We start from the raw sequence: 57,193 nt of genomic DNA on the forward strand, positions 1-57,193 counted from the left end.
ACGGATGCCGACGCGCTCGCCCTGGTCGACTTCCTCGTGTCCGCCGAGGCGCAGCAGTACTTCGTGGACGAGACGTTCGAGTACCCGCTCGTCGCCGGCATCGACGCCCCGGCCGGCCTGCCCGCGCTCGACTCGCTCGTGAACCCCGACCTCGACCTGGCCGACCTTGAGTCCCTCGCCGACACTCAGGCGCTGCTCGCCAAGCACGGTCTCATCTAACCCTGGTGCAAACGGGTGCGCGGGCTCGCTCCAACGGCCCCGCCCTACCCGCTTGCTCCCCGCGCGCTACCTCCGTGGCGGGGCGCGCCCGCTGGGGCGGCAGCGCGGCGCGACTGCGGCGCGGAGCTCACGGGTCGGGCCCGCGGTCCGCAGTGACTGCTACCGGTGCCGCGGGGCGCGCCCGCTGGGGCGGTAGCGCGGCGCGACTGCGGCGCGAGGTTCGCGTGACGGGCGGCGCACCGTGAGCGTACTCGTTCCGGAGCTTGAGCCCTTCGTGACGACAGCGCGCCCGCGCGGAACTCACCGTTTCGGGGCGCCGGGCTGGCTGCTCGTGCTCGCTGCCTTGTGCGCCTCCGCCGCGGCGATCCCGCTCGTGTACCTCGTGGTGCGCACGAGCGAGGCCGGCCTCGCCGAGCTTCTCGACACCCTGCTGCGCCCCCGGGTGCTGCAGCTCACCCTCAACTCCGTACTGCTCGCGGCCTCGGTGACAGTGTCGTGCCTCATTCTGGGAACCGCGAGCGCCTGGGTGCTCACCAGGGTTCGCCTGCCCGCCGGCCGTGCGCTCCTGATCGTCGCGGCGCTGCCCCTCGCCGTGCCGAGCTACCTCGCAGCCTACGGCTGGCTCGTCTGGTTGCCCGCTCTCAACGGATTCTGGGCGGCCTGGTTCGTGATGACAGCGGTCTGCACCCCCTACGTGACGCTCCCCGTCGCGGCGGCGCTGCGCGGGGCATCCGGTGATTTGGAGGCGGTTGCACGCACCCTCGGCCGCGGACCGCTCGGCGCGTTCCGAGCGGCCACCTGGCCGCAGATCCGCCCAGCGGCCATCTCGGGCGCCCTGCTCGTCTGCCTCTACTCGCTGTCGGACTTCGGACTTGTCTCGATGCTGCGTTTCCAGACGCTGACCTGGGGCATCAACGCGGCCTACGGGGCGAGCTTCGACCGCAATCAGGCCGCGCTGCTCGCCCTCGTGCTCGTCGTGCTCGCTCTCATCGTGGTGGCCGGGGAACGCAAGAGCCGCGGCCAGGTGGAACGCGCCGGCGGCCGCAGCACCCTGCCGGTGCACAGGGCCGGCCGCTGGCTCGCCCCGCTTCTCGCCCTCATCCTGCTCGCGCCCGTCGCGGGCATCGTCGTGCCTCTCGTCGGCTTGGTCAGCCGCCTGCTCGACGCGGCAACACTGCGCGCCGTCGATGTGCCCCGACTGCTCGAGGCCGTCGGGGCCACCCTGGGGCTGGCCCTCGCCGCCGCTCTCGTGGCCGCGGTCCTCGCGCTTCCGATCGCTGCCCTCGCGGCCCGGTACCGCGGACGACTCGTCGCGACGATCGAGGCGGTGGGGTTTCTCGGCCACGGGCTGCCGGGCATCGTCGTGGGACTCTCCCTCGTGTTCTTCGCGCTCGCCGCAGTTCCCGCGCTCTATCAAACCTCCGTCGTGCTCGTGTTCGCCTACGTCGTGCTGTTCATGCCGCGGGCGATCGGCAGCATGCGCAGCGGCATCGCCGCCGTGCCGGGCAGCCTCACCGACGTGTCGCGTATGCTCGGACATTCGCCCCTCGTCACCTGGTGGCGAGTCACCGCGCGCCTCGCCCTGCCAGGCATCGGCGTGGGCGCCCTGCTCGTTGCCATCTCGGTCATGAAAGAATTGCCGGCAACACTGTTGCTGCGTCCCACCGGAATTTCCACGCTGTCCACGGAGCTGTGGAGCCGCACGTCGGTGTTCGAATTCGGCGGGGCCGCGCCCTATGCGGCGGCGTTGGTCGTGCTCGCGGCCGTTCCCACGGTGCTCTTGTCGGGCATCCGTGGAGTTGCAAAGGAGAAATCGTGACATGGGTCACCGTTGAGGGACTGCGCGTCTCGTACGGCGAGACCGGCGTGCTCGAAAACGTCAACCTCGGCATACCGCGCGGCAGCCTCGTGGCCGTGCTCGGCCCGAGCGGATGCGGCAAGACTACCCTGCTGCGGGCCGTCGCCGGTCTGCTACCCGCGTCCGCCGGCACCATCACGGTGGGGGACCGCGTCGTCTCCGCGCCGGGCGTGCAACTCGCCCCCGAGAAGCGCGGCATGGGCTGGGTGCCGCAGGACGCTTCGCTGTTTCCGCACCTCACCGTGGGCGAGAACATCGGCTTCGGGCTGCCACACGGTACCAGGGCGGAGCGGGTGGCGCGCAGCGCGCGCATTACTGAGCTCGCCGAGCTCGTGGGGCTGCCCGGGTTCGTGGACCGGGCGCCCTCTCAGCTCTCCGGCGGGCAGGCGCAGCGCGTCTCGCTCGCCAGGGCCCTGGCCCCGCGTCCCGACCTGATGCTGCTCGACGAGCCGTTCGCGGCCCTTGATCCCCTGCTGCGCTCCGCGTTGCGCAGCGAGGTCGCCGCGCTGCTTCACGACCAGAAGAGCACGAGTCTGCTCGTGACGCATGACCAGGAGGAGGCGCTTTCCCTCGCTGACTACGTGGCCGTGATGCGCGGCGGCCGCCTGTTGCAGTGGGGCACGCCGGCCGAGGTGTACGAGCACCCCGTGAGCCTCTGGGCCGCCGCGTTCGTGGGTGACACTGTGGAGCTCGACGGGTGCTGGAGCGACGGCCGCGTGGACTGCGCGCTCGGCCCGGTCGAGGCCGTTTCCGTGGACGGCGTGCCGGGGGTGGACGGCACTCCGGCAGACGGAACCGCCGTGCGGCTCATGCTCCGACCGGAATGGATCCACCTGTCGCCGGCCATCACCCGCGTCGTGTCGCCGGCAGCCCTCCCGGCAAGCTCGCGTGCCGTGGCGCCGCACCGCCTGGGTCTCGGGGTGGAACCGTCCGGTACCGAGCGCATCACCGCCACAGTGGTGTCCATCGCCTACGGCGGCCACGACGCGCTCGTGAGCCTCGAACTTCTCGGCGGAGCGGTCATTCGGGCGCGTGTCGCGGCCCCTGACCTGCCCAAGCGCGGCGACCGGGTGCGCGTCAGCATCCGTCGCCCCGCCCTCGCCTACCCCGTCGAGTAGCCCGGTCTGAGGATCGGCATGCGCGGTCTCGATCGCTCCTTCGTCGCGCCTCGACCAGCGAAACCGCTGGTCGAGGCGGGAGGGGCGGAGACGTGCGTAACCGCTGGTCGAGGTGCGGGGCACGAGCGATCGAGACCCCGTGAGACATTCCTCAGAGCCGGGCCGAACGGGTACCTTCGCGGTGCTGCCCGCGCAGACCATATTCCTCAGCGCGCGCCCACGACCATCCATGCGGCACTTCGGGCCCGCAGTGAGAGCGTGACGGCGCGGGCACCCAGATAGCCGAGGGCGAAAGCGGCCATCAACCAGGCGAGGCCGGAGTTGCCCGCCGGAGCCAACCACAGCACGGCCAGGGCCAGTGGCACGAAGGCGGCGAGGTTCACGAGTCCGGTCAGCGCGAGGTAGCGGGCGTCGCCGGCGCCGATGAGTACGCCATCGAGCACGAACACCACGCCGCCGAGCGGCACGGAGAGACCGAGCACCACGAGGGTCGCCGGGAGCAGGTCCGTGACCGCGGCCGAGTTGGTGAACAGGTGCCCGAGCAGGCCGCTCGTTCCGATCACGAGCAGGCCGAGGGCGATGCCGCCGAGCACGCCCCACTCGAGGCAGCGCCGCAGCACCGCACGCACCCCGACCACGTCGCTTGCCCCGAGCCCCCGACCCACGAGCGCCTGGGCCGCGATGGCGAGGGCATCGAGCGCGAAGGCGAGGGTCGCGAACAGGGTCATCGCGATCTGGAACGCAGCGAGCTCCGGAGACCCCAACCGGGCGGCCACGAACACGGCGAGCAGCATGGCCGCACGCAGGCTGAGCGTGCGCAGGAACAGCCAGCCGCCGCTTCGCGCGCCGAGTAGCATGCCGGCCCGGTGCGGACGCAGCGGAGCGTTCTGCCGGCGGGCATGCCGCGCGACCACCACGAGATAGACAGCGACCATGCCCCACTGCGCCACGACAGTGCCCACCGCAGAGCCTGCGATGCCCCAGCCGAGCAGGTAGATGAAGACGTAGTTCAGTGCGATGTTCACGCCGAAACCGATCCCGGCCACGAAGAGCGGCGTGCGAGTGTCTTGCAGCCCGCGCAGCAGCCCGGTGGCCGCGAACACCAGGAGCATGGCGGGGAGGCCGAACATGGAGATGCCGAGGTAGGTGGCGGCATCCGCTGTCACGGCCGGCTCGGCGCCGAACGCAGCCACGAGCGTGGGCGTGGCGAACCAGCCCGCCACGGCGAGCACGACTCCGAGGCCGAGGGCCAGCCAGAGGCCGTCGATGCCCACGCTCACGGCACGGCGCGGGTCCCCGGCACCGAGCCAGCGGGCCACCGCGGGCGTGGTGCTGTATGCCAGAAAAACCATGAGTCCGATGATGGTCTGCAGCACGGCGCTCGCGAGCCCGAGGCCGGCGAGGGGTGTGGTGCCGAGGTGGCCGACCATCGCCGAGTCCGATAGCAGAAAGAGCGGCTCGGCAATGAGCGCCCCGAGGGCGGGCACGGCGAGGCGCAGAATGTCGCGGTCGATGGCTTGGCGCTGAAAGATTGTGATGACTTCGACTCTAGATCGTTCATCTCGCACTCGTGCTGGTTAGGCTGGCACGACCGACGAAGGGACCCACGATGCTCGCGACCGACCTGCTCACAGACGCCTACACCCGAGTGAGCCAGACTGTGCACACAGTGCTGAGAAACGCGACGGTCTTCACGCTCACGTACCGGGCGGACCCGGAGACCAACACGATCGCCTGGCTGGTGTGGCACCTCACCCGGGTACAGGACGACCACGTGTCTCACCTCGCCGGGGTGGAACAGCTGTGGACCTCCGACGGCTGGTCCGAACGATTCGACCTGCCCTTCGACAGCTTGGCCACAGGTTACGCCCAGACGGCAGAAGACGTTGCTGCGGTGCGGGCCGATGCCAGCCTCCTCCAAGACTATTTCGACGCCGTGCACGAGCGCACCATGGCCTACATTCAGGGACTCAACGAAGCCGACTTTGCTCGCGTCGTTGATCGCTCGTGGTCACCGCCGGTGACCGTGGCCGTGCGACTCGTGAGCGTGCTCGACGACGATACCCAGCACGCCGGCCAGGCCGCCTTCGTGCGGGGCCTCGCCGTGCGCGCCGGTCGCTGACCCCGCCCGATGGGCGCTGAGGCTGCGGGGGCCTGCGCCGCTGCGGGCTTTCGCCGGCGCGACCTCGCCCTGTAGTCGGCTGGGACTCTTCCCCGGCTGCACCGTGGCCCCGTCGCACCGGAATAGGCTGGAGGTATGACTGATCAGGTGAGCGCATCCGGAATCGACCTTACAGAGCTTGACCCGGAGGTCCGGCCCCAAGACGACCTCTTTCGCCACGTCAACGGCAAATGGATGGCGCGCAGCGAGATTCCCGCGGACAAGGCGCGCTGGGGCTCCTTCACACTGCTCGCCGAAGAGTCGGAAAAGGCAGTGCGCGACATCATCCTCGAGGCGCAGTCGGCCGATCCCGGCACGCTCGAACGCAAGTTCGGCGACCTCTACACGAGCTTTCTCGACGAGGAGCGCATCGAGGCGCTCGGTGCCACGCCGCTGGCCGCCGACCTCGCCACCGTCGACGCCGTGACCACGATCTCCGAGCTGCTCACCGACCTCGGACGCCTTGAGCGCGCCGGTGTGAGCGGTGCCTTCCACCTCTTCGTCGACAACGACCCGGGAAACCCCGAGCAGTACCGCGTCTTCATCGAGCAGGGCGGCCTCGGGCTTCCCGACGAGTCCTACTATCGCGAAGACAAATTCGCGGACATTCGCGCGGCCTACGTGCCGTTCGTGGCCAAGATGTTCCGTCTGGCCGGTCTTGACAACACCGAGGAACGCGCCCGGCGCGTCTTCGATCTCGAAACCGAGCTGGCCTCGCACCACTGGAGCAAGGTCGAGACGCGCGACAGCGAGAAGACCTACAACCTGCGCACATGGGGGCAGGTCTCGGCGCTCGCCGCCGGTGCCGACATCGACCTGTGGCTCGACGGGATCGACGCCCCGGTCGGCACCCTCGAGGAGGTCATCGTCCGCGAGCCGAGCTATATTGTGGGCCTCGCCGCCACGATGACCGACGACCGGATCGAGTCCTGGCGAGACTGGCTGCGGTGGCAGATCATCCGCTCGAGCGTGTCCTACCTGTCGGGTGAATTCGTGCAAACGAGCTTCGACTTCTACGGCCGCACCCTGAGCGGTACCCCGCAGCTGCGCGAGCGTTGGAAGCGCGGCGTCTCCCTCGTGGAGGGTGCCCTCGGCGAGGCCGTCGGGCGCATCTACGTGGACCGTCACTTCCAGCCGAGCGCCAAGGAGAGCATGGATGTGCTCGTCGACTACCTCGTGCAGGCCTACCGCGAGAGCATCAGCACCCTCGATTGGATGACGGAGGAGACCCGCGGCCGCGCCCTTGAGAAGCTCGAGAAGTTCACGCCCAAGATCGGCTACCCCGCGAAATGGCGCGACTACTCGTCGCTCTCCATCGACGCGAGCGACCTGATCAGCAACATCCGCGCCGCGAACGAGTTCGAATTCCAGCGCGAGCTGGGCAAGATCGGCAAGCCGCTCGACCGCGACGAGTGGTTCATGACACCGCAGACCATCAACGCGTACTACAACCCCGGTTTCAACGAGATCGTGTTTCCGGCCGCCATCCTGCAGTTTCCGTTCTTTGTGGCTGATCGCGACGCAGCCGCGAACTACGGGGCCATCGGCGCCGTGATCGGACACGAAATCGGCCACGGTTTCGACGACCAGGGATCGAAGTACGACGGAGACGGCCGCCTGACAGACTGGTGGACCGAAGCGGACCGCGCTGCCTTCGAGCAGCGCACGAGCTCGCTCATCGCGCAGTACGATGCGCTCTTCCCGAAACAGGTTCCCGAGCACCACGTGAACGGCGCTCTCACCATCGGCGAGAATATCGGCGACCTCGGCGGGCTCTCCATCGCCTGGAAGGCCTACCTGCTGTCGCTGAACGGCGAGGAACCGCCGGTCATCGACGGTCTCACCGGCGCCCAGCGGTTCTTCTACTCTTGGGCGCAGGCGTGGCAGATGAAGCTGCGCGACGCGGAGGCCCTGCGCCTGCTCTCGATCGACCCGCACTCCCCGAACGAGTTCCGCTGCAACCAGATCGTGCGCAACATCGACGAGTTCTACACGACCTTCGGCGTGACGGAGAGCGACGCCCTGTGGCTCGACCCCGCAGAGCGCGTCACCATCTGGTGAATCTGGTGGCGCGGCATCCGCTTGGGCTAGGGTAATCGCGGGGAATCAACGTACGCACGAGAGGCCGTCGAGAGTGGTTATGGCAGTCCGAGATTCCGACAAGCGCTCCAAACACCTCGCCGAACACCGCGGGAAGCACCTGGGTTCTGAAGCGCCGGAGAACTTTTCCCGCGGCTTCGAGGCGCTCGGCGCCCTCGCGGTGAGCGGGGTGCAGGTTTCCGCACGTGCCACGGACCTGACGACCGGCCGGGTGTTGTTCTCCGTCGACGACCACGTGGTCATGCCCACTGCGAGCGTGGGCACAGTGTTGCTGCTCATCGAGGTGGCGGCCCGGCTGCGCGACGCCGATTTCGGCTCATATACGCTGCTAGACCGCACGGCCGCCGACTCGGTGTCCGGCTCCGGCATCTGGCAGCACCTGCAGGCGCCGTCGTTGCCCATCGCCGACCTCGCCGCCCTCGTGGGCTCGAGCAACGACAACCTCGCCACGAACGTGCTCATCCGCGCCGTCGGCCTGGAGGCCGTGCACGCCCGCACCGAAAGCCTCGGCCTGAGCCGCTCAGCCCTGCTCGACCGGGTACGAGACCATCGTGGCCCCGACGACGCGCCGCAGCTCTCGGTCGGCAGTGCCAAGGAGTTCACCTGGCTCTTCACAGCGCTCGCCCGCGGCGAGATCATTGACGCAGAGACCAGTGGCCGCGTGCTCGGCTGGCTCTCGCTGAACACCGATCTCACCCTGGTGGCCGGCGCGTTCGGGCTCGACCCGTTCGCGCACCGCGCGGGCGACCACGGGCTGCTCCTCGTGAACAAGACGGGAACGGATGCCGGTGTGCGCAGCGAGGTAGGAATTCTACGGGGCCCGCGCAGCGGTGTCACCTACGCCGTGTCGATGTCTTTCTCCGACTCCACGCTCCCTGCCCGCTTGAATGTACTCGACGGCCTGAGGGCGATCGGTCTCGACCTGCTGGAGTACGTGCACTGAACAGGCTTTGTTAGTATGTAACTACAAATTAGACATTCTGTGAAGCGAGGGCTCATGCCACTGGTACGAATCGACGTAAATTCCGGGCGCTCAGCCGAACAGCTGCGCGGGATCAGCGATGGAGTGCATCGGGCCATCCTCGCGATCTACGGCATCCCCGAGCGCGACCTGTTCCACATTCTCACCGAGCACCCGGCCGGCCAGCTGCGCGCACAAGACGCCGGCCTCGGCTTCGAACGCAGCGCCCGTGTCGTCATGATCCAGATCTTCACCCAAGCCGGCCGCGACCAGAACGCGAAGACCGCACTTTTCGACCGCATTGCGAGCGAGCTGGCGGCGGCGGGCGTCGACGGAGCGGATGTCTTCATCGGCTACCAGGAAAACGGTCCAGGCGACTGGTCCTTCGGTTTCGGGCGCGCACAGTACGTCACCGGAGAACTCGCCGTCCCTGCGCGTTAGGCCGTGACGTTGACCTCCACCTCGACCTGCTCGATCGGGGCGTCTTCCCAGGGGCGCACGAGCGCGAGCCTCAGTCGACCCGTGCCGTCTGAAACGGCCCGGAAGGTGAGGATCCGCCCGGCCGCGGCGCCGGGCATCGCGCCGGCGACGTGGTCGAGCCGATCCTCATCGAGGTGCACGTTCACGGGTTCGTCCGCAACTTTCCAGAGGTAGCCGGCCCCGCCGATCTGGTTCAACCGAATCTCCAGCGTGTCGCCGACGGGAAGGTCGACGACGGCGCCGGAGATCGGATTGTCAAGAACCCGATGGGTCACGATCACCACACATAGAGGGTGTTCAGAGTGCCAGCGAGATTCTCGTCGGCATAGGGTGCCGAACCCGTTGCGCGCGCGTGTGCGGCGAGCAGCGTCAGTGCCGTCGACCCCGTGTCGGTCAGCGGGTCGAGTCGCTTCCACCCGGAGGACTGCAGGAAGACCCAGGCGTTGCGGTTGCTCTGCTCGGCCCACAACGCCGTGATCAACTGTCCGCTAATGGCGACCCTGGCGGATTCCCTCGAGTACAGCGAGCCGGGCGGGTCCATGTCGGGAACGTTCGCGGGCGCTGCCGCGACTTCGATCTCGGCCACGGAAAGCGCGAACAGCTCGGCGAGGTCTTCCGCCGACAACAGCCGCGGCATGGTGTCCGTGGGCTGCGGGGCCGCGCTTGCGTGGGACCTGGCTCCGCCGGGTCGATCGTTGGTGAATGTCATGGTGGTGTTCCTTCTTTCGTGTCTGGGGAGTTTCAGTGGATGTCGATCAGTACGTGTACGTCTGGGTGACGACGCCGTCGTCGGAGAATGCGTTGATGTACGCGCTCTTCTCCTTGGCCGTGAGCAGGTCGGAGAACATGGCGATGTGGGCCGTGCCGGTGAGACCCCCGACGCGCAGCCATCCGTTATCTTGCACGTAGACCCAGCCGTTGCGGTCGTGGCCCGTGGCGTAGGCCCCGATCACCTTCTTGCCCGCTGTCCAGGTGCGCAGGTAGACGCCGGTGACGCCCACGTTCGACCAGGAGTCGATCCAGACCTCGCCGTACTTGATGTACCCGAAGCCGGCCATGCCCCAGCTGGTGCCCCAGCTGTTCTTCACGATCCAGGCGCCGAGGGCGTCGTCGTAACCGACGATGGCCACGCAGTGGCCGCCCTCCTGAACTCCCGTGACGTGCTGGTACACGCCGGAGTGGTAGCTGAAGAAGTCGGTGTAGACCACGAAGCAACCGGTGACCGGCCCATAGCTGGTGAGGTGGTTCTTGATAGCCAGCACGTTGTTGGTCACGTCGGCGGTTGCGGTGGCCTTCGCGCGGTGCTGCTCCCAGGTCGACGGGAGCGAACCGCCGTTGGAATTGCCGGCGGAGTAGGCCCACTCCGACTCATACGTCACGCCCCGATTGGTGGCGAAGGTGAGCGCGGGCAGGGGCATCCACCCCGTGTTGCAATTCACGCCGACCGTGGAACCCCAGCCGTAGAAGAGGTGTGCCTCGGAGAGGTCCACGTCGAGGCTCGGTGTGCCGCGGGTGTACCGCGCCGTGCCCTCGAGCACCGCGACAGACCCGAACGCCACGCACGACCCACAGTTCAGTTGGTTGCGGACGCCGGAGACATAGCTCACCCCACCGCGGTCGTTCAGGTTGAACTGGGCGGGAAGAGCCGTGGCGTCGCGTGCCTCGGCGCCGGCGACCGCTGCGCGAATCTTCGCACCTCGTGCAGTGAGTTCGGCCTGTTCTTCTGGGCTCGGCAGGGGAACACCGAGCAGGGTGGCCCGCTGCGAACGGGACATCCGGGTGAGGGCGTTTTCGCTCGCTTCCCAGGGGCCGTTTTCCTTGTCCAGCGCGGAGCGGATGGCGGCAACGTCAAACTTGTCTGACTCGGCCATTTCTTGTCCTTTCACATAGTGGAATGAAACGTGGCGCGCCGGTGACTCGGACGGCTCCGCAGCGGATGCCGAGAGACGGCGGCATCCGCGGTCGCCGCCATGGTCGGGGCGGTGTGAACACACAACCGACTCATAAAGCGCTCCAACGTGGTGGCCAGTCTCCGATGGGCTGGCTCTCGCACACAGTGAAGCGCGTCGGTCGTTACCGGGGCGTTACCGGTGCGTTATCGTCGGCGTTTCGCTCTGGGCCGAGGGCCGTGGGCCGTGGGCCGTGGCAGGGGGCTGGCTAGTCGGCGAGGTAGCTCTCGAGCCGCGGTACGCGAAGCAGGATCAGGGCGCGCTTCTCGATTTGTCGCACACGTTCCCGGGTGACCCCGTGAATGAGGGCGAGTTGGTCGAGGGTGTGGGGATCATTCCCCTGTAGCCCGAAACGCGCCTCGACGATCGCTCGCTCGCGCAGCGGGAGGGTGGCGAGGGCGCGCGTGATGTCGTGACTCTGCATGGCCTGGGCCGCGTATTCCTCCGGCTGCGGCAAATCGTCGTCGACGATGAGTTCGGAGATGATGCCCGTGCCGTCGCCGACGGGGGTGTGCAAGGACAGCGGCTCCATGTCGTAGCGCAGGAGCTTCGTGACCTCCGTGGCTCCGAGCTGAGTGGCCGCGGCGAGCTCGAGCACGGTCGGCACGCGGTCGAGGGAGCCGGTGAGTTCGCGCTCGGCGCGCTTGACCCTGTTGAGTTTCTCCGCGGTGTGCGCGGGAATCCGGATCATGCGCGCCTTGTCTGCGATGCCTCGGTGAATGGCCTGGCGGATCCACCAGGTGGCGTAGGTGGAGAATTTGTAGCCCGTGGTGAAGTCGTACTTCTCGACCGCGCGAACCAGACCGATGTTTCCGTCCTGCACGACGTCCATGATCGGAGTGCTCCGACCCGAGTAGTGCTTGGCGATGCTCACAACCAGGCGAAGGTTGCACTCGATGAAGCGGTTGCGGGCGCGCTGGCCGTCATTGACGAGCCAGGTCAGTTCGCGCCGGAGGGTCGCGTCGCACTCTGAGCCGGTGAGGCGCGCCTCCGCGAAGAGGCCCACTTCGATGCGGCGGGCCAGTTCGACCTCCTGATCGGCAGTGAGCAGGGAGCCAGCACCCAGGCGGCGCAGATACGCGCCGAAGGCATCCGTCGAAGCATAGTCGGGTGTGGAACTCGTGGCGAATGTCGACCGGGCCGTTGAGGGGGTCATGAGAGGTGCCCTTCACTGAAAGAGTGGATTGTTCCCATGGCTCGAGTGTCGTGAATCCCGTATGGCCGGGGTAGGGTCTAACGTCCCGCAAAGGGCCCATTTACATTCTGTGACCGATCTGATATGTAGGTGTCACACAGAGAATGGAGCCATGACATGAGCGCATTCGCATCGGCCCGCCGCGCTGCGGTGCCGCAACCCCCACGCAACGAAATCGACGGAAAGCCGCGGCCCGTGCTCGGGGTGTTGAACGACCTCGCAGCCTACCTGCCCACTGAGGGGATCGCGGTGTATATTGCCGTGGTCGCGTTCGGATCCGGACTCAACAGTCCTGCGGTGCCCTGGATCGCCCTGGCCGCGGCCGTGCTCCTCAACGGCATCGTCTCGATTGTGGTCTACCGCTCGCTGATCGACCCGAACGACCGCCCGGGCGCGACGCGGCTGTCGCTGCTGGTCGTGGTCACGAGCGTGCTCTCGACGGTCTACATCGCCTCGCTCGAGGGCAATCCATTCCAGGTGAGCCTGGGGTGGAACCTGATCTGGCCGGGCATTGTCGCCATCGTCCTCGTTGCTGTGATGCCGTTCCTGGCTCCCGTGCTCGGGCTGCGGCGGCGCGAACTCGACACGCACTAGTCCCGCGAACTCGGCCGAAAGGCTCTAGCGGGTCACGACGACCTTCACCTCTTCGCCGCCCGACGACGCGGCGAAAGCTTCGGCGACCTCGGTGAGGGGGAAGCGGCTCGTGACGAAGTCGTCGACCCGAATCTCGCCGGAGCGGATGATCTCGATCGCCTCGGCGTAGTCCTCCGGCAGGTAGGTAGCGCTGCCCTGAATGCGCAACTGGTGGTCCTGCACCTGAGGAAGCGGCACGAGCACCGCCCGGGCGGGAACACCGACGATCATGACGGTACCGGCCCTGGATGCGAGCTGGATGGCCTGGTCGAGCGTGGACTGGATGGCGACGCAGTCGAAGACGACGTCGGCGCTTTCCCCCAGCGCGGCGAGGATCTCCGTGACGGGGTCTGGCCCGGTGGCATCGACGACGGCGTCGGCGCCGAGGCGAGCGGCGCGTTCACGTTTGCTCGCGAGCATGTCGGTCATCACGATGGTGCGCGCTCCCGCGTGCCGAGCGGCGGCCAGCACCAGCAGGCCGATGGTGCCGGCGCCGATGATCACCACGGCCTTCTCGCGCACGCCTCCGGAGAGTCGCACTGCATGCACCGGCGTCGCGAGAGGTTCGATCAAGGCCGCCTGCAGGTCGGAGAGTTCGGCGGGCACGACGTGCAGCCGGTTGGCCGGCACTGTGAAGAAGTCAGCCATGCCGCCCTGCTCGTAGCCGCAGCCGAAGAACCGCAGGTTCTCGCAGAGATTGCTGCGCTCGGTGCGGCACATCTTGCAGGTCCAGCACGGGAGGGTGGGCTCAACGGTCACCCGGTCGCCCACCGACACGAGGGACGTGTCTGCGCCGAGTTCGCGAACGATTCCGACCACTTCGTGACCCGGAAAGTAGGGAAGCGGAACGAACGGATGCCGACCGTGCGCGGCATGGGTATCCGACCCGCACACTCCGCTCACGGTCATCTCCACGAGGGCTTCCCCGGGCAGCGGGCGGGGGACCGGCGCGTCGACGAGCACGATTTCGTCGGCGCGAACGACGACGCGCTTCATGAGAACAACAGTGTTCATGAAAACCACCTGGATCTTTCAGGGTAGGAGATGTGGGGGCGTACCGGGGGGGGGGCGTCAGACGACGACGAGTTCGGGGCCGACTGCTCCGAGTCGCTGCAGTTCCAGGGAATCGGCGCCGTCGTCGGTGATGAGAATGTCGAATTCGGTGGCGTCGGCGACGTGGCAGAACGAGTTGTGCCCGATCTTGCTCGAGGTGATGGCCAGCACGCGGCGACGGCCGGAGAGCATCATGGCTCGTTTGACCTCCGCCTCGTCGGGAATCGTGGTGGTGAGTCCCTGCGCGGCAGTGAGACCGTTTCCGCCGACCACGGCGAGGTCGACGTTGAGCTCGCTGATGCGCTGCCGGGTCCACTCGTCGACGGCGCCCTGGGTGAGGCTGCGCACCCGGCCAGGGAGTGCCAGCACGGTCAGCAGCGGCTTCTGCGAGAGCAGGCGCACGGCGGGCAGATTGTTGGTGACTACGATCAGCTCGCGGTCGTCGGGAAAGAGCGACGCGATCACCAGGGTGAGCGAGCCGGAGTCGAGCAGCACGACCCCGTCCGTTGGCAGCTCCTGAAGAACGCGCCGGGCGATCCGATGCTTCTCCGGGGCGTCCTTGAGCTGGCGTTGCGCCAGGGCGAGTTCGAATGGCGTGCTCTGGGTGAGGCGCGCGCCGCCGTGCTGGCGACGGATCAGCCCCTGACGTTCGAGGACGGCCAGGTCGCGCCGAATCGTTTCCGAGGTCACCTGCAGCGCGTCGCTCGCGGCGGAAACGGTGATTTCACCGTCTCCAGCCTGGGCGAGTGCGATGATCGCGGACTGTCGCTCTGCGGGGTACATGGCTCGACTGTAGCCGTCGCACATCCGTTTCGCCCGATTCTGTGGCAAATTTCACTCCCAAAACATATATTCGGGCACAGAAAGTCACAAAAGCGTCTCAAATCCACAAAAAGTATTGCAGAATCAACAGGTACGGGTCGATAGTGGTCCATACGAAGTCCACAAGGACGTGTCGACGATGAAGAGGCCCCGATGATGAAGTCTTATCCCCCGATGAAGTCTTACTCCGTGAAGAAGCGGATGCTACTGAGCGCAGTGGCATTCTCGTCCGTCGGCGTGCTCCTGGCCGGATGCAGCGGAGCAGGCGGCGCAGCCACCGAAGACGGCCCCGTGAGCCTGACCCTCGCCACCGTGAACAACCCGCAGATGAAAGACATGGAAGAGCTCAAGGGTGCCTTCGAAGAGGCCCATCCCGACATTACCGTGAACTTCGTCTCGATGGAGGAGAACGACCTGCGCGACGCCGTCACCAAAGACGTGGCGACTCAGGGTGGCCAGTACGACATCGTGACCGTCGGCAGCTACGAGGTACCGATCTGGGGTCAGAACGATTGGCTCGTCGACCTCGGTCCTCTCGCCGAGGCCGACACTGCCTACAACGTTGACGACCTGCTGCCGCCCGTGCGCGAAGCCCTCACCGTCGATGACAGCCTCTACGCCGTGCCCTTCTACGGTGAGTCCTCCTTCCTCATGTACAACCAGGAAATGTTCGCCGCCGCCGGCCTCTCCATGCCGACCAACCCCACCTGGGACGAGGTCGCCGGCTTCGCCCGCACCCTCAAGACCGACGACGTGGCCGGCATCTGCCTGCGTGGCAAGCCCGGCTGGGGCGAACTCTTCGCCCCGCTGACCACCGTGGTGCAGACCTTCGGCGGCGGCTGGTTCGACGAGGACTGGAACGCCACCGTGAACAGCCCCGAGTTCACCGAGGCCGTCACCTTCTACACCGACCTGGTCAAGGACGCCGGCGAAGCCGACCCCGTCTCAACCGGTTTCACCGAGTGCCTCAACCTGTTCTCGCAGGGCAACGCGGCCATGTGGTATGACGCCACGAGCGCCGCCGGCCCCCTCGAAGCCGACACCTCCGCCGTCGCCGGCAAGGTCGGCTACGTGCACGCCCCGGTCAAGGAAACGGATGAAGCGGGCTGGCTCTGGGCCTGGAACCTCGCCATCCCGAACACCAGTACCAAGCAGGACGCGGCGTGGGAGTTCGTGAGCTGGGCCACCAGCACCGAGTACATCGACCTGGTCGGAACCACCCTCGGCTGGGAGCGCGTGCCCCCGGGATCGCGCACCTCGACCTACGAGAACCCCGACTACCTGGAGGCCGCCGCCGCCTTCGCGCCGATCACGAAGGACATCATGCTCGCGGTCAACCCGACGCAGCCCGGTGTGAACCCGCAGCCGTGGGTCGGCATCCAGTACGTCACAGTGCCGGAGTTCCAGGACCTGGGCAACCAGGTCTCGCAGAACATCGCCGACGTCTTCGCCGGCCGCGACACCGTGGAGAACGTGCTCGACAAGGGCCAGGAGCTGGCCACCACGGTCGGCGACGCCCAGAAATAGGAGTACCCGCACCAGAGGCACCACGCGGGCGGTTCCAGAGTTATCGCTGGAACCGCCCCCGCCCCGGTATAGACCCGTACCTCTTCCATCAGTGTCGAGAAAGAGACCTAAAACATGACCGCGACTGACGTGACGGCAACTGCGGAGGCGACCCGGCAGGGCGCCCCCGGCCTGCCCCCGAGAGAGCCTCGATCCGAGTTCGGCCGCCGGCATAAGCCGGAACTGAGTGCCGGGCAGAAGCAGGCCCTGCGGCTGGCCCGCACTCTGGTCTGGCCCGCGATCGTCGTGGCGATCCTGGTGACGCAGATCCCGTTCCTGGTCACGATCTACTACTCCTTCCAGAACTGGAACCTGATGCGGCCCGGCAGCCGCGGCTTCGCCGGCTTCGACAACTACATCACCGTGTTCACCGGCGGGGCGTTCCTGCAGTCGCTGTCAGCGACCGTCGTGATCACCGGATCCTCGATCGTGCTGTCCGTGCTCTTCGGCCTCGGCATTGCCCTGCTGCTCAACCGCACGTTCGTCGGACAGGGTTTGGCCCGCACGCTCGTGATCACGCCGTTTCTGATGATGCCGGCCGCGGCGGCCCTGATCTGGAAATGGTCCATGCTCGACGCCAACGTGGGCATGGTCAACTGGGGCCTCTCGGTGCTGGGAGTCGATCCCGTGCAGTGGAACACCGACTTCCCGGCCCTCACCGTGATCATGGTGCTCACGTGGCAGTACACGCCCTTCATGATGTTGATATTGCTCGCCGGGCTGCAGAGCCAGAGCAAGGAAACCCTCGAAGCGGCATCCGTTGACGGCGCCGGCCCCATCCGCAGCTTCTTATACATGACGCTGCCGCACCTGCGCCAGTACATCGAATTGGCCGTGTTGCTCGGCGGCATCATGTTGCTGCAGGTCTTCGACCCCATCGCCATCATGACCCGCGGCACGGGCGGCACGAAAACACTGTCGTACTTGCTGTACGAACGAGCATTCGTCGGCCTCGAGATCGGCGAGGCCGCCGCCTACGGCGTGATCACAGTCCTGCTGACCATCATCGTGGCCAGTGTCGCGCTGCGCCTGCTGTTCAAGATCTTCTCCACTGAAGGGGCCAAATCATGAGTACGTCTGTCGTCAGCGCACCCCGCGCCGTGCCCGCCCGCCGCCGCACGAGGCAGATGCGGCACCGCGCCAGCAGTGCCGCCCTCACGGCGTTCACCTGGATCGTTACGCTCGGCTTCTTCTTTCCGGTGGCCTGGATGGTCTTCACGGCCTTCAAGACGGAGGCCGCAGCGGCCACGAGCACTCCCACGATATTCACCTCACTCTCGTTCGACAGGTTCGCCGAGGTGCTCGACCGTGGCTTCGGCGTGTACCTGCTCAACTCGCTCACCGCGAGCGTGATGAGCACCGTGATCGTGCTGCTGCTCGCCATCCCGGCCGCCTACGGCCTCTCGATCCGGCCGATCATCAAGAGCACCGACGCGCTGTTCTTCTTCATCTCCACCCGCTTCATGCCCATCGCCGCTGCGATTATCCCCATTTACCTGTTGCTGCAGAACTTCGGCCTGCTCGACAACATTTCGGCGCTGAGCATTCTGTACGTGGGTATGAACCTGCCGCTCGCCGTGTGGATGATGCGATCCTTCTTCAGCGAGGTGCCGCTCGAAATCGTAGAGGCCGCTCAGATCGACGGCGCCAACTTCTTCACCGAGCTGGTGCGGGTGGTCTTGCCGATCGTCGCTCCCGGCATCGCCGCCGCCGCGTTGATTTGCTTCATCTTCGCCTGGAACGAGTACTTTCTGGCCAGCCTCCTCACGTCCACTATGGCCCGAACCACGCCGCCCTTCCTCGGCAGCTTCGTGGACGGCCGCGGTCAGTTCCTCGCGGTGCTCTCGGCGGCCTCCACCCTTGCGGTGCTGCCAGTGGTTCTCGCCGGCTGGCTGGCGCAGAAGCGCCTCGTGACCGGCCTGGCGATGGGTGCCATCAAATAGCAGCATCCGCTTCGGGTCGGGCACAATGGAACTTTTCACAGCAGGGAGGGCAGGCAATGGCCAAGGCAGCAGAGAATGACGGCACGGCTCCCGGACGGGCCGCCCAGGAGCGACGCAACAGAATCATGGTCATGCTCCGGGAGGCGGGCCGGGTCGACGTGGGCGAGGTCGCGGAATCACTCGCCGTGGCCGACGAGACCGTGCGCCGAGACCTGCGCGCCCTCGAAGACGAGGGTCAGCTGCGCCGCGCGCACGGCGGGGCGATCCTGGCATCCGCTCTCACAGTGGACCTGCCGCAGTTCATCGCCCCCGACCTGGCCGAGCATCCCGTGGCGAGCCGGGCCGCCGAGCTGTTGCCGGCGGCCGGCATCGTGTTCATCGATTCCGGCGCCGTGGCGGAAGCCCTGGCAGCCCTCGTGCCCAACACCGCAGAGCTCCAGGTCGTGACGACGTCGATTCCGGTGGCGCTCGTGGCGAGTCGGCACCCCGACCTCGTGGTCTACAACCTGGGCGGTGCCGTCAATCCTCGCGACGACTCGCAATCCGGCCAGTGGACGCGCGAGGCGCTCGAACACATCCGTATCGACACTGCATTCCTGTCGGTGTCGGGCATCTCGAGTGATGGCTACCTGCTCGCTGCCGACCCCAAGGCGGCGCGCATCAAGAGCGCAGTGGTGGCAGCTTCGGAGCGCGTGGTGCTGATCGCAGAGCACGGCCAGCTCGAACGAAACGGCATGGTGAAATTCGCCCAGCTGAGCGAACTCGATCACCTCGTCGTCGACGCCCGCACGAGCGACGTCGTTCTCTCGCTGGCAGCGGATGCCGGCGTGCCGGTTCTCGTGGCCGAGGCCGCAACGTGACACCGGTCCCCGGCGTCTACGGGGCGCAGGGGCTGCTCTTCGATTGTGATGGTGTGCTGGTGGACTCCGATGAGGCCGCCGCAGAGGCGTGGAATGCCTGGGCCCGCGAGTACGCGCCCGGCTTCGACTTTGAGCGGGACATCGTGCATGGTCGGCCCGCCAGGGACACGATCGCCGAACTCGTGCCGTCCGTCGACCGCTCCCGCGCTGTGCACGCCCTCATGCTGCGCGAGGTGGAGACCGCCGCGATGGTGCGCGCCCTCCCCGGCGCACTCGAACTCCTGACAAGCCTGCCGGCCACGGGGTGGACGGTGGTCACTTCCGGTGTGCTGCTCGTGGCCCAGGCTCGGCTGCGCGCGGCCGGCCTGCCGTGTCCGCACGCTCTCGTGACCGCAGACGACGTGCGCCACGGCAAACCCGCGCCGGATCCCTACCGACTGGGTGCACGCCGACTCGGAGTTCCCGCCGCCCGCACAGTGGTCTTCGAAGATGCCGACGCCGGAGTGAGGTCCGCGCGCTCCGCCGGCGTGGGCCTCGCTGTCGGCGTCGGTGACCGCGGGTTGCACACCTCGGCACACGTCGTCGTGGCTGACCTGAGCGGTATCCGCTTCGACGGCACCCAGCTCGACCTGCGCGGTGCGCGCCAGTTGCGCGCGCCCTCAGCCCTTCTTGAACACACCGAAACTGGAGAAGACCGTCATGACCGCATTGCGTAACGACACCCTCGACGCTGTTGCCGAGGGCGGCACCGTACAGGTTCCCCGCTATGACCGAACCGGTCTCACAGCGGGCATCATGCACTTTGGGGTGGGCGGCTTTCACCGCGCGCACCACGCGCTCATGATCGACGACCTGCTCAGCCAGGGGCTCGCGCGGGACTGGGCCATCTGCGGCGTGGGCGTGATGCCGTTCGACACGAAGATGCGCGACGCTTTGCTGGCCCAGGACGGGCTGTACACCCTCGTGGTCAAGCACCCCGATGGGAGACTCGACCCTCGGGTGATCGGGTCGATTATCGACTTCATGTATGCCCCCGACGACGTGGAGGCGGTGCTCGAGCGCCTCGCCAGCCCGGAGGTGCGCATTGTCTCACTCACCGTGACCGAGGGCGGTTACAACATTCACCCGGTCAGTGGCGAATTCGATCTCTCGAACGACCTCGTTGCCACTGACCTCGCGGCGGATGCCCTGCCCGCGACGGTCTTCGGCCTCGTGGTTGAGGCGCTGCGTCGCCGCCGAGATCGCGGCATCACGCCCTTCACCGTGATGTCATGCGACAACCTGCAGAACAACGGACGCGTGGCCCGCCGCGCCTTCGTAGCCTTCGCGACAGCGGAGGACGCCGAGCTCGGCGCCTGGATCGACGCGTCCGTCAGGTTCCCGAACTCGATGGTCGACCGCATCACGCCCGTGACGACCGACGACGACCGTGCGCAGATCACGGCAGCCTTCGGCGTCGATGACCGCTGGCCCGTCGTGTGCGAGCCCTTCCTGCAGTGGGTGCTCGAGGACTCCTTCACCGACGGGCGCCCGCCGTACGAGAAGACCCAGGCGCAACTCGTGGCCGACGTGGAGCCGTACGAGCTCATGAAGCTGCGTCTGCTCAACGCGAGCCACCAGGGCCTGTGCTATTTCGCTCACCTGATGGGCTACCGGCTTGTGCACGACGCCGCTGCGGATCCGCTGATCGCCACGTTCCTGCGCTCCTACATGGACCTGGAGGGAACCCCCACCCTCAAGCCGGTTCCTGGCATCGACCTCGAGCACTATAAGACCCAGCTGATCGAGCGCTTCTCCAACCCCGGAGTGCGGGACACTGTCGCGCGGCTCTGCGCGGAATCCTCAGACCGTATCCCCAAGTGGCTGCTGCCCGTGATTCGTGAGCAATCGACCCGCGGGGGCGCGATCGAGCTGTCGGCGGCCATCGTGGCGAGCTGGGCGCGCTACGCCGAGGGCATCGACGAGCAGGGGGAGCCCATCGACGTGGTCGACCGCATCACGGAACGCGTCATGGCCAGCGCCGCCGGGTACGCCGCCGACCCGCATTCTTTCCTGCGTGACCGCGACCTGTTCGGTGACCTGATCGACGACGACGGCTTCACCGCCGCCTACGACCGCGCGCTCACCCTGCTGCACGAGGTGGGAGCGCGGCGCACGCTCGGCGTGCTGCTCGGCCTCGAAGGAGCCTCGGAGCCCGACCTCGCCCAGGCCCGCCGCTAGGCTGGGGCGACAGGGTCGAGGGAGATACCAGCATGCGCGCACGCCGAGTAGTGGCCGGAGTCGACTCGTCGACCCAAAGCTGCAAGATTGTCACCGTGGACGCCAACAGCGGCGAGCTGCTGCACCTGCGCAGCGCGCCGCATCCGGATGGCACGAGCATCGACCCGGAGCGGTGGTGGGACGCGTTTGTTGCGGCCGGCGGCGACGAACTCGACGGCGTTGCAGCGCTCGGCGTGAGCGCCCAGCAGCACGGCATGGTGGCCCTCGACGAGGCCGGCCAGCCGGTGCATGAGGCCCTGCTCTGGAATGATGTGCGCAGCGCCCCGCAGGCGGCGGCGCTCACCGACCAGTACGGCGCCGCCACGTGGGCCGAGGAGGTCGGCGTGGTGCCGGTGGCGTCGTTCACCATCACCAAGCTCGCCTGGCTGGCGCAGAACCGGCCGGAGCTCGCCGCGCGGGTGGAGCAGGTGCTGCTGCCGCATGACTGGCTGACCTGGAACCTGCTGGGCCGCCCCGCCGAGGCCACGACCGACCGCAGTGACGCCTCGGGAACCGGCTACTTCTCCGTGCACTCCAACGAGTACCGGCCAGACCTGCTCGAGGCCGCGCTCGGCCGCTCGGCACGGCTGCCGCGGGTGCTCGGCCCGGCCGAGCGCGCGGGCGTCACCACGAGCGGAGTGATAGTGTCGGCCGGCGCGGGCGACAACGCCTCGGCTGCGCTGGGCCTCGGCATCGGGGAGGGCGACGTGGTGGTGTCGATAGGCACCAGCGGCACCGTCTTTGCGAGTACGCAGGCGCGCATCGCGGATGCCTCTGGTTCCGTGGCCGGTTTCGCGGATGCCGCCGGCGGCCAGTTACCCCTGCTTGCCACGATCAACGGCGCGCGCACGCTCGTGGCTACCGCGCAGATGCTCGGCGTCGACATCGAGCGTTTCGGTGCGCTCGCCGGGCAATCCCCGATCGACGCCGACGGGCTGCTCATGCTGCCCTACCTCGACGGGGAGCGCACCCCCAACCTGCCCGATGCCACGGGATCGTTGACAGGCATGCGCCGAGCCAATATGACGCCGGCGCACCTGGCGCAGGCATCCGTTCTCGGTGTGGTGTGCAGCCTCGCTGACGCCCTCGATTCCTTGCGTGGCCAGGGGGTCGCGGTTCGCCAGGTGATCCTGATCGGCGGCGCCTCGCAGTCGCCCGCCATTCAGAAGATCGCGGCGGATGTCTTCGGCGTACCTGTCGTGCTGCCGGCGCCCGGCGAATACGTGGCCCTCGGTGCGGCCCGCCAGGCGGCGTGGGCGCTCGACGGCGGCACTGACTTTCCTGACTGGCCGCGCGGCATCACCGCACGGGAATTCGAGCCGGCCGCGGACCGCTCGTGGGCACAGGCGGTGCGGTCGAACTACGCGGCGCAGCGCCTGGCGCTCTATGGTGTGTGACCGGCCCGTCCCCCTTCAGCGCAGCCTGTGGCGGTTGGCGCAGGGAGCGCTCTGCGCTGGCCTCCGCAGCCGGCGCAACGTTCCCCGCCTGCGCCCGTGTCCCCGACCTGCGCGTCAGGCCGCGCAGGCGTCTTCCGCGGCGTAGCGAAACCAGTCGCGCTCGCCGCGCCGCGCCGCCGTGTGCGTGAAGACCTGCCGCCAGGTCTCGCCGCGCTCCTGGGCCGCGGTCACAGCATCCGTTGCCCAGCGGATGTCTGCGGTCAGGCTGTCGAGGTAGCTCACGGCAGGCCGGTAGCCGAGCTGTTCCCTGGCGGCGCTCATGCTCAGCACCCCGGACTGCCAGTGATCCCAGGGGGTCGCGCCCACGCCGTTCACGGGTGGGCCCGCGAACGTGCGCACCTCGGCGTCGTGGCGCATCAGCTCGAAAATGGCCCGCCCGATCTCGGCGGGGGAGTGAGCGCCGTCGTCGACCGCGTTGAGCACCCGTCGCCCGGGCTGTTCAGCGCACAGCAGGATCAGCTGCGCCACGTTGGCCGCTGCCGAGGTGCTGAGGGGGCGGCCGCCGTCCTCGGCGAGCAGGGCGGTGCTGCGCCCGTCGAACACGCGCTTGATGAAGAACCATTCGCGTAACTCCGTCGTGTGCGGGCCGTGGATCGCGCCAGGGCGCAGGATGCTCACGGGCAGGTCGTGCACCCGAAACAGCGCCCGCTCCAGGCGCGCCTTGGCAGCCGGGTAGCTCATGCCCGCCCCGGCGATCACCGGGGCATCCTCGGCAAGCGGCGCCGCGTCCGGCGCGAGTTCGTAGAGCATTCCGGTGCTGATGACCACGAGGGATCCCACGTCGCCGGCGAGGCCCGCGAGCTGCGTGGCATTGTCGGCGTCGAAGGCCGCCGTGTCGAGCACGAGATCTTGCCCGCGGGCGGCCGCGAGCAGCGCCCCGGTGTCGGCGTGATCCAAGCGGATACTTCGCGTCGCGGTCGTCGCGCTCGTCGGGCCGGCCGGCGGCTGACCGCGGTGCGCCACGGTCACATCCCAGCCCGCGCGCGCGAGTCTGTTCGCGGCCGCCACCCCCAGCTGACCGGATCCCCCGATGACAAGCGCATTCTTGCCCATGCCACCACCGTAGGCGACCCCCTTCGTTCCCCCATCGCGGCGCGCGCGCTCACCCCCGTTCGGGGGCGCGCTGGCCGGTGACGGGACTTGGCCGTTCGCGCGCCCGGAAACGGCTCGGGCGGGCCGTATACCGGGGGCACGAGCCGGTTTTGGGCGCGCGACGTGCCGGATGTGGTCGGGGCCCGGGCCCGGGTCAAAGCTGGGTGAAGCCGCGGACGATGGTTCCGGCAGCTCCGACGTAGGCGATGACCACGAGCATCCGCCTGGCGACGTGCGGCTCGATCACCCGGGCGAGGAACTCGCCGAGTAGTAGCCCGGCCACGCACGCGGCCGCGATCAGCAGCCAGGTGAGGATGCCCAGCTGTGGGGGCTCTGCGCCGCCGAAAACGAGCTTCGCCACGAGTGAGGCCACGCCGATGGTGAGGAAGTAGGGCTGCATGGTGGCCGCGAATCCGCGCTGGGACCAGTGCGTGGCCATCGCGTAGATGCTCACGGCCGGGCCGCCCACGCCGGCCGTCGCGTTCATGAACCCGCTCGCTGCGCCGGCCGCCGCCCGCACGCCCGGGCTGTCGCGAAGCGTGGCCCGGCGCAGGCTCACCGACACCGTGAGCGCCGCAATGAGCAGCAGGCCGATGGAGACCTGCAGCCATGCGCCTGGCACGTGCTGCACGACCACGGCGCCGGGCACGATGCCGAGCAGCGCGAAGCCCGAGAGCACGGCGCAGCGTCGCCAGTCCACGTGCCGAAAGACGCGCGGCAGGATCAGCCCGGCGGTCAGCACGCCGCAGGCGTTCACGAGGATGATCCCGTCAACGGGTCCGAGTAGCAGCACCAGGAAAGGCGCGGCCACGAGGGCGAAGCCCATGCCCGTGATCCGCTGCATGCTGGAGCCCACGAACACCGCCACGAGCACCAAAATCGTTATCCACATAGGGTTCAACTCTTTCACGAGCCGAAACAACGGATGCCGACAACCCAGCGGGCGGTCGGCATCCGTTATCAGCGGTGCGCGGTCAGCAGCAGCGGCCCTGCGGGTTCTTGTCCTGGCGATCGGTCTGGTCGCGCCAGAACTCGCGCTCGGTCATGACCGGCTCGGCGCCCGGCAGGGCGTGAATCGACGCGTGATGCGCGGCGTACTTGTCGTAGGCGTCTTCCCCGAGCAGCGCCCGGAGGTACCAGGCCGCGGCTCGCACCCCCTTGCGCACGCCCTCGAGCACGGTCATCAGTGGCCCGTCTTCGCGGGCTTCTTATCGGCCGGCAGAGCGTTCCAGCGTGCGTCCAGCTCCTTCTCGGCCTTGGTCGGAACGAAGCCGGCCGGGCCGTAGATCAGGGACTGCACGGGCGGGTCTTCGCTGCTCGCGTTCGACCCTGTGCGGTATGCCTTCACCGTGGCCTGGATGGCGGTGAAGATCACGATGATGGCAAGCACCACGAATAGGATCGACAGGCAACCCTGAATCATCGTGTTGCGCACCACGGCCTCCATGGCCAGAACGGATGGAGCGGTGCCGAAGCTCGTCTCCCCGGCAGCCAGCGCATCCGCGAACGCCTTGTGATTCGCGAAGTACCCCACAGCCGGGACGGTCGAGAAGATCTTCAGGAACGAGGCGTAGATGGTGACCACGGCGGCGAAACCGAGCGGAACGGCGACAACCCACAGGTATCTGAACAGACCGCGCTTGGCCACGATGGCCATACACACCGCCAAGGCGATCGCGGCGAGCAGCTGATTGGCGATGCCGAATAGCGGGAACAGGGTGTTGATTCCGCCCAGAGGATCGGTGACTCCCATCAAGAGCACCGCCCCCCATGCCGCGACCATGATGGCTGTGGCCACCCAGGCCCCCGGGCGCCAGCTGGTGTGCTTGAACTTCGGGAAGAAGTTGCCAAGCGTGTCCTGCAGCATGAAGCGGGCCACGCGGGTGCCGGCATCCACTGCCGTAAGGATGAAGAGCGCCTCGAACATGATGGCGAAGTGGTACCAGAAGCTCATCATGGCGGGTCCGCCGATGAGCTGCTGCATGATGTGGGCGAGACCCACAGCGAGGGTGGGGGCGCCACCGGTGCGGGAGACGATGCTTGCCTCTCCCACGTCCTTGGCGGTCTGGGTGAGCATCTCGGCCGTGAGGTTGACGCCGGTGAGGCCGAGGCTGTTCACGAAGGTGACGGCACCCTGAACGGTTCCACCCGTGAGGGCGGCCGAGGAGTTCATTGCGAAATAGATGCCGCGGTCGATCGACAGAGCGGCGACGAGCGCCATGATGGCCACAAAGGACTCCATCAGCATGCCGCCGTAGCCGATGAAGCGGCTCTGGCGCTCCTTCTCAATGAGCTTCGGCGTGGTACCCGAGGCGATCAGCGCGTGGAAACCCGACAGGGCGCCGCAGGCGATGGTGACGAACAGGAACGGGAACAGGCTTCCGCTCACGACGGGTCCGCCGTTGGCGGCGAACTCGCTCACGGCTGGTGCCGCAATCTCGGGGCGGATGATGACGATCGCCACGGCGAGCATGCCGATCGTGCCGATCTTCATGAACGTGGAAAGGTAGTCGCGCGGGGCGAGCAGCAGCCACACGGGCAGGATCGCGGCGATGAAACCGTAGATGATGATGCCCCAGGCGATGGTGACCTTGTCGAGGGTGAAGAACGCGGCACCCCACTCGGTGCCGGCGACCGCGCCGCCGCCGACGATCGCGGCGATGAGCAGCACGAAGCCGATGATGGAGATCTCGGTGATCTTGCCGGGACGGAAGAACCGCAGGTAACAGCCCATGAACAGGGCGATCGGGATGGTCATGCCCACCGAGAAGACGCCCCACGGGCTCTCGGCGAGGGCGTTGGTCACCACAAGGGCGAGGATAGCCACGATGATGACCATGATCACGAGGGTGGCGATCAGGGCGGCGGTGCCGCCGATGAGGCCGAGTTCGTCGCGGGCCATCTGGCCGAGCGAGCGCCCGCCGCGGCGCATGGAGAAATAGAGGATGAGGTAATCCTGCACGGCACCGGCGGCGATCACGCCGACGATGATCCAGATGGTTCCGGGGAGGTACCCCATCTGGGCGGCGAGGACGGGGCCCACGAGCGGGCCGGCGCCGGCGATGGCGGCGAAGTGGTGGCCGAAGAGCACGCGGCGGTCGGTGACAGCGAAGTCCTTGCCGTCTGCCTTGTACTCGGCGGGGGTGGCGCGGCGGTCATCGGGTTTGAGCAGGTGTTTCTCGATGAACTTCGAGTAGAAGCGGTAGCCGATGAGATAGGTGCAGATTGCCGCGAAGACGAACCAGATCGCGTTCACCGTCTCGCCGCGCACGATGGCGAGCATGGTCCAGCTCACCCCGCCGAGCAGCGAGATGGCGGCCCAGATGGCGATCTTGAGCGGGGTCCAGCCTCGGTCCTCCGCGTCGTGGACCTCGGTGTCGAGAGCGACCGGCAGGTCCCCCGGCACAAGTTCCAGCTTGTCGGCTTTTTCGGCTGAATCCTCTGACGTGCGGGGCAGGGCGCCCATATCTCTCCCTCGAGCAGCCACCGAGCGCAGCCGTGTTCCTTCTGTAACGGTAACAGGCAGTCCCCCTCCGAGCGCCTAAAATAGAGGGATTGCCTTCGGCATGCCCACATCCCCACCTTCGACCATTGGAGCCACCGTGGCCGCCCCCACTCATCTCGACGCCGTCATTGCCCTCGCCCGCCACCGCGGGTTCGTCTTCCAAGCCGGTGAAATCTACGGTGGATCCCGCTCGGCGTGGGACTACGGACCCCTCGGCGTGGAGCTCAAAGAGAACATCAAGAAGCAGTGGTGGCGTTCGATGGTCACGAGCCGCGACGACGTGGTTGGCCTCGATTCCAGCGTGATCCTGCCTCGCCAGGTCTGGGAGGCATCCGGTCACGTCGAGGTCTTCAGCGACCCGCTGATCGAGTGCACGAGCTGCCACAAGCGTTTTCGCGCCGACCACCTCGAAGAGCAGTACGAGGAGAAGAAGGGCCGCCCGCCCGAGAACGGCCTCGACGACATCCCCTGCCCCAACTGCGGCAACCGCCACATCTGGACAGAGCCGCGCGCCTTCTCCGGCCTGCTGAAGACCTACCTCGGCCCGGTCGATGACGAGGCCGGCATGCACTACCTGCGCCCGGAGACGGCGCAGGGCATCTTCGTGAACTTCGCCAACGTGCTGCAGGCCTCGCGCTCGAAGCCCCCGTTCGGCATCGGCCAGATCGGCAAGAGCTTCCGCAACGAGATCACACCCGGAAACTTCATCTTCCGCACCCGCGAGTTCGAGCAGATGGAGATGGAATTCTTCGTCGAGCCCGGCACCGACGAGACCTGGCACCAGTACTGGATCGACACCCGCATGGCCTGGTACACCGGCCTCGGCATCCGCATCGAGAACCTGCGCCTGTTCGAACACCCCGCAGAGAAGCTGTCCCACTACTCCAAGCGCACCGTCGACATCGAGTACCGCTTCGGCTTCGTGGGCAGCGAGTTCGGCGAGCTCGAGGGCGTGGCGAACCGCGGCGACTTCGACCTCACCACGCATGCCAAGGCATCCGGTAAGGACCTGTCATACTTCGACCAGACCAAGAACGAGCGCTGGACGCCCTACGTGATCGAGCCGGCCGCCGGCCTGACACGTTCCCTGATGGCCTTTCTGGTTGACGCGTACCACGAGGAAGAAGTGCCCAACGCGAAGGGCGGCGTGGACAAGCGCACGGTGCTCAAGCTCGATCCGCGCCTCGCGCCGGTGAAGGCCGCCATTCTGCCGCTGTCGCGCAACGAGAAGCTCTCGCCGATGGCCCGCGAGCTCGCGGCCCGCCTGCGTGAGTCGTGGAACGTGGACTTCGACGACGCCGGCGCGATCGGCCGTCGTTACCGTCGCCAGGACGAGATCGGAACCCCGTACTGCATCACGGTGGACTTCGACTCGCTCGACGACCAGGCCGTCACGGTGCGCGACCGAGACACGATGCTGCAGGAGCGCGTGCCGCTCGCCGAGCTCGACGCGTACCTCGCGGTGCGCCTGCGCGGCGCGTAGCTCCCTGTGAGTGCATAACTCCTGCAATTTGGGTTGAGCCGGCCGAGCATCCGCATGGTTCCGCGGCGGACGCCGGAAGCGGCCACGAATTGCAGGAGTTATGCCCCGGGGGAGGTGAACTCGATCAGGGTGACACCGGCATGCTGATTGGGAGCCGACATCGCGGCGAGGGCTGCTGGCGCCTCGGCGAGCGGGATGCGGGCCGTGATCAGGTCCTGCGGGCGCAAGCGGCCGGAGACCACGAGCTCGAGCAGGTCAGGGTATTCGGCCGCCGCCATGCCGTGGCTGCCGAGAATGGTGAGTTCCTGCGCGATCACGAGGCCGAGCGGCAGGCGCGGATCTTCGTCGAGCAGACCAATCTGCACGTGACGACCGCGAATGGCCAGTGAGCGGATGGCGATGGCCACAGTGTTGCCGCGGCCGAGGGCTTCGACGGCGACCTGCGCCCCCGAGCCATCGGTGGTGAGGGAGCGGATGCGCTCGATCACCTCGGCGTCATCGAGCCCGGCTGAGTTGACTGTATGCGTTGCGCCCACCCGGGAAGCCGCCTCGAGGGCGGACTCGCTGATGTCGACGGCGATGACGGTTGCGCCGAGGGCACGCCCAATCATCACGGCGGACAGGCCGACACCGCCGCAGCCCACCACGACGAGGGTTTCATCGGCCTGCAGACGAGCCTGTTTCACCACGCCGCGATACGAGGTGGCGAAGCGGCAACCGAGCAGGGCCGCCGCGCCGGAATCGAGGTCGTCTGGCACCGCTACGAGGTTGAAATCGGCGTGGTGCAGCGCCACGCGCTCGGCGTAGGAACCCCAGTGAGTGAAGCCGGGCTGGGTCTGGTTGCGGCACACCTGACCGTTGCCACTGTCACACTCAGGGCATTCGCCGCAGGCGCACACGAACGGCACCGTGACGCGCTGGCCCACCCGGAACCGGCGCACGAGCGGGCCGATCGCGTCGATGACGCCCACGAGCTCGTGCCCGGGCACGTGCGGCAGGGCGATGTCGGCGTCGTGGCCGAGCCAGCCGTGCCAGTCGCTGCGGCACAGGCCGGTGGCCTCCACGCGCACGATCACGCCGGAGGCGCTGAGCACGGGTTCCGGCACATCGCGCACCACGGGACGTTCGCCGAACTCTTCGAAGTAGACCGCTTTCATACAGTCAGTCTGCCTGATCCGGCTGTTTGCGGGGTGTTTTCTTGCCGCGAACGGCCTGGCGCGTGGTCTCGAGTGCCTCGATCGTGGTCTCGTAGCTGCGCTGCGCCACTGCCACGAACATGCAGTCCACGAGGGCGAGCTGGGCGATGCGCGAGGCCATCGCTCCCGAGCGGAACGCGGTTTCGCGCACAACCGTGAACAGACTGTGGTCGGCCTGAACCGTGAGGGGAGACGAGCGGGCGTTGGTCACGGCGATGGTGGTGCCGCCGGCCTCCCGCGCCTTGCTGAGAAACTCAAGGGTCTCGGTGGTGCGGCCGCTATGCGAAAACGCGATGGCCACATCCGCTTGGCCCATCAGCGACGCGCCGATCAGGGCCTCGTGCGCGCTGTCGAACGAGTACGCCATGCGCCTAATGCGGAACAGCTTGTAGCGCAGGTCATCGGCGACGATGGCCCCGGCACCGACCCCGTAGATCAGGATGCGGGAGGCCTCATCGAGTGTTCGGGCCACCTCATCGAGCACCGTCATATCGAGGCTGTCGAGGGTCTCCTCGATTCCCATCGTCTCGGTGAACCGCACCTTGGCGACGGCGTCGGCGAGGGAGTCGCCTCGGCCGAAGTCTTCCCCGAAGCGCCGCGCCCCGGGGGCGTTGGCGGCCTCCCGGCCGATTTCGGTGGCGAGCTCGAGGCGGAGCTGCACGTAGCCGGTGAGACCCACCGTGCGGCAGAACCGCACCACTGAGGGTTCGGAGGTCGAGCAGGTGACGGCGAGCTCAGAGATGGTCTGGCGAAGCACAACGGCGGGGTCGGCGAGGATGGCGTCGGCCACCCGCCGGATCGACGGCGACATCGACGGCAGCATCGAGTGGATCGTGGATTGGATGCTCAATCGCTGCCTCCTGGGCGTGTTCGGTGGGCTGGGCTAGAGACTTGTCAGAAAATCCTGCAGGATGAGCTGGCCTCGACGCACGCTTTCCACCGGAACGCGCTCGTCCACACCGTGAACGCCCTGATGTATTCTGCCATCCGGGTCGAGGCCCATTGGCGAGAAGCCGTAACAGTGTATGCCCAGCCGGGCGAACGCCTTCGCATCCGTTCCGCCGCCCATGCACATCGGCACGACCACGGCCTGTGGGTCCTGCCGCACCAGGGCGGCCTCCATCGCCGCGAACCACGTCGAGTCCATGGGCGATTCGACCGGCGACTGGTGCGAGAGAAACGTGCGCTCGACCTTCTCGCCGAGCAGCCGGTCGATCGTGGCCATGGTGTCGTCTTCGGTGCCGGGCAGGCAGCGGATGTCGATGTCCGCCTCCGCGACACCGGGAATCACGTTCACCTTGTACCCGGCGCGCAGCACGGTGGGAGTGGCCGAGCAGCGGATGGTGGCTCTCGCCACAGTGCCGGCCTCTCCCATCGCGTCGATCGCGGCGTCGACCCCGGCCTCGGTGCAGAGGTCGACGGAGTGGCCGAGCGCCGCCGTGGTCTGCTCGAGGTAGGCGCGCACTGTGGGCGTCAGGACGAGCGGCCAGCGGTGCTCGCCCACCCGCTGCAGCGCCGGGATGAGGTTCATCACCGCGTTTTCGGGCACCGGACGTGAGCCGTGGCCGGACGTGCCCTCCGCGCGCACGCGGATGTGCAGGGTGCCGCGCTCCGCGGTGGCGATCGGGTAGACGCGCACGGTGTCGCCGGCGACACTGTCAAGCAGGATCGGGCTCCCACCGGATTCCCCGATCGCGGCCTCGACGCCCGCGAACAGCTCGGGGTGTTCGGCCACGAGCCAGAGGGCGCCGCGCTCGCCGGTGTCCTCCTCGTCGGCGACGAACGCCACCACGATGTCCCGGCGCGGCCGAATTCCGGCTTCCGCCCAGGCCAGCAGGGTAGCGAGTGTCATGGCCACCATGTCTTTCATGTCACAGGCGCCGCGCCCGTGGATGTAGCCGTCGGCCACTAGGCCGGAGAAGGGATCGAAGCTCCACTGCTCGGGTTCGGCCGGCACCACGTCGAGGTGCGCGTGCACGAGGAAGCCCGGCAGGGAGCGGTCGTGGCCTTCGACGCGCACGACAACGGATGCCCGCTCCGGCTCTGGCCCAAGAATGACGGGCGAATAACCGGCTTCGGTGAGGAGCCGGCTGATGAATTCGGCGAGCGGGCGCTCGCCTGTGCTGTGCCCCTCGCCGTGGTTTGTCGTGTCGAAACGAATCAACTGGGCACACAGTTCGGCGACATCGATCATCTTTCGGCACACTCTTTCTCGTTCCCCCGACGCTAGCCCAAACGACCGCAATTCTGTAGATTATTTGCGGAATACGTCATAGATCTGTAGGTTATTTACAATTTGCTGGACCACTCGAACCACAAAGCAAGAATGGAAATCGATGTCGCTGCGCCGCTCTGCTCCCCGTCCACGTTTGACTGCGCAGCGAAAGGTCGCGGCCGGGCTCCTCGCCGGCATCGTGGTGCTCGCCCCCGGCGCCCTGGCCTCCCCGGCGATCGCCGCGACGACACCTGCCGAAGCGCCGGCCGGCACCACGCTCAAACTCGCGCTCACGGCCGACATCGACTCCCTCAACCCCTTCAAGGCGATCCTCGCCTCGAGCACGAGCATCCTGGCCCTGCAGTACCAAAACCTCGTGGCGTACGGCTCGGAGAACAACGCGGAGGTCCCGGGCATGGCCGAGTCCTGGAAGACCAGCGACGACGGAACCGTCTGGACCTTCCACCTGCCGGCCGATCGCGAATGGTCCGACGGCGAGCCGATCACCGCGCAGGACGCGGAGTGGACGTTCCAGGCCATCCAGAACAACGATGAACTCAAGCAGGCGAACGGGGCGCTGCTCACGAGCGTTGAGAAGGTCGAGGCCACCGACGACGAGACCCTCGTGATGACCCTCGCCGAGCCGCAGGCGCCGAACCCCGGCACCCAGCTGCCGATCATGCCCGAACACGTGTGGTCCCAGGTCGACGACCCCGCCGCGTTCATGAATGACACGGATGCCGTGGGTTCCGGCCCGTTCACCGTCGTGAACTACGACAAGACCGCGGGCGTCACGATGAAGGCGAATCCCAACTTCTGGCAGGGTGAGGCGAAGATCTCCGGCATCACCTTCGCGCCCTACAAGAACAGCGACGCCGCTGTGCAGGCGCTGAAGACCGGCGAACTCGACGTGGTGAACGGCCTCACGCCGGCCCAGTTCCAAGCCCTCGAGAACGAACCCGGAATCACGACGAACGCCGGAACCGGCCGCCGCTACCAGGCGATCGCCATCAACCCTGGCACCGAGACCGCCGACGGAACAGCGATGGGCGACGGCAACGCGGCCCTGCACGACGTCGAGCTGCGCCGCGCCATCGCGATGGCGATCGATAGCGCCACCCTGCTCGAAAAGGTCATGCAGGGACTCGGCGAGGAGGCCACCGGCGAGGTGCCAGCGGCCTACCCGGTGTACCAGATGGACGACACGGACCTCTCACTCGCCTACGACCCCGAGGCGGCCAACGCCCTGCTCGATACGGCCGGCTACCCGATGGGGGCCGACGGGCTGCGGGTCGACAAGAACGGCACGCCTCTGGAACTGCGCCTGATGGGCCGCAACACCGACCCGATCCACCAGCAGATGGCGGACTACGTGAAGCCCTGGCTCAAGGTGATCGGCATCGATGTCAGCACCGTCATGAAGGCATCCGCCCAGGTCAACGACGACTCGGTGCTCGGCAACTACGACCTCTACTTCACCGGATGGGGCATGGGACCAGACCCTGACTTCCAGCTCTCCATGAACCAGTGCAGTTCGCGGCCGAATGCCGACGGCACGGGAGCCACGTCGGAGAACAACTTCTGCTCCGCCGACTTCGATGCTCTCTTCCTCGAGCAGCACTCCGAGCTCGATCAGGACACTCGCAGCGAGCTCGTGAACGATGCGCAGCAGATGATCTACGACGCCGCGGTCAACAAGGTGCTGTACTACGCGAACGCTCTCGAGGCCTATCGCTCAGACCGCTTCGAGCCGTTCACCACCCAGCCGGCGCAGGGCGGCGTGATCACCGGCCAGAACGGGCCGTGGGGCTACTACAGCGCCACACCCGTTGGTCTCGCGTCCACCGGATCCGAGAGCGACGCGGGCGGGAACCCCTTCGTGGTCGGCGTGCCGATCGCACTCGCGGTGATCATCGGGGCGGGGGCGTTCCTGTTCATCCGTCGTCGCCGCTCCACCGCAGACGAACGCGCCTGACATGACGCAACTGCTCGTCGACGAGGCGGCGGCACCGGTGCGGGCGCCCCGCCGTGGCTCGTCGTGGCTGCGCTATATCGGGCTGAAGGCGGGCGGCGCCGCCGTCTCCCTCGTGATGGTGGTGATGCTCGGCTTCTTCGCCTTCCGCATTCTGCCGGGTGACCCCGTGCGCTCACTCGCCGACGGCCGCCAGGTCACGGCAGAGCAGATGGATATTCTGCGCCGGCAATACGGGCTCGACCAGCCGATGCTCGTGCAGTTCTGGCGCTACCTGACCGATCTCTTCCAGGGCAAGCTCGGCGAGTCCTACACCTACAACCGGCCGGTGATGGAGCTGATCCTGGACCGGATTGGCCCCACCCTGCTGCTCACCGGCACCGCGGCCCTGCTCTCCGTCGTTCTCGGCCTCTGGCTCGGGCAGCGGGCGGCCTGGCGTCGCGGCAGCGCCTTCGACAAGGCGCAGACCGGCATCGCGCTGGTGTTCTGGTCTGTGCCCACCTTCTGGCTCGGGCTGTTGCTCCTGCTGATCTTCGGCGGCGGCCTGCGTTGGTTCCCCACGGGCGGCATGGTGACGGCGGGGTCCACCGAAACGGGGCTGCCACTGATCTGGGACGTGGCCCGGCACTTGGTTTTGCCGGTGCTCACCCTCGTGGCGGTCGTCTACGCGCAGTACCTCATGGTGATGCGCGCCTCCCTGCTCGAAGAGATGACCTCGGCCTACCTGGTGACAGCGCGGGCCAAGGGCCTGCGCGAGGACGACGTGCGGCGGGGGCACGCCGTTCCCAACGCGCTGCTACCCACGGTCACACTCATCTTCCTGACCCTGGGTGGACTCGTGGGCGGCGCCGTCACGGTGGAGACCGTGTTCTCGTGGCCGGGCCTGGGGTATCTCACCTTCCAGGCGCTCTCCGCCCCCGACTACCCATTGCTGCAGGGCACCTTCGTGGTGTTCTCGGCAATCGTCGTGGTCATGAACTTCTTCGCCGACGTGATGTACCGCGTCTTAGACCCGAGGCTGCGCACAGCATGAGCGACCAGACCCGCACGATCCCTCGAACCGTGAACGTTGCCGCCGCCCGCCGGCGCCAGCGCGCCCGCGAAGTCTGGAAGGAATTCGCCGAGAACCGCGCCGGCCTCGTGGGCCTCGTGGTGCTCCTCGCCGTTATCCTGCTCGCGGTGCTCGCGCCGCTGCTCGCGCCGCAGTCGACCCTCGACGTGACGCAGATCACCGCGCCGCAGAACGACCCGCCGAGCCTCGACAACCCGCTCGGAACCGACCCCGCCGGTCGCTCCGTGCTGGCCTTGCTCATCTGGGGTGCCAGGGTCTCGCTGCTGGTGGGTTTCTCAGCCACGCTCGTGTCGATGGTGATCGGCACCGTGATGGGTATGGCCGCCGGGCATTTCACCGGCGTCGTTCAGGCCCTGCTGATGCGGGTGATCGACTTCTTCCTCGTGGTGCCGAGCCTCGTGCTCGCGATTGTCCTCTCGAGCGTGATCGGCCCCGGCGTGGTCACGATCGTTCTCGCGATCGGCATCACCTCGTGGGCCGGCACCGCCCGGCTGGTGCGATCCCAGACGCTCACCGTCGAGGCACGGCCCTACATCGAGCGCGCATGGGCGCTCGGGGCGTCGGACGCCCATGTGATCGGCAAGCACGTGCTGCCGGCCGTGATGCCGCTCGTGCTCGCGAACACCACTCTCACCGTGGGATCGGCGATCATCGCGGAGTCGACTCTGTCGTTCCTCGGCCTCGGTGACCCGAGCAACATCAGCTGGGGTTCGATGCTCAAGACCGCGCTCGACACCGGAGCGGCCACGGGAGGGTACTGGTGGTACGTGCTGCCGCCCGGCCTCGCCATCGTCGTGGTCGTTCTCTCCTTCACCCTGGTGGGCCGCGCCATGGAATCCGTGATCAACCCCACCCTGCGAGGTCGCTGATGCCCCGGCTCGAATTCAAGGATTTCCGCGTGAGCTACGCGGTGCAGACCGAGAACGGCCCGAGCGAGACAGTGGCCGTCAACGGCGTCAACCTCGTGGTCGAACCCGGGTCGACCGTGGGCATGGCCGGCGAGTCTGGCTGCGGAAAGTCCACCCTGGCCATGTCGGTGCTACGCCTGTTGCCCGGCAACGCCACCCTCGGCGGGCAGGTGCTGCTCGACGGCGAGGCGGTGAACGAGATGACGTGGGGACGCCTGCGCGCCGTGCGCTGGACCGAGGCTGCCATCGTGTTCCAGGGCGCGATGCACTCCCTCAACCCCGTGCGCCGCGTGCGGGACCAGATCGCCGAGGCGCTGTTCGTGCACGCCAAGGACCTCACGCCCGACTTTACGAAGGAGCCTACGCGCCTGGCCCGGGTCGCCGAGCTCCTCGCCCAGGTGGACCTGCCGGCGGCCAAGGGTAGCGCCTTCCCGCACGAGCTCTCCGGCGGACAGAAACAGCGCGTGATGATCGCCATGGCGTTGGCCTGCGACCCCGCCCTGATCATTGCCGACGAGCCCACAACCGCCCTGGATGTGATCGTGCAGGCCCAGGTGCTCGGCCTCCTCACCCGGCTCGTGCGCGAGCGCGGGCTGTCGCTCGTGCTGATCAGCCACGACCTCTCGGTGCTCGCCGCCACGTGCGACCGCATCGTCGTGATGCAGAAGGGCAGCGTCGTCGAAGATGGCCCCTCAGCCGAGGTGATGCGCAACCCGCAGCACCCGCACACCCAGGCCCTCGCATCCGCTTTCCCGCTCGTGGGCGACCGGGCCTCGCGCCGCATTCTTCCCGGCTACGACGCGACGGATGCCGCCGGCCGCGCACCCGGCGACGTGGTGCTAGAGGCCCGCGACCTGTCGGTGCACTTCGCGAGCGGCACCACCTCGGTCGACCGGGTGAGCCTGAGCTGTCGGCGCGGCGAGATTGTGGCGCTTGTGGGGCAGTCCGGCTCGGGCAAGACGACGCTTGCCCGCACCCTGCTCGGGCTGCAGCAGGCGTCGAGCGGCGACGTTCTCTTCGATGGCGCGTGCCTCGAGCGGAAGCGCGCGTCGCTCACCGCGTTCCGGCGCTGCGTGCAATTCGTGCTGCAGGACCCGACGGCCGCGCTCAATCCCAAGCAGACGGTCTACGAGGCCGTCGCGGAGGGGGCGCGCATCCACCGGCTGCCAGGCGACGAACGCGAGCTGGTGTGCGCCGCGCTGCGGAAGGCCGGGCTGAACCCGCCCGAACGCTACCTGTCGGCGATTCCGCAGGAGCTCTCCGGGGGCGAGAGGCAGCGCGTGGTGATTGCCGGCGCCCTCGCCCTCGACCCCGAGTTTCTGGTGGCCGACGAACCCGTGGCAAGCCTCGACGCGTCGGTGCGGGCCGAGATCCTCGCCCTGCTGCTGCGTCTGCGCAGCGAGCTCGGCCTCGGCGCACTCGTGATCACCCACGACCTTGGCCTGGCGTGGAACATCGCCGATCGGGTGGTGGTGATGTTCGAGGGCCGCATCGTGGAGGAGGGACCTGTCGAAGATGTGCTGCTCAACCCGCAGCACGAGTACACCAGGCGGCTGCTCAGCGTGGTGCCCACCCTCGACGCGGACCAGGTCTCGTGACAGGGCACCCCGAACTCGGCCCGCTGCGGCCCGGTGACCGGGTGGGCCTCGTTGCCACGTCCGGAGCGCCCAGCCCGCACAACCTCGCCGAGGCCGTGGCTGTCTTGAGCGGGTGGGGCCTCGTGCCCGTGCTCGGTCGGCACATCGGCGACAGACACCCGCGGGCCTCGTACCTGGCCGGAGCGGATGCCGACCGGGCGCGCGACCTGCAGGACGCCTGGTGCGACGACACCCTGCGGGCGGTCTTCGTGGTGCGCGGTGGCTACGGCGCCGTGCGCGTGCTCGACCTGCTGGACCCCGACCTGTTGCGTTCGGCGCGACCCAAGCCGCTGGTCGGGTCGTCGGACGTGACGGCGGTGCACGAGTACTGGGCCGAGCACCTCGGGCTTGCCACCTGGTTCACGCCGATGGCCGCGACGGGCGCGTTCCTCGATGACGAAACGGCCCGCGCCGGTGTGCGGGAAGCGCTCTTCGAACCCTTCCCCGGTCGCTCGTTGGGGTCGTTCGAGGCCGTCACCCTCGTTCCCGGAACAGCCACCGGCAGCCTGACCGGCGGTAATCTGAGCCTTTTGTCGATGACGCTCGGCGCCCGCGGCCGGCCGACGCCTGGCATCATGGGCCGGAATGCGGGGCGCATCGCCCTACTCGAAGACGTGGGGGAGCCCGTCTACAAGATCGATGGCCTGCTGCACTCCCTGCTGCGTTCGGGCTGGTTCGAGGGCCTCTCCGGCATCGCCCTCGGGTCCTGGACGGACTGCGGCGAACCCGGAGAGGTACGCGCGCTCGTGGAGGAGGTGCTCGTGCCCCTCGGTGTTCCGCTCGTGTGGCAACTCGGCTTCGGTCACGGTTCCGCGGCGCTCAGCGTGCCGCTCGGCGTGCCGGCCACGCTGCATGCCGGGCCGGTTCCTCGACTCGAACTTCACAGACCGTGACACTCCGGGCCCGGCTCGAAGGCCTGCTGACCGCGGCCGTTGCCGCGGGTGTCACTCCGTCAGCCTCGTGCGCGGTGTGGCGCGACGGTGCGGGCGGCGCGGCCGTTGTCGTCGGTGACGCCGTGCGTTTCGGGCCCAACGGCCGGGAGTTGGAGCCGGCCGAACGCACGCCCGCACACTCCGGCACACGTTACGACCTCGCATCCGTCACCAAGGTTGTCACCGCTGTCACGGCGCTCACCCTCGTGCGGGACGGCCTGCTGGCCCTCGACGTTTCGGTGGCGGAGTGGTTGCCCGCGTACCGATCGGACGACAAGCGCGCGGTCACCCTGCGGCACCTGCTCAGCCACACGGCAGGGCTGCCGCCCACCTGGGGCGGCTGGAAACGACCCCCGCCCGGAGGTCGCCCGGGGCTCGTGGCCGACCTGCTCGGGACGCGGCTCGTGTCGGCGCCCGGCACGGCCTTCGGGTATTCCTGCGTGGGCTACAACACAGTGATGGCGCTCGCCGAGGCGGTGACCGGTCAATCGTGGGCCGATCTGGTGGTCGGCAGGGTGCTCGGCGCCGGCAGCGGCCTGGGTTTCCACCCCGATGTTGGGGACTGTGCGGCGACCGAGTACCAGCCGGAGCTCGGGCGCGGCATGGTGCGCGGCATCGTGCACGACGAGAGCGCCTGGTCCCTCGGCGGCGTGGCGGGCAACGCGGGGCTGTTCGGCACGGCTGAGGCGCTGCTGGCCTTCGGCGAGCGGATGCGCGCGGGCCTGCCGGGCGTGCTGGCTGCCGAACTCGAGCAGGAGCTGTGGACGGACCAGCTGCCGCGCCTGCTCCCGCCAGGGGTGACAGGCGCCGGGTACGGCCAGGGGCTCGGCCTGAGAATCGGGCAGCAGCCCTGGATGGGCCGGCCCGAGGCCCGCGGGCACAACGGCTTCACCGGCACCTCGCTGCTGATGGATCGAGAGCGTGGGTTGTCGATCGTGCTGCTCACGAACCGGGTGCACCCGAGCCGCTCCCACTCCGACGTGGTCGGGCTGCGCGCCGCGGTGTCGAACGCGGTCTACGACGCGGGTTGAACCCGAGACCTCGCGGAGCGACGCGACGCCCGCGCCCTTGCCGCGGCTCGCGCGCGCTGTAGCCGCAGCGCGCCGCTACAGGGGCGCGGCCAGCCCCTCGATACCGAGGCCTGGGGAGTCCGCGAGCACGATCGAGTTCGAGTCGTAGTGTGCGCCGCCGCGAACGGGAGTGCCACGCAGCCACAGGCCGCCGTCGAGATCGAGGCCGTTACTGCCGGGTGCGGTATCGGCGAGACTCGAGGCGGCGGCGAGGCTGGCGGCGGCCGCGATGCCCACGGTGCTTTCGAGCATGCAGCCGATCAGAACGCCGAGCCCCGCGCCCTGTGCCTCGGCCACGAGCTTGCGCGCCTCGTGCAGCCCGCCGGTCTTGGCGAGCTTGACGTTCACCATGGAAGCGGCCTCAAGCCGAATGAGCGTGCGCAGGTCGGCGAGCGTCCACACCGATTCGTCGGCCATTACGGGCGTCTCGACCCGGGAGGTGACGAACGCAAGCCCCGCCCAATCGGCGGCGCCCACCGGCTGCTCCACGAGCTCGAGGCCGACCCCGGCGTCTTCGAGGGCGTGGATCACGTCGACGGCCCGTTCGGGCGAGAATGCCTGGTTGGCGTCGACTCGCAGCACCACGTGGGGGCCGACCGCATCGCGCACGGCCCGGAGGCGCGCGACCTGGTCGCCGTCTGCGCCGAGTTTGATCTTGATGCACCGGAACCCCTCGGCAATGTGGGTGCGGGCCGCGGCCGCGAGGGCGGCGGGGTCGCCCACTGAGAGGGTCATGTCGGTCGTGATCGCGGGTACGTCGCCCCCGAGCACGCGATAGAGCGGAAGCCCCGCCTGCTGTGCCGTGAGGTCGTGCAGGGCACAATCCACCGCCATGCGCGCGGTCGCAGGGGCGGGGCTGTGGCCGAGCTCCTCCGCCAGCGCGAACCAGTCGTCGAGGTTTCTGCCGAGCACGAGGCCACGCAGGCTGCCGTCGATGGCGGCGGTCACGTCATCCGTCGTCGACTTCGTCACCCTGCTGATCGGAGCCTCACCCCAGCCGTGGCGCCCGTCGGAATCCGTGAGCTGCACGAGAACCGTCTCGAGCTCCGTGGCGCTGCGCACGGCGGTCGTGAACGGGCGCAGCAGCGGCACGCGCACCCTGTGCACCTCGAGCCGCGTGATGAGGGTCATGCTATTCGGGAGCCCACTCGCTACGCAGAATGGCGTAGACGCACAGGCCGCTCCACTCGCCCTTGAAGAATTCGCTCTCCACGAAGGTGGCTTCGAGGCGCATGCCCAGACGCAGGCACAGGGCAACGGATGCCTCGTTGCGCGGGTCGACCTCGGCGAAGACCCGGTGGGCGCCGACCTCGTCGAAGGCGAAGGCCAGAGTGGCCCTCGCGGCCTCGGTGGCGAAGCCCCTGCCGTGAAAGTCGGGGTGGAACACCCAGCCGATGGCGACCTGCCGGTGCTCGACGCTCTTGAGGAACACGCTCATGTCGCCGATCACCCGGCCGGCGACGCCCCCACCGCCGGGCAGTTCCGCGGCGAGGATGAGCAGGTCGTCGTCGTTCTGTATGTGCGTGAAGCCGGCCCGTTTCAGGGTGTGCTCGCGGGACTCGGCGCGGTCGCGCACCGGCCACGGCAGATACCGCACGATCTCGGGGAGGGACTGGTATTCGTACACGTCCGCGGCATCCGCTTCGGTGAGCGGTCGCAGCAGCAGGCGCTCGGTGTGGATCGGGAGTGCCACGATCGGAAGAGTCACGACGTCACCCGAGCGTCGCTCCGCTGTCGCGGCTTGCGCCCGCTACAGCGGCAGCGGCCCGCCATACCGGCGCGGGTTTCCTGTGCACCGCGCCGCTCGCGCGGTTTGCGCCCGCTATAGCGGCAGCGCGCGGCCGCAGCAGCGCGGCCAGCCCGAGCGGATGTCGTCACGAGGGGTCAGGACGCGGCGGGAGCGGCCGTGGGGGCGGCATCCGTTGCCGAGGCGGCGGCGGGAAGCTCGACCTGAACGCCGAAGAGGGCGTCGAGCCCGGTGAGGTAGGACTCCTGCTCTCCGGCGCGGGCGAGTTCGCGGGCGCGCACCATGGGAGTGTGCAGGAGCACACCCGTGAGATGGCGCAGCGCCTGTTCGGTCTGCTCACTCGAGTCGCCGCGGCTACGCGCCCTGGCAATCTCGGCGTCGCGCAGCTCGAAGATGTAGGTGCGCAGCGCCACGACGGCGGGGGCCAGGCTCTGCTCCTCGGCGACTGCGGAGAACTTGCGGGCGGCGCGGCCCACGAGCTCGCGGGCCTCGTCGGTGGCGTTGAGCTCTTCGAGGGGAGCGTGGATGCTGATGGTTTCGAGGTCGAGCAGCTCGACTCCGGTAACGTCGACGACGTTGGGTGCCACGTTGCGCGGCAGGCCCAGGTCGATGATGAGCTGCGGCGGCGCCTCGGGGGCGGCATCGGCGGGGCAGAGGCTCACGGTGTCGGAGGCGGTCGCGATGCTGCGGGCGTTTACGCCCACCTCGACGCGGCCCTGGAGGATGAGGTCGGCGTCGATCACGTGGTCTTCGGCGAGGGTGCAGGTGACCACAACATCCGCGCGGGCCACCTCGCCAGCGAAGTCGTCGACGCCGACGGCCTCGATGCCGTGCGACGACGCGAACTTCAGGGCGCGGCCGGACGGGGAGTAGACGCGCACGTTTTCGGCGCCGCGGTCGCGGAGCGCGGCGAGGGAGGCGCCGGCGTAACGGCCGGTGCCCACGAGCAGCACCCGGGCCTCTGCCCAGTCGCTGACGCGGCTTTCGGCGAGTTCGAGGGCGAGGCGCACCAGTGAGCGGCCGGCCGAACCGATGCCGGTACGGTTCTTCACACCGCGGGAGGTCTGGGAGGCGCGCTGGAACAGTCTCTCGAGCTCGGGGCTCGTGGTGCCGGCGGCGCGGGCCTGCTCGAGGGCGCGGCGCACCTGGCCGGCGATCTCACCCTCGCCCACGACAACGGATTCGAGGCCGCTCGTCACGGCGAAGAGGTGCTCGGCCACGCCGTTGCCGTGCAGCAGGGTGAGGGTGTCGCGCAGCATGTCTTCCGACACGCCGGTGTTCGCGCTCACGGCTTCGATCGCCGCGTACACGGCGGGAAGCGGCGAGACCCCGTATGGCTCGTCGAGGTCGAGGTACGCCTCGAAGCGGTTGCAGGTGGCCACGATCACGGCGCCGGTGAGCGCGTCGTGCTTGGCGACCATGTGACTGGCCGTTTCGCCGCCGCCCACAGAAAGCATCTCCAGCACGTCGAAGCTGGAGTTCTTGTGGCTTGCGGACAGCAAAATTAGCACGATTGAATTCTAGAGCGTGTGGCTGGGAGCTTCGACTCGCCGGTTTCAGGGATATTTGAGAGAATGTACCCGATGATCCTCGACGCGCAGCACCCTCTGTCCTCCGGCGTGACTGCCGGCTCCCGCCTGATTCGGGCCTACCAGGGAACCCGCCCCGACGTGACGCCCGTGTGGTTCATGCGTCAGGCCGGCCGTTCGCTACCCGAGTACCGCGATCTGCGGGTGGGAACTCGCATGCTCGACGTGTGCCTCGACCCCGAACTCGCGAGCGAGATCACCCTGCAGCCGGTGCGTCGCCACGGAGTGGACGCGGGCATCTTCTTCAGCGATATCGTGGTGCCGCTCAAGCTCGTCGGCGTCGACGTGGAGATTGTTCCCGGTAAGGGCCCGGTGCTCGGTAAAGCCGTGCGCACGCCAGCAGATGTCGCCGAGCTCGTGGCCCTCGACCCTGCCGTTCTCGACGAGGCCCTCGAACCCATCCGCCGGGCCGTTGGACTCGCCGTCTCACAGCTCGGCTCGACGCCGCTGATCGGCTTCGCCGGCGCCCCGTTCACGCTCGCCGCGTACCTCGTGGAGGGTGGCCCGTCGAAAGACCACATCCACGCCCGCACGCTCATGCACTCCGCGCCCGAGGCGTGGGAGCAGCTGATGAACTGGACCGCCGACGTGACGGGGCGCTTCCTGCGCGCCCAGGTCGTGGCCGGCGCGAGCGCCGCCCAGCTGTTCGACTCCTGGGCCGGGGCGCTCTCGCTCGCCGACTATGCGGCATCCGTTGCCCCCGCGTCCACGAAGGCGATCGCCCACGTGCGTGACCTCGGCTACACCGAGGCCGACGGCACCGAACGTAATGTGCCGATCGTGCACTTCGGGGTGGGGACCGGCGAACTGCTCAAGGAAATGCACAACATCGGCGCCGACGTGGTGGGCGTGGACTACCGCGTTCCCCTCGACGAGGCCAACCGGCGCCTCGGCGGGCGCGTACCGGTGCAGGGCAACGTCGACCCGGCGCTGCTCTCGGCACCCTGGCCCGTGCTCGAGGCCCACGTGCGCGATGTTCTCGAACGCGGCCGCACGGCGCCGGCCCACGTGCTCAACCTCGGCCACGGCGTGCCGCCGGAGACCGACCCCGACGTGCTCACCCGCCTCGTGTCGCTCGTGCACGACGTGAGCGCCGAGAACTAACCCCTCCCGGGAATTTGCCGAGACTTCCAGTGGCCGATTCAGGAGAAGTTCGGGATTATCGGCGATATCCGCCCGAGGCGCAGGCTTTCGCGGCGGATTTCCTGAATTGGCCACGGGCAGGGCGCTGCTGAGGCCGGGGTGCGCCCCGTGATCGAAAGGATTCTCATATGACCGACGTCATCGTGATCGGCGGGGGCGTGGCGGGCCTCGTGGCCGCACGCGCCTGCGCCCGGCTGGGCCTCAGCGTGAGCATCATCGAGGCAACGGATGCCGTGGGCGGGCCGGTCGCCGGCCACGACCTCGCCGGCCTGCACCTCGACAGCGGCACGGAGAGCTTCGCCGTACGCGGCGGAACCGTGGCCGCCTTCATCGAGGAACTCGGCCTCACCGACGAGATCGTCGCCCCCAACCCGGCCGGTGCCTGGCTGCACCTGCCCGCTCTCGGCGGCAAGCCCGGCTCGGTGAGCGTTCCGCTGCCGAAGGCCGGCGTGCTCGGGATTCCCGGCTCGCCGCTCGCGGACGACGTTCGTCGCGTCGTGGGCTGGAGTGGCTCCCTGCGCGCCTATGTCGACCGGTTGATGCCTGTGCTCACGATCGGCCGGGAGCACAGCCTGGGCGACCTTGTGGCCAAGCGGATGGGTCGCCGCGTGCTCGAACGACTCGTGGAACCGGTGGCCTCCGGCGTGTATACGACCTCGTCCCGCGACCTCGAGATCGACGTGGTCGCCCCCGGGCTCAACCGCGCGCTTACGACGGCGGGCTCCCTCTCGGGCGCCGTCTCCGCCCTGCGCGATGCCGCCCCGGCCGGCTCGGCCATCGGTGGGCTGCGCGGCGGCATGTCGAGGCTTCCCGCCGCGCTCGTGGCCGACCTGACGCACTTCGGCGCCACGATCGAAACCGGGCGCATGGCGACCGCGCTCCTGCGTACGGGCGCCACCGAAGAGCCGCGCTGGGTCGTCACCCTCGCCGAACCGGCGGACACGCCCGAGGACGGCGCCGAGGCATCCGCTTCGGCCGGTGACACGTCACGCGAGGCGCGCTTCGTGATAGTGGCGACACAGGGTGCCCAGGCCCTGCGCCTGCTCGCACCCCTTGGCGAGGCGCACGACGCGTTGAGCGAGCTTGAGTGGCCGGGCCCGACCGCTGTCACCCTCGTCACCCTCGTGCTCGACGCGCCAGCCCTGAATGCGCACCCGCGTGGCACCGGCGCGCTCGTGGGCGTCGACACCCCCGGCGTGACGGCAAAGGCCCTCACCCACGTCACCGCAAAGTGGTCGTGGGTGGCCGCTGCGGCGGGTGCCGACCGACACGTCGTGCGGCTCTCCTACGGTCGCGCGGGCGAACCGAGCCCCACCGAGCGGCTGGGCGACGATGAACTGCAGGCGCTGGCACTCCGCGACGCGAGCGCCATTCTGGGCCTCGAGCTGAACGAGCGGATGCTGCGCGGGTTCGCTCGAACGGAGTGGCGCGACGCACTTTCCCCGGCCACACTCGGCGCACCCGAACGCGTCGCGAAGGTGCGCGAGGTGCTCGCCGACACTCCCGGGATCGATGTGACGGGGGCCTGGCTGGCGGGCACAGGGCTGGCCTCCGTCATTCCGGACGCCCTCGCCGCTGCAGGCCGGATCCGGCAGGCTTCGCTCGGCCTCTGACCGGCCGCCAAGCACGGTTGTGCGACGATTCGGCCTGATCCGCCGTGCATTCACAGCCGCAACCGGGTTACTCTATGGGTTACCTGAACCTCGAAGAATTGGAGTCTCAATGCGCGGAAAGCTTCTGTTCATCACGGGTGGACTCGTCGGTTATGTGCTCGGCGCGCGTGCCGGCCGCAAACGTTACGACCAGATCGCCTCCGCTGCGAATGACCTCTGGAACGCTCCTCCCGTGCAACGGCGGGTGAACGAGGCACGCGACTTCGGTCTCGAGCTCGTGGGCGACATTCCGGGCGTGCTTCTCGATGCCGGCAAGAAGATTTTCTCCTCCGTTTCGAGCAAGGCGACGCAGGGCAAAACGTCCAGTACGGCGAAGACCGGAGACAAGCCCACGGCAGCTCGCACGGCGGCGACCAAGGCTGCCACGACCAAGGCTGCCACGACCAAGGCTGCCGCCGCCAAGTCTGAATCCACCAGCTCGGACTGACGGGCTTCAGCCCGGAGCGTGGCTAACCACGAGAGCGTGTGTAACATCTGTGTCAGCCGGGTCACCTCAGAAACCGTGTCACTGCATTCACCACAACGCCGTTCAAAGACTGCGTCCAATAGCGCTGGGAAGGGTCACTCGTGACTACTAGTGGATTCAACCCGAAGAGCAAGCGCTCACTGATCGCGCTGCTCTCGGAACTTCCGGGTCAGATCAGCGATCTGGTGCGCGCCGAGCTGGAGGCCTTTAAGGCTGAATTCGCGAGCAAGGCGAAGAATTTCGGCGTGGGCGCCGCGCTCTTCATCCTGGCGGCCGCGATCGGCTTCTTCGCCCTGGGCGTTCTCGTGGCGTTGCTCATCATCGTGTTCGCGCTGTTTCTGCCTCTGTGGCTCGCCACTCTCATCGTGCTCGTACTGCTGCTGGCGATGGCCGCGATTCTCGTGCTGATCGGGGTCAACCGGGTCAAGGCGGCTACCGCCCCCGACCCGGAAGGCGTGCACGCGAGTCTCCGTAACGACGTCGACGCATTCAAAGGGGTAGGCCGCTATGAAAACTGACAAGACCCACGACGAATCCGCGGCCAACGAGCCGCACGGCAAGGCCGAGCTGCGGGCCGAGGCGATGCACGCCCGTGCCCAACTCGCGAGCACCCTTGATGCCATTGAGTACAAGCTCAATGTTCCGAAACAGCTGAGAATAACCAAGCGGCGCATCCGCCTGGCCATGATCCGTCTCGGCGACGACAACCCGGCGGCTCTCGCCGGGATCGCCCTGACTGCGGCAGTGTCGGTGGGTACCGTCGTCTGGCTGGGCGCGCGGGCCGTGCTGACGACGCGCCGCTAGGCATCCGTCGCCCGGTCTGGGGCAGGCGGCGACCGCGGTGCATTTTGCTGCGGGACCCTTTTGAGAGCAGACTAGGGTTATGACTCACCCGGCTGCCGGAGAGGCAGTAGACCCTACCAAGACCGCACCTTCCACCAATGCCGAGGTCCCCGAAGCCTCGCCACAGGGATACACCCTTTTCACCGTTTCGCGAAGAGACCCGCACAACCCCGACGACCTCGACGGTCGTGATGTTCCGAAGGCCGTGAACGAGCTCGACGACATCATCGCACTCGTTGAAGCCGAGGGCGTGACCGTGCGCGGCTTCTACGACGTATCCGGCCTCAAGGCCGACGCCGACGTGATGATTTGGACCCATGCGGAGAACGCGGAGACCCTGCAGTGGGCCAACCGCGAGCTGCGCCGCAGCCGGCTGCTCAAGAGCCTGCTGCCCACCTGGAACGCAATGGGCGTGCACCGCGACGCCGAATTCAATAAAAGCCACGTGCCCGGCTTTCTGCGCGGCGAGGCGCCTCGCGCCTGGCTCACGGTCTACCCCTTCGTGCGCAGTTTTGAATGGTACCTGCTTCCCGACGCCGAACGCAGCAGCATGCTCGCCGACCACGGCCGTAAGGGTGCCGCCTACCGCGGAGCTCTCGCCAACACGGTCTCCGCCTTCGCCCTCGGCGACTACGAGTGGCTGCTGCCAATCGAGAGCGACGAACTCACCGAGCTTGTCGACCTGATGCGCGGCCTTCGCGACACCGAAGCGCGACGCCACGTGCGCGAGGAGATCCCGTTCTTCACCGGGCGCCGCATCTCCACCGCCGAACTGGTCGAGGTGCTGCAGTAATGACCGCATACGACGCAATCCTGCTCGCCGGTTTCGGTGGGCCAGAAGGCCAGGACGACGTGATTCCGTTCCTGCGCAACGTCACGCGCGGCCGCGGAATCCCCGAGGAACGCCTCGAGGCCGTCGCCACGCACTATCGTCATTTCGGCGGCGTGAGCCCCATTAACGACCAGAACCGCGTGCTTAAGGCTGCCCTTCAGGCCGAGCTCGATCGGCGTGGCATCGACCTGCCCGTGATCTGGGGCAACCGTAACTGGGCGCCGTACCTCAGTGACACCATCAGCGAGGCGCACGACGCCGGCCGGAACAACCTGCTAGCGATTGCCACGAGCGCCTACAGCTCATACTCCGGTTGTCGCCAGTACCGTGAGGACTTCGCGGCGGCCCTCACCACCACGAACCTCGAGGGAGTGGTGCACATCGACAAGATCCGCCAGTTCTTCGATCACCCCGGTTTCGTCATGCCCTTCGTGACGGGCGTCACGCAGGGGCTGGCGGATGTCGCGGCGGCTATTCCCGGCATCGACCTCGACACCGAAGTGGAGATTCTGTTCTCCACGCACTCCATCCCCATGACCGACGCCAACAAGAGCGGCCCGTCCGAGCGAGGCTTCGGGGAGGGTGGCGCTTACGCGGCGCAGCACATGGCCGTGGCCCAGGTGGTCATGAACGGCCACAAGACCCCCTGGCAGCTCGTCTTCCAGTCGCGCAGCGGCCCGCCCAGCATGCCGTGGCTTGAGCCCGACATCAACGATGCCATCGCCCTGCTGCCCGAGCGCGGCATCCGTGCGGTGGTCATCGTGCCGCTCGGCTTCGTGAGTGACCACATGGAGGTCATGTGGGACCTCGACAACGAGGCGATGGAGACGAGCGAGAAGCACGGAATTTTCGCCGTGCGCGTTCCCACGCCCGGAGTGTCCCCCGACTTCGTCGCCGGCCTGATCGACCTCGTAGAGGAGCGCCTCAACGACACCGCCGCTGAGGATCGCCCCGCGATGACCGAGCTCGGCCCCTGGTACGACGTGTGCCGCCCCGGGTGCTGCGAGAACGTGCGACTCGGCTTCAAGCCCGCGGTTGCCGGGATGGCACCGTGAGCGTCATCCGTGTGGGCACGCGCAGCAGCGCGCTCGCCTTGGCGCAGACCACCACGATCGCCAACCGTATCGCGGCGTCCTCGGGCGCTGAGGTCGAGATCGTGCCCATCGTCACGCACGGCGACACGTCGACCGACTCCCTGTCGAGTCTCGGGGGCACCGGGGTGTTCGCGAGTGCCCTGCGGGAGGCCCTGCTGAACGACGAGTGCGACCTCGTCGTGCACTCGCTCAAGGACCTGCCCACGGACGTCTACCCCGGTCTCGTCATCGGTGCCACGCCCAAGCGAGCAGATGCTCGTGACGCCCTGTGTGCGCGCAATGCCTGGACCCTCGAGACCCTGCCGGAGGGCGCGAAGGTCGGCACCGGCTCGCCGCGCCGAATGGCGCAGCTGCGCGAGATCCGTCCCGACCTCACAGTCGTCGACATCCGCGGCAATATCGACACACGCCTCGGTCGCCTCGTCGAGGGCGACCTCGATGCGGTTGTACTCGCCGCGGCGGGTCTCGGCCGTCTCGGCCGCCTCGACGGAGCCTGCACCGAACTGCTCGAGATCTCCGACTGGCCGACCGCGCCCGGGCAGGGCGCCCTCGCCATCGAGGTGCGAGAGGGAAAGCTCGACCGAGTGCTGGCATCCGCTCTCGCCGCAATCAACCACGCCACGACCGAGGCCGTCACCACGGCCGAGCGGCTCGTGCTCGCCCGGCTCGAGGCCGGCTGTGCCGCCCCGATCGGCGCCACCGCTGTGATCGACACCGGGCTGTTCTTTCTCACCGCAACCGTTTACAGCCCCGACGGCACCCGCAAGATCACCAGCTCGCACGCGGCGACTCCGGAATCGCACTCCGTGCGCGACCTCCTCGACGCGGCACACGACATCGCTGAACGCGTCGCCACCGACCTCCTGGCCGGCGGCGCGGCCGAATTCGCACCGCTGAAAGTGAACAAGTGACCTCTCGACATCCCCTGCCCAAGCCGCTCGCCGGTTGGCGTGTTCTCGTTCCGCGCGGCGGGCCGTGGGGCGACCAGGTGGCCGCCAGCTTGCGTGCGAAGGGTGCTCTGCCGATCGTGGCCCCCATGATCAACTTCGCCGCGACCGACGACGCTCCCGCCCTCAACGAGGCGCTCACCCGCCTCGCCGCGGGCGATTTCGACTGGATGACGATCACGAGCGCGACGACCGTCGACGTCTTATCGTCGCACCGCGCGGTCGTTGCCCCCGGTACGCGCATTGCGGCCGTCGGCGAAACTACCGCGGCGGCGCTCATCGCCGCCGGCTACCACGTGGACATCGTGCCCTCGGAGGACAACTCCGCGCGCGGACTGCTCGAGGAATGGGAGACGGCCACCGCCGGCGTCATCCCGTTGCGGGTGCTCACTCTGCGCAGTGAGATTGCCAAGCCGCTGCTCACCGAGGGGCTGCGACGCATCGGCCACGACGTGGAATCGGTCGTGGCGTATCGCACGATCGGTGTTCCGGTCAGCGACCGGGTGGTCGCCGACGTCACGGCCGGACTTGTGCAGGCGGTGCTCGTAACGAGTGGCAGCGTCGCGCGCCAGGTGCGAGACCAGTTCGGCGACATTCCCGAGAACACCCTCGTGGCGTGCATCGGGCCGCAGACAGCGAAGGACGCTCGGGCCATGGGGCTGCGCGTCGACGTGATCGCCGCCGAGCGCAGCTCCGAAGCGCTCATCGCGGCCCTCGTGCGAGCCGCGGAAGAGCGCTAACCGCTAACCCCGCCGGTCGAGCCGCCGTCCCGTCTCCGTTGGTCGAGCAGCGCCGTCTACGGCGCGTGTCGAGACCGCATGGGCCTGACCTGCGGATCGCCGTGCGGGGTCTTGATCGCTCCTTCGTAGCGCCTCGACCAGCGAGGCGCGAACTCAGAGTCCTCGGCGACTCGGCACCAGGGCGTTCAGCAGCGGGACGACCGACGCGACCATCAGCACGGTACCGAGCGAAGCGTCATCCGCTCGCAGCAGCACGCCCGCGATGAGCAGGGCACCGAACACGAGCGCCGAGATCGTCTGCCGCGCGGTGCGCTCGAGTCTGGCGACCCGTTTCTCCAGACCGGGGTTGGCCACGGCGACGGTCCCGTCTTCGAACCGCGTAATGAGCTCATCGAGCCGCTTGGGCAGGCGAAAGACGATGCCGGCCGTCGCCATCGCCTGCTTCGCAACGTCCTGCACGAGGTTGCCGCTCTCGTCACGGAGTAGCTGCGCGGCGTAGGGCTCCACGGAGTCCCACAGGTTGAAGGCGGGGTCAAGAGCGCTGGATACCCCGGAGGTGAGCGACATGGCCCGGATGATGAGCAAGAAGTTCTCGGGAAGCTGGAACGGCAAGGAGCGCACCACGTCACCGAACTGAATCGCGAAGTCGCGGAATTCCCTCGGGTCGACCTCTCGCAGCTCGGCGAACCCCATGCCGCCGAACCGGGCGAACAGCGTTGTCATGGCGCGTTCGAGTTCCGTCGTCTCTGCTGAGGCCAGAAGTACGCCCACGTCGTTCATGGCGTTGACGAGTCCGCGCCCGTCACGGGACGCGGCGGCGATCAGCATCTTGCGCAGCCCCGTGCGGGTGCTGGTGGGAACTTCGCCCATCATGCCGAAGTCGATGAAGGTCAGCTTCCACGGGGGTGCGCCGTCACCGTCCAAGACGGGGGTCACGAAGATGTTCCCGGGATGCGGGTCGGCGTGAAAGAAGCCCATGGTGAACATTTGGTCGAACATGATCTCGGCGAAGACGGGGGCCACGTCTGCCGGGTCGATGCCCGCCGCGCGGAGCCCATCCACGTCGGTGATCTTGATCGCCGTGACGTCTTCCATGGTGAGCACACGCCGGGTGGTTCGTTCCCAGACGACGATGGGCACGGCCACCCGGGCGTCATCGGCGAAGGCAGCGGCGAAGCGTTCTGAGCTGACGGCCTCGTGAAGGTAATCGATCTCCTCGAGGCTCGTCTGGGCGAACTCCTCGACGAGGGCGGGCATATCGACGCGGTTTGAAACCAGCCTCACATGGCTGAGCCAGCCGCCCACCTTGCGCAGAGCAGCCAGGTCGACGTCGATGATCTCGTCGATGCCCGGTCGCTGCACCTTGATGATCACGTTGTCGAGACCGGTGTCGGCGGCATCGCGAGAGGAAAGCCGGGCGCGGTGTGCCTGCCCGAGGGATGCTGCCGCAACCGGAGTCTCGTCGACCATCACAAAAGCCTGCTCGAGAGTGACACCCAGCTCGGCCTCGACGGCCCTGCGGATCGCGGCGAACGACACCGGGGCGACCTCGTCCTGCAAACCCGCGAGTTCGGCGGTGATCTCGGGCGGCAATACGTCCAAGCGCGATGACATGAACTGTCCGACCTTGATCATGAGGCCGCCGAGGTCCGCAGCCAGCACGTGGAAACTCCGCGCAATGCGTCGCATCCGTTTTGATCGCGTGCGTTCCGCGATCTTGATGAGCCCGATGCGGGGCAGAAACAGCTCGTACCACCACGTTACGGCGAGATTCCAGCCGGCGAAACGCAGAATGCGGCGATAACGGGCACGCATGTTGCCTGCGTCCGAGTCCGAGTCCGAGTCGTTTCCACCCCGTCGAGCCGATGGCACCCCGTCAGTCCTGGGCGAGGATCGAGTACAGGCGGCGACGAGCGTCGTCGAGAACCGTGACGGCCTGCTGGATTTGCTCCGGGGTGCCGGTGCGGCCCACCTGGGCAGCCGCCTGAGCGAGTTCGATGCCGGCCTTGGGCAAGGCGGCGTGGCCGTGGCCGGCAGCCCCGCCGGCGGACTCCCACGGCGCTGTCGTGTCGGCGTCGGCAACGGCCTCGCGGCCCTCTTCGGTGAGTGAGTAGATCTTGCGGCCGTTGGATTCCTCGGCGCTGATCAGGCCCTCATCTGCCAGAAGTTGCAGCGTGGGATAGACGGAGCCAGCGCTGGGCTTCCAGCTTCCGCCGCTGCGTTCCTCGATCTCGTGGATGATCTGGTATCCGTGCATCGGCTCCTCGGCGAGAAGCGCGAGCACCGCCGTGCGCACCTCCCCGCGACCGGCTCTGGTGCCGGTCTGCTTCTCGAACCTCGAACGGAACTGCTCCATCGCCTGCCAAATCCCGTCGATGTTTGGGCCGGCGCCGAACCCGCCGGTGGGGAATGAACTTGCCATCATGACCTCCTGTGTGAGTACGAACGATATACAACGATACTCAACGATACACAGCGATGCCTTCGAGCGATAGTGGGCTTTTAGCGCGGCTGCCCCTCGTGCAGGAACGATTGCAGGAGTGAAACCCACCGGTCGAAGGCGTCCAGATGGGCGTCATGCGAGGCCTCGTCAACGTCGATGCGCTGTGCGTGCTGGCCTCGGCGCACGAACTCTGCCTTGTCTTCCTCGGAGAAGATGCCACCGTTGGCGTAGACGACCAGGGTGGCGACCGACACGCTCTCCCATTCCCCCCATCTCGGCACGGCAACCGCGTCAATGATCTGCACCATGACATCTGGATCAAACCGCGGGTGGAGTCCGTCGTGCCGATTCTCCAAATCGGCAACCCAGGCCCGCTCAAGTGGCCCATCGCCCAGGTGCGCTCGCGCGGCGCTTGCGTCGATGAACGGAATCGGCCACGACCGAAAGAAGTCGCCCAGCCGGGCGTTCTCGGCCCGGTCGCCTGACCCTGCTCCTCCTTCGAGGAGCACGAGTCGTTCCACGAGGTCCGGGCGAGCGGCCGCCACCATCAAGGCCGTGTGAGCACCCATCGACTGACCGACCAGCGAAACAGGACCGTGTGCCTCGGCCTCGATGACGCGCACGATATCGGCCACAAACGCGGCTCGGGAGGTGTCTCCCGGCACGCGGGTGCTGTGGCCGTGCCCGCGTTGGTCGACCAAGAGTGCCCGAAAATCGGAAAGCGATTCTGCGGTCGGGATGAACTCCACGGCGCTGCCAGCCAGACCGTGCAGGATGACTACTGTGGGCCCCGGGCCGCCGGAGTCGAGGTAGCTGATTGTGACACCCTCACTGTCAACTGCACGTCGCGAAAGGGTCACCCTCCATGGTGCCATGTTCGAATGCCTCAGGCTCGACTTATATGGCGAGGTCCTGGCTGTGAGAACAGGGGACTGTGCCACCGGCCCTAGTGCCTAGGAGCGTGTGTCAGTAACGCCTATTCGACCTTGGTGTGAGGAATTGCCGTTCAGGACCGTCTGTGCGGTCGGGGGTTTCTTGTCCGGTGGTTGAGTCGTTCGGGTTGGCGTTGTTCGTGTGCCGACTGAAAATAGGGCCAGTGCTGCGTTGACGGCGCAGGCCGGGGCCGTTGCCGCCCGCCGGGGCAGTCCCGCCTTGATGTTTAGGTGGCCGTTCGGGCTGTTAGGGCGCTTGGCGCGGCCAGCAGCGCTTTAGTTTGCATGGTGTGTAGCTTCATCAGGTTGTGGCAAGCCGCGATCAGGTCCCATTCGTGGGCGGCTTGCTCCAACCCGCGCAGCAACACGAATTTGCCTTGCCGAGTGTGGATCTGACCGAACACGGGCTCCACGATCGCTTTGCGCCGCGCATAAACGGCGCGGCCTTTCTTCGTCTTGAGCTTCCGCGCCATGCGTTCCCGCAGCGTCGCATTGGCCGGGATCCGGCCCCGAGGAACTTCAGGAACACGCTCGCCGTGCTTGACCCGGCCGGTCGCGATGAAAAACTCGGTCCGGCCGTCGCTGCCATCTTCAACAGTCTTCGCGTAGTCCAGATTTGTTGCGGAACAATACCCGGCATCCGCCAGGACCTGCCGGGGCAGGACGCCGGTCGTGGCGTGGAGTTTCTCGACCAGCGGCACGACCTGTTCAACATCCACGCCAATATTCGTCAGCGTCGTCGCGACGATGATCTGATGGTCGGCATCAACGATGGCCTGTGCGTTGTAGGCGTAGTGGAACGATCCGTCGGCGGTCTTCATGATCCGTGAATCCGGGTCGGTGAAGTTGCGTTGAGCCTTCGGAGCAACAACGGCGTTCTTCGCCGCGTCGTCACCCTTCTGCGCCACAGTATCGTCATCGTCGCCCTTGTCCCTGGCCTTCTTCTCCGCGTCTTTCCGCGCCCGCGCCGCTGCAGCTGCCTCCAAGCCAGCGCGCGCTTCGGCCAGTTTCACCAAGCGTGACTCCCGCCGGGCAAGCTCCGGCGGCAACTCATCACCGCGTTTGTCCTTTCCGAAACGAGCGTCCTCCGCGTCATCGATCGCGTCCGCCTCCGCCAGCAGCGCAGAGACTTCGTCGGCGAGGACTTTCTGCTTCTCCGTCAGGCGGGCGTAACTCATCGCCTTGCGCCGAGAGGCATTCGCGCGCACTTTCGTGCCGTCCAACGCGACCTGCCCGAGCGAGACCATTCCGGCCGCACGGCACAGTTCCAACGCCTGCAAGAACACGTTCCCCAGACTGGAGAGGTGGCGTTTTCGGAACCGGGCGATGGAACGAAAATCAGGTGCCTGCTGCGCCGCCAACCAGCGAAACGCGACCACGTCCACGCACACCCGCTCCAACTCCCGTGACGAGCGAACTCCGACACAATACCCGTAAAGGAGCACCCGGACCATCAACCGTGGGTCATAGGGCGGCTGCCCCTTCGACTTCGCGTAAGAGGCGTAGAACTTCTTCAGATCCAGCTGAGTTTCAACGATATCCGCGATGAACCGAGACAGGTGATTCTGCGGCAACCACTCATCCAACGACGGCGGCACCAACATCACCGCCGCCGGCTCAAATGCCCGGAACCGTTTGTTCACACCGGCCCCCGCCTCAACACCGTCATCCACGACCACGTCAACGTGCTCAAGTTCCGTCGCGGGGAAGAGGCCATCAGAATCGCTCATACGCAATTTTCCCAGACCAACACCCCAAGCCCGGGAAATCGACCGGCGTTTTAAACTTTGGTGTTACTGACCCACGCTCCTAGGGAATTGGCGGCGGATGCCGTTGCTCGTCGAAAAGCGTTGGCTGACGAGCATAAAGGTCAGCGCCAAGGTCGGGAGCGCCGAGCCGAGGGTCAGCAGGTCGAAACCGCCCCGCTTGGCAGGCCCGGTGGCCCACCCTCGCGCCTCGACCCTCCCGCTGGTCGAGGCGCGAGGTACGAGCGATCGAGGCCACGCGAGACGCTCCTCAGACCCTAGTGCGGTCCGAGGGTCGGGTCGCGGGGTCTCGAGCGCTCCTTCGTCGCGCCTCGACCGGCGGAGAGTGGTGTCTCCTCCACAGGCAAAGATCTTTGGGAGTTTTTCACAGAATGCCCCGATCAGGGCCGTTTAGGGCCCGTGAATGTCGGTGGTCGCTGGGAAAATTAGGCCATGACCACCTCAACGGACCTCCTCATCGAGAGTACGGCGGCACTCGCCGACACGTACTCTCACTCCCTGGGGGGTGGAGTCTGTTCGGAGGAGGAACCCGACGCAGGGTTGGACATGCAGCGGATGACGAACGCGGGCCTCATGGCCGTCGCGGCGGCGAACTTCACTGTTGTGCGACAGGCGCAGGCACTTTTGGTTCAGGCCGCGGGCGAACTCAATGACAGGTTCGAACACGACACCGGCATCGCCGCCCAGACCGGCAACCGAAATGCCGCCGCCGCCCTCACGGACATCGGTCACATCTCGATGGCGGAGGCCGGGCGGTTGGTGAGGGTGGGGAAGGCGACGAAGCCCCGGATGAGCCTGATCGGTGAGCACCTGCCACCGGAGTATCCGGAGGTCGCGAACGCCGTCAATGCCGGGGCGCTGCCAGTGGATTCGGCGCTGTACATCACGGCGAACCTCGAGCAGGCCGCCCCTCGGGCGACGACCGAAGACCTCGACGCGGCGGAGAAAGAGCTGGTGGAGTTCGCGGTAACCAACCCGGTCGATTCGGTGCGGAAGCTGTCGATTCGGTACCGGGACGCCCTCGACGTGGATGGGGTGGAACCCCGTGAAGAGGTACTCGTGTCGCGGCGGGGGTTGAAGCGGATGGTGCTGCCCAACGGCATGAAACGCTACGTTCTCGATGCCGACCCGGTGTCGGCGGCGTTCCTGGACACGGCGATCGACGGGATGACCAGCGCGGAGCTGCGCAAGCCCCGGTTTGAAGCCATGGAAGACCCTGACGGGTGTGGTGACAACCACGACATCATCGGCGATGGCCGCAC

General features: G+C 67.7%; 53 protein-coding genes (2 of these 53 cut by a window edge). 32 read left to right on the top strand and 21 right to left on the bottom strand.

Annotation, left to right across the window (positions count from 1 at the left end; genetic code table 11):
• The 3 genes from BJ997_RS18885 to BJ997_RS18895 form a co-directional block, all read left to right on the top strand.
• Positions 1–219 carry the 3' end of an iron ABC transporter substrate-binding protein gene (locus BJ997_RS18885; RefSeq protein WP_035835838.1) on the top strand. 822 nt of this gene lie to the left of the window's left edge, so the window shows 219 of its 1,041 coding nt (coding positions 823–1,041); its start codon lies off the left edge, out of view; it ends in the stop codon at positions 217–219.
• Positions 220–460: 241 nt separating this feature from the next.
• The gene (locus BJ997_RS18890; protein ID WP_201771697.1) at positions 461–2,038 is read left to right on the top strand and encodes an ABC transporter permease; all 1,578 of its coding nucleotides are present in this window, start codon (positions 461–463) and stop codon (positions 2,036–2,038) included.
• Positions 2,035–3,195 (top strand): ABC transporter ATP-binding protein, encoded by a 1,161-nt coding sequence (locus BJ997_RS18895; protein WP_035835837.1) that lies wholly within the window; start codon positions 2,035–2,037, stop codon positions 3,193–3,195. The genes BJ997_RS18890 and BJ997_RS18895 overlap by 4 nt, the downstream gene beginning before the upstream one ends.
• A gap of 206 nt (positions 3,196–3,401) precedes the next feature.
• Here BJ997_RS18895 and BJ997_RS18900 read toward each other — a convergent pair whose 3' ends face one another.
• Entirely contained in the window at positions 3,402–4,763 is a 1,362-nt protein-coding gene (locus tag BJ997_RS18900) for an MATE family efflux transporter (protein WP_236628863.1), read from the bottom strand.
• Between the two features lie 41 nt (positions 4,764–4,804).
• Here BJ997_RS18900 and BJ997_RS18905 point away from each other — a divergent pair, with 41 nt between their 5' ends.
• The 4 genes from BJ997_RS18905 to BJ997_RS18920 all read left to right on the top strand — a co-directional run bounded on the left by BJ997_RS18905 (position 4,805) and on the right by BJ997_RS18920 (position 8,858).
• Positions 4,805–5,317, top strand: a complete 513-nt coding sequence (locus BJ997_RS18905; protein WP_035835836.1) for a mycothiol transferase — start codon at positions 4,805–4,807, stop codon at positions 5,315–5,317.
• Between the two features lie 135 nt (positions 5,318–5,452).
• Positions 5,453–7,417: a M13 family metallopeptidase gene (locus BJ997_RS18910; protein ID WP_035835835.1), complete on the top strand. Its 1,965-nt coding sequence runs from the start codon at positions 5,453–5,455 to the stop codon at positions 7,415–7,417.
• A gap of 79 nt (positions 7,418–7,496) precedes the next feature.
• Positions 7,497–8,399 (top strand): serine hydrolase, encoded by a 903-nt coding sequence (locus tag BJ997_RS18915; protein ID WP_035835834.1) that lies wholly within the window; start codon positions 7,497–7,499, stop codon positions 8,397–8,399.
• A 54-nt stretch (positions 8,400–8,453) separates the two neighbouring features.
• A complete protein-coding gene (locus BJ997_RS18920) occupies positions 8,454–8,858 on the top strand; it encodes a tautomerase family protein (RefSeq protein ID WP_035835832.1) in 405 nt (134 codons plus the stop codon).
• Here BJ997_RS18920 and BJ997_RS18925 read toward each other — a convergent pair.
• From BJ997_RS18925 to BJ997_RS18940, 4 genes are all read right to left on the bottom strand, one after another.
• Positions 8,855–9,181 carry a protease inhibitor I42 family protein gene (locus BJ997_RS18925; protein ID WP_035835831.1) on the bottom strand — a complete coding sequence of 109 codons (327 nt, stop codon included), beginning with the start codon at positions 9,179–9,181 and terminating at the stop codon, positions 8,855–8,857. The two genes, BJ997_RS18920 and BJ997_RS18925, sit on opposite strands and share 4 nt — an antisense overlap.
• Positions 9,175–9,606 (bottom strand): hypothetical protein, encoded by a 432-nt coding sequence (locus BJ997_RS18930; RefSeq protein ID WP_035835830.1) that lies wholly within the window; start codon positions 9,604–9,606, stop codon positions 9,175–9,177. The genes BJ997_RS18925 and BJ997_RS18930 overlap by 7 nt, the downstream gene beginning before the upstream one ends.
• Before the next feature lie 46 nt (positions 9,607–9,652).
• A complete protein-coding gene (locus BJ997_RS18935) occupies positions 9,653–10,768 on the bottom strand; it encodes a C1 family peptidase (protein WP_035835829.1) in 1,116 nt (371 codons plus the stop codon).
• Positions 10,769–11,054: 286 nt separating this feature from the next.
• Positions 11,055–12,002 carry a sigma-70 family RNA polymerase sigma factor gene (locus BJ997_RS18940; protein WP_052542064.1) on the bottom strand — a complete coding sequence of 316 codons (948 nt, stop codon included), beginning with the start codon at positions 12,000–12,002 and terminating at the stop codon, positions 11,055–11,057.
• A gap of 156 nt (positions 12,003–12,158) precedes the next feature.
• On the opposite strand from BJ997_RS18940, the gene BJ997_RS18945 reads away from it, so the two are divergent.
• Positions 12,159–12,635 (top strand): hypothetical protein, encoded by a 477-nt coding sequence (locus BJ997_RS18945; protein WP_035835828.1) that lies wholly within the window; start codon positions 12,159–12,161, stop codon positions 12,633–12,635.
• Positions 12,636–12,659: 24 nt separating this feature from the next.
• On the opposite strand, the gene BJ997_RS18950 is transcribed toward BJ997_RS18945, so the two are convergent.
• Together BJ997_RS18950 and BJ997_RS18955 are read right to left on the bottom strand one after the other, a co-directional pair.
• Positions 12,660–13,688: a zinc-dependent alcohol dehydrogenase gene (locus BJ997_RS18950; protein ID WP_035835863.1), complete on the bottom strand. Its 1,029-nt coding sequence runs from the start codon at positions 13,686–13,688 to the stop codon at positions 12,660–12,662.
• A gap of 57 nt (positions 13,689–13,745) precedes the next feature.
• The gene (locus tag BJ997_RS18955; protein WP_035835862.1) at positions 13,746–14,510 is read right to left on the bottom strand and encodes a DeoR/GlpR family DNA-binding transcription regulator; all 765 of its coding nucleotides are present in this window, start codon (positions 14,508–14,510) and stop codon (positions 13,746–13,748) included.
• A gap of 213 nt (positions 14,511–14,723) precedes the next feature.
• Between BJ997_RS18955 and BJ997_RS18960 the strand changes: the two genes are divergently transcribed.
• The 7 genes from BJ997_RS18960 (at position 14,724) to xylB (ending at position 22,574) form a co-directional block, all read left to right on the top strand.
• Positions 14,724–16,076 (top strand): ABC transporter substrate-binding protein, encoded by a 1,353-nt coding sequence (locus tag BJ997_RS18960; protein ID WP_035835827.1) that lies wholly within the window; start codon positions 14,724–14,726, stop codon positions 16,074–16,076.
• A 114-nt stretch (positions 16,077–16,190) separates the two neighbouring features.
• Positions 16,191–17,186, top strand: coding sequence for a carbohydrate ABC transporter permease (locus BJ997_RS18965; protein WP_084141106.1), 996 nt, complete (start codon positions 16,191–16,193; stop codon positions 17,184–17,186).
• On the top strand, positions 17,183–18,058 hold the full coding sequence (locus BJ997_RS18970) for a carbohydrate ABC transporter permease (protein WP_035835826.1): 876 nt from the start codon (positions 17,183–17,185) through the stop codon (positions 18,056–18,058). The genes BJ997_RS18965 and BJ997_RS18970 overlap by 4 nt, the downstream gene beginning before the upstream one ends.
• Before the next feature lie 56 nt (positions 18,059–18,114).
• On the top strand, positions 18,115–18,918 hold the full coding sequence (locus BJ997_RS18975; RefSeq protein ID WP_035835825.1) for a DeoR/GlpR family DNA-binding transcription regulator: 804 nt from the start codon (positions 18,115–18,117) through the stop codon (positions 18,916–18,918).
• Positions 18,915–19,634 (top strand): HAD-IA family hydrolase, encoded by a 720-nt coding sequence (locus BJ997_RS18980; RefSeq protein ID WP_084141105.1) that lies wholly within the window; start codon positions 18,915–18,917, stop codon positions 19,632–19,634. Before BJ997_RS18975 ends, BJ997_RS18980 begins: the two co-directional genes overlap by 4 nt.
• The gene (locus BJ997_RS18985; RefSeq protein WP_052542062.1) at positions 19,618–21,138 is read left to right on the top strand and encodes a mannitol dehydrogenase family protein; all 1,521 of its coding nucleotides are present in this window, start codon (positions 19,618–19,620) and stop codon (positions 21,136–21,138) included. Before BJ997_RS18980 ends, BJ997_RS18985 begins: the two co-directional genes overlap by 17 nt.
• Positions 21,139–21,170: 32 nt before the next feature.
• Positions 21,171–22,574 (top strand): xylulokinase, encoded by a 1,404-nt coding sequence (gene xylB / locus BJ997_RS18990; protein WP_035835823.1) that lies wholly within the window; start codon positions 21,171–21,173, stop codon positions 22,572–22,574.
• Between the two features lie 114 nt (positions 22,575–22,688).
• On the opposite strand, the gene BJ997_RS18995 is transcribed toward xylB, so the two are convergent.
• From BJ997_RS18995 to BJ997_RS19010, 4 genes are all read right to left on the bottom strand, one after another.
• Positions 22,689–23,687 (bottom strand): NAD-dependent epimerase/dehydratase family protein, encoded by a 999-nt coding sequence (locus BJ997_RS18995; RefSeq protein ID WP_035835820.1) that lies wholly within the window; start codon positions 23,685–23,687, stop codon positions 22,689–22,691.
• A 193-nt stretch (positions 23,688–23,880) separates the two neighbouring features.
• A complete protein-coding gene (locus tag BJ997_RS19000; protein WP_035835818.1) occupies positions 23,881–24,618 on the bottom strand; it encodes a sulfite exporter TauE/SafE family protein in 738 nt (245 codons plus the stop codon).
• An 82-nt stretch (positions 24,619–24,700) separates the two neighbouring features.
• Positions 24,701–24,910 (bottom strand): YbdD/YjiX family protein, encoded by a 210-nt coding sequence (locus tag BJ997_RS19005; protein ID WP_035835817.1) that lies wholly within the window; start codon positions 24,908–24,910, stop codon positions 24,701–24,703.
• Complete coding sequence (locus tag BJ997_RS19010; protein WP_183323676.1) at positions 24,910–27,192, bottom strand: carbon starvation CstA family protein; 2,283 nt, start codon at positions 27,190–27,192, stop codon at positions 24,910–24,912. The genes BJ997_RS19005 and BJ997_RS19010 overlap by 1 nt, the downstream gene beginning before the upstream one ends.
• Before the next feature lie 136 nt (positions 27,193–27,328).
• Here BJ997_RS19010 and BJ997_RS19015 point away from each other — a divergent pair, with 136 nt between their 5' ends.
• Positions 27,329–28,714, top strand: a complete 1,386-nt coding sequence (locus BJ997_RS19015; RefSeq protein WP_035835814.1) for a glycine--tRNA ligase — start codon at positions 27,329–27,331, stop codon at positions 28,712–28,714.
• Between the two features lie 98 nt (positions 28,715–28,812).
• Here the strand turns inward: BJ997_RS19015 and BJ997_RS19020 are convergent, their stop codons facing one another.
• From BJ997_RS19020 to BJ997_RS19030, 3 genes are read right to left on the bottom strand one after another with little or no spacing between them, the layout of a single operon-like run.
• Complete coding sequence (locus BJ997_RS19020; protein WP_035835812.1) at positions 28,813–29,871, bottom strand: zinc-binding dehydrogenase; 1,059 nt, start codon at positions 29,869–29,871, stop codon at positions 28,813–28,815.
• A gap of 4 nt (positions 29,872–29,875) precedes the next feature.
• Positions 29,876–30,760, bottom strand: coding sequence for a MurR/RpiR family transcriptional regulator (locus BJ997_RS19025; RefSeq protein ID WP_035835810.1), 885 nt, complete (start codon positions 30,758–30,760; stop codon positions 29,876–29,878).
• A gap of 33 nt (positions 30,761–30,793) precedes the next feature.
• Positions 30,794–32,104 (bottom strand): M20/M25/M40 family metallo-hydrolase, encoded by a 1,311-nt coding sequence (locus tag BJ997_RS19030; RefSeq protein WP_035835808.1) that lies wholly within the window; start codon positions 32,102–32,104, stop codon positions 30,794–30,796.
• Positions 32,105–32,279: 175 nt separating this feature from the next.
• Between BJ997_RS19030 and BJ997_RS19035 the strand changes: the two genes are divergently transcribed.
• The 6 genes from BJ997_RS19035 to BJ997_RS19060 are packed head-to-tail and all read left to right on the top strand — an operon-like array spanning position 32,280 to position 39,677.
• Positions 32,280–34,100: an ABC transporter substrate-binding protein gene (locus tag BJ997_RS19035; RefSeq protein ID WP_035835858.1), complete on the top strand. Its 1,821-nt coding sequence runs from the start codon at positions 32,280–32,282 to the stop codon at positions 34,098–34,100.
• 1 nt (position 34,101) lies between these two features.
• The gene (locus BJ997_RS19040; RefSeq protein ID WP_035835806.1) at positions 34,102–35,130 is read left to right on the top strand and encodes an ABC transporter permease; all 1,029 of its coding nucleotides are present in this window, start codon (positions 34,102–34,104) and stop codon (positions 35,128–35,130) included.
• On the top strand, positions 35,127–36,038 hold the full coding sequence (locus BJ997_RS19045; RefSeq protein WP_052542060.1) for an ABC transporter permease: 912 nt from the start codon (positions 35,127–35,129) through the stop codon (positions 36,036–36,038). The genes BJ997_RS19040 and BJ997_RS19045 overlap by 4 nt, the downstream gene beginning before the upstream one ends.
• 29 nt (positions 36,039–36,067) lie before the next feature.
• Positions 36,068–37,675, top strand: coding sequence for an ATP-binding cassette domain-containing protein (locus BJ997_RS19050; protein WP_338080933.1), 1,608 nt, complete (start codon positions 36,068–36,070; stop codon positions 37,673–37,675).
• The gene (locus BJ997_RS19055) at positions 37,672–38,607 is read left to right on the top strand and encodes a S66 peptidase family protein (RefSeq protein ID WP_052542553.1); all 936 of its coding nucleotides are present in this window, start codon (positions 37,672–37,674) and stop codon (positions 38,605–38,607) included. Before BJ997_RS19050 ends, BJ997_RS19055 begins: the two co-directional genes overlap by 4 nt.
• Entirely contained in the window at positions 38,604–39,677 is a 1,074-nt protein-coding gene (locus BJ997_RS19060; RefSeq protein WP_035838702.1) for a serine hydrolase domain-containing protein, read from the top strand. Before BJ997_RS19055 ends, BJ997_RS19060 begins: the two co-directional genes overlap by 4 nt.
• A gap of 75 nt (positions 39,678–39,752) precedes the next feature.
• Here BJ997_RS19060 and BJ997_RS19065 read toward each other — a convergent pair whose 3' ends face one another.
• The 3 genes from BJ997_RS19065 to BJ997_RS19075 all read right to left on the bottom strand — a co-directional run bounded on the left by BJ997_RS19065 (position 39,753) and on the right by BJ997_RS19075 (position 42,974).
• Positions 39,753–40,847, bottom strand: coding sequence for a mandelate racemase/muconate lactonizing enzyme family protein (locus BJ997_RS19065; RefSeq protein WP_035838699.1), 1,095 nt, complete (start codon positions 40,845–40,847; stop codon positions 39,753–39,755).
• Between the two features lies 1 nt (position 40,848).
• On the bottom strand, positions 40,849–41,424 hold the full coding sequence (locus BJ997_RS19070; RefSeq protein WP_035838696.1) for a GNAT family N-acetyltransferase: 576 nt from the start codon (positions 41,422–41,424) through the stop codon (positions 40,849–40,851).
• A gap of 176 nt (positions 41,425–41,600) precedes the next feature.
• Positions 41,601–42,974 (bottom strand): glutamyl-tRNA reductase, encoded by a 1,374-nt coding sequence (locus BJ997_RS19075; RefSeq protein WP_052542552.1) that lies wholly within the window; start codon positions 42,972–42,974, stop codon positions 41,601–41,603.
• A 72-nt stretch (positions 42,975–43,046) separates the two neighbouring features.
• On the opposite strand from BJ997_RS19075, the gene hemE reads away from it, so the two are divergent.
• From hemE to BJ997_RS19120, 9 genes are all read left to right on the top strand, one after another.
• On the top strand, positions 43,047–44,156 hold the full coding sequence (gene hemE / locus BJ997_RS19080) for a uroporphyrinogen decarboxylase (RefSeq protein WP_035838694.1): 1,110 nt from the start codon (positions 43,047–43,049) through the stop codon (positions 44,154–44,156).
• A 167-nt stretch (positions 44,157–44,323) separates the two neighbouring features.
• Entirely contained in the window at positions 44,324–45,808 is a 1,485-nt protein-coding gene (locus tag BJ997_RS19085; protein ID WP_035838693.1) for a protoporphyrinogen/coproporphyrinogen oxidase, read from the top strand.
• Between the two features lie 109 nt (positions 45,809–45,917).
• Positions 45,918–46,295, top strand: a complete 378-nt coding sequence (locus tag BJ997_RS19090; protein WP_052542550.1) for a hypothetical protein — start codon at positions 45,918–45,920, stop codon at positions 46,293–46,295.
• Positions 46,296–46,435: 140 nt separating this feature from the next.
• The gene (locus tag BJ997_RS19095) at positions 46,436–46,852 is read left to right on the top strand and encodes a phage holin family protein (RefSeq protein ID WP_035838692.1); all 417 of its coding nucleotides are present in this window, start codon (positions 46,436–46,438) and stop codon (positions 46,850–46,852) included.
• Positions 46,842–47,138 (top strand): DUF3618 domain-containing protein, encoded by a 297-nt coding sequence (locus BJ997_RS19100; RefSeq protein ID WP_035838681.1) that lies wholly within the window; start codon positions 46,842–46,844, stop codon positions 47,136–47,138. Before BJ997_RS19095 ends, BJ997_RS19100 begins: the two co-directional genes overlap by 11 nt.
• Before the next feature lie 79 nt (positions 47,139–47,217).
• Positions 47,218–47,970 (top strand): hydrogen peroxide-dependent heme synthase, encoded by a 753-nt coding sequence (hemQ, locus tag BJ997_RS19105; protein WP_035838659.1) that lies wholly within the window; start codon positions 47,218–47,220, stop codon positions 47,968–47,970.
• On the top strand, positions 47,970–49,064 hold the full coding sequence (locus tag BJ997_RS19110; protein WP_035838642.1) for a ferrochelatase: 1,095 nt from the start codon (positions 47,970–47,972) through the stop codon (positions 49,062–49,064). Before hemQ ends, BJ997_RS19110 begins: the two co-directional genes overlap by 1 nt.
• Positions 49,061–50,014, top strand: a complete 954-nt coding sequence (hemC, locus tag BJ997_RS19115; RefSeq protein ID WP_035838619.1) for a hydroxymethylbilane synthase — start codon at positions 49,061–49,063, stop codon at positions 50,012–50,014. The genes BJ997_RS19110 and hemC overlap by 4 nt, the downstream gene beginning before the upstream one ends.
• The gene (locus BJ997_RS19120; RefSeq protein WP_035838616.1) at positions 50,011–50,790 is read left to right on the top strand and encodes a uroporphyrinogen-III synthase; all 780 of its coding nucleotides are present in this window, start codon (positions 50,011–50,013) and stop codon (positions 50,788–50,790) included. Before hemC ends, BJ997_RS19120 begins: the two co-directional genes overlap by 4 nt.
• Positions 50,791–50,943: 153 nt before the next feature.
• On the opposite strand, the gene BJ997_RS19125 is transcribed toward BJ997_RS19120, so the two are convergent.
• The 4 genes from BJ997_RS19125 to BJ997_RS19140 form a co-directional block, all read right to left on the bottom strand.
• A complete protein-coding gene (locus BJ997_RS19125) occupies positions 50,944–52,605 on the bottom strand; it encodes an ABC1 kinase family protein (RefSeq protein WP_052542549.1) in 1,662 nt (553 codons plus the stop codon).
• Positions 52,606–52,666: 61 nt separating this feature from the next.
• Positions 52,667–53,212 carry a PadR family transcriptional regulator gene (locus tag BJ997_RS19130; RefSeq protein WP_035838705.1) on the bottom strand — a complete coding sequence of 182 codons (546 nt, stop codon included), beginning with the start codon at positions 53,210–53,212 and terminating at the stop codon, positions 52,667–52,669.
• An 80-nt stretch (positions 53,213–53,292) separates the two neighbouring features.
• The gene (locus BJ997_RS19135) at positions 53,293–54,093 is read right to left on the bottom strand and encodes an alpha/beta fold hydrolase (RefSeq protein WP_035838610.1); all 801 of its coding nucleotides are present in this window, start codon (positions 54,091–54,093) and stop codon (positions 53,293–53,295) included.
• Positions 54,094–54,392: 299 nt separating this feature from the next.
• Positions 54,393–55,808 (bottom strand): IS1182 family transposase, encoded by a 1,416-nt coding sequence (locus tag BJ997_RS19140; protein WP_152602377.1) that lies wholly within the window; start codon positions 55,806–55,808, stop codon positions 54,393–54,395.
• Positions 55,809–56,363: 555 nt separating this feature from the next.
• Between BJ997_RS19140 and BJ997_RS19145 the strand changes: the two genes are divergently transcribed.
• A protein-coding gene (locus BJ997_RS19145; RefSeq protein ID WP_052542140.1) for an HNH endonuclease signature motif containing protein crosses the window boundary here: on the top strand, positions 56,364–57,193 show its 5' portion. Its footprint extends 598 nt past the window's final position; 830 of the gene's 1,428 nt are visible here — the first part of the coding sequence; it begins with the start codon at positions 56,364–56,366; the stop codon falls past the right edge of the window.

It is taken from the genome of Cryobacterium roopkundense (assembly GCF_014200405.1).
Classification (GTDB): Bacteria; Actinomycetota; Actinomycetes; order Actinomycetales; family Microbacteriaceae; genus Cryobacterium; species Cryobacterium roopkundense.

Excerpts from the sequence above, each read along its gene's own strand:
- BJ997_RS18905 (WP_035835836.1), top strand. The coding sequence starts at position 4,805 with ATGCTCGCGACCGACCTGCTCACAGACGCCTACACCCGAGTGAGCCAG.
- BJ997_RS18910 (WP_035835835.1), top strand. The coding sequence starts at position 5,453 with ATGACTGATCAGGTGAGCGCATCCGGAATCGACCTTACAGAGCTTGAC.
- BJ997_RS18915 (WP_035835834.1), top strand. The coding sequence starts at position 7,497 with ATGGCAGTCCGAGATTCCGACAAGCGCTCCAAACACCTCGCCGAACAC.
- BJ997_RS18920 (WP_035835832.1), top strand. The coding sequence starts at position 8,454 with ATGCCACTGGTACGAATCGACGTAAATTCCGGGCGCTCAGCCGAACAG.
- BJ997_RS18930 (WP_035835830.1), bottom strand. The coding sequence starts at position 9,606 with ATGACATTCACCAACGATCGACCCGGCGGAGCCAGGTCCCACGCAAGC.
- BJ997_RS18935 (WP_035835829.1), bottom strand. The coding sequence starts at position 10,768 with ATGGCCGAGTCAGACAAGTTTGACGTTGCCGCCATCCGCTCCGCGCTG.
- BJ997_RS18940 (WP_052542064.1), bottom strand. The coding sequence starts at position 12,002 with ATGACCCCCTCAACGGCCCGGTCGACATTCGCCACGAGTTCCACACCC.
- BJ997_RS18945 (WP_035835828.1), top strand. The coding sequence starts at position 12,159 with ATGAGCGCATTCGCATCGGCCCGCCGCGCTGCGGTGCCGCAACCCCCA.
- BJ997_RS18950 (WP_035835863.1), bottom strand. The coding sequence starts at position 13,688 with ATGAACACTGTTGTTCTCATGAAGCGCGTCGTCGTTCGCGCCGACGAA.
- BJ997_RS18955 (WP_035835862.1), bottom strand. The coding sequence starts at position 14,510 with ATGTACCCCGCAGAGCGACAGTCCGCGATCATCGCACTCGCCCAGGCT.
- BJ997_RS18960 (WP_035835827.1), top strand. The coding sequence starts at position 14,724 with ATGAAGTCTTACTCCGTGAAGAAGCGGATGCTACTGAGCGCAGTGGCA.
- BJ997_RS18965 (WP_084141106.1), top strand. The coding sequence starts at position 16,191 with ATGACCGCGACTGACGTGACGGCAACTGCGGAGGCGACCCGGCAGGGC.
- BJ997_RS18970 (WP_035835826.1), top strand. The coding sequence starts at position 17,183 with ATGAGTACGTCTGTCGTCAGCGCACCCCGCGCCGTGCCCGCCCGCCGC.
- BJ997_RS18975 (WP_035835825.1), top strand. The coding sequence starts at position 18,115 with ATGGCCAAGGCAGCAGAGAATGACGGCACGGCTCCCGGACGGGCCGCC.
- BJ997_RS18985 (WP_052542062.1), top strand. The coding sequence starts at position 19,618 with ATGACCGCATTGCGTAACGACACCCTCGACGCTGTTGCCGAGGGCGGC.
- xylB (WP_035835823.1), top strand. The coding sequence starts at position 21,171 with ATGCGCGCACGCCGAGTAGTGGCCGGAGTCGACTCGTCGACCCAAAGC.
- BJ997_RS18995 (WP_035835820.1), bottom strand. The coding sequence starts at position 23,687 with ATGGGCAAGAATGCGCTTGTCATCGGGGGATCCGGTCAGCTGGGGGTG.
- BJ997_RS19000 (WP_035835818.1), bottom strand. The coding sequence starts at position 24,618 with ATGTGGATAACGATTTTGGTGCTCGTGGCGGTGTTCGTGGGCTCCAGC.
- BJ997_RS19005 (WP_035835817.1), bottom strand. The coding sequence starts at position 24,910 with ATGACCGTGCTCGAGGGCGTGCGCAAGGGGGTGCGAGCCGCGGCCTGG.
- BJ997_RS19010 (WP_183323676.1), bottom strand. The coding sequence starts at position 27,192 with ATGGGCGCCCTGCCCCGCACGTCAGAGGATTCAGCCGAAAAAGCCGAC.
- BJ997_RS19020 (WP_035835812.1), bottom strand. The coding sequence starts at position 29,871 with ATGAAAGCGGTCTACTTCGAAGAGTTCGGCGAACGTCCCGTGGTGCGC.
- BJ997_RS19030 (WP_035835808.1), bottom strand. The coding sequence starts at position 32,104 with ATGATCGATGTCGCCGAACTGTGTGCCCAGTTGATTCGTTTCGACACG.
- BJ997_RS19040 (WP_035835806.1), top strand. The coding sequence starts at position 34,102 with ATGACGCAACTGCTCGTCGACGAGGCGGCGGCACCGGTGCGGGCGCCC.
- BJ997_RS19045 (WP_052542060.1), top strand. The coding sequence starts at position 35,127 with ATGAGCGACCAGACCCGCACGATCCCTCGAACCGTGAACGTTGCCGCC.
- BJ997_RS19065 (WP_035838699.1), bottom strand. The coding sequence starts at position 40,847 with ATGACCCTCATCACGCGGCTCGAGGTGCACAGGGTGCGCGTGCCGCTG.
- hemE (WP_035838694.1), top strand. The coding sequence starts at position 43,047 with ATGATCCTCGACGCGCAGCACCCTCTGTCCTCCGGCGTGACTGCCGGC.
- BJ997_RS19085 (WP_035838693.1), top strand. The coding sequence starts at position 44,324 with ATGACCGACGTCATCGTGATCGGCGGGGGCGTGGCGGGCCTCGTGGCC.
- BJ997_RS19090 (WP_052542550.1), top strand. The coding sequence starts at position 45,918 with ATGCGCGGAAAGCTTCTGTTCATCACGGGTGGACTCGTCGGTTATGTG.
- BJ997_RS19100 (WP_035838681.1), top strand. The coding sequence starts at position 46,842 with ATGAAAACTGACAAGACCCACGACGAATCCGCGGCCAACGAGCCGCAC.
- hemQ (WP_035838659.1), top strand. The coding sequence starts at position 47,218 with ATGACTCACCCGGCTGCCGGAGAGGCAGTAGACCCTACCAAGACCGCA.
- BJ997_RS19110 (WP_035838642.1), top strand. The coding sequence starts at position 47,970 with ATGACCGCATACGACGCAATCCTGCTCGCCGGTTTCGGTGGGCCAGAA.
- BJ997_RS19125 (WP_052542549.1), bottom strand. The coding sequence starts at position 52,605 with ATGCGTGCCCGTTATCGCCGCATTCTGCGTTTCGCCGGCTGGAATCTC.
- BJ997_RS19130 (WP_035838705.1), bottom strand. The coding sequence starts at position 53,212 with ATGGCAAGTTCATTCCCCACCGGCGGGTTCGGCGCCGGCCCAAACATC.